The 55,587-nt window shown below is 68.4% G+C and carries 55 protein-coding genes and 3 tRNA genes (2 of these 58 only partly in view); 19 read left to right on the forward strand and 39 right to left on the reverse strand.

Annotation, left to right across the window (positions count from 1 at the left end; genetic code table 11):
- On the forward strand, positions 1–15 hold the 3' end of the coding sequence (locus tag KB221_08600) for a DoxX family protein (protein ID WIY68166.1). It extends 384 nt beyond the left edge of the window; 15 of the gene's 399 nt are visible here — the last part of the coding sequence; the start codon falls outside the window, past its left edge; its stop codon occupies positions 13–15.
- An 11-nt stretch (positions 16–26) separates the two neighbouring features.
- On the opposite strand, the gene KB221_08605 is transcribed toward KB221_08600, so the two are convergent.
- From KB221_08605 to lepB, 4 genes are read right to left on the reverse strand one after another with little or no spacing between them, the layout of a single operon-like run.
- Positions 27–1,211 (reverse strand): serine hydrolase domain-containing protein, encoded by a 1,185-nt coding sequence (locus KB221_08605; GenBank protein ID WIY68167.1) that lies wholly within the window; start codon positions 1,209–1,211, stop codon positions 27–29.
- Positions 1,212–1,259: 48 nt separating this feature from the next.
- Positions 1,260–2,207: a GTPase Era gene (era, locus tag KB221_08610; GenBank protein WIY68168.1), complete on the reverse strand. Its 948-nt coding sequence runs from the start codon at positions 2,205–2,207 to the stop codon at positions 1,260–1,262.
- Complete coding sequence (gene rnc / locus KB221_08615; GenBank protein WIY68169.1) at positions 2,204–2,920, reverse strand: ribonuclease III; 717 nt, start codon at positions 2,918–2,920, stop codon at positions 2,204–2,206. The genes era and rnc overlap by 4 nt, the downstream gene beginning before the upstream one ends.
- Positions 2,920–3,648, reverse strand: coding sequence for a signal peptidase I (lepB, locus tag KB221_08620; protein WIY70893.1), 729 nt, complete (start codon positions 3,646–3,648; stop codon positions 2,920–2,922). Before lepB ends, rnc begins: the two co-directional genes overlap by 1 nt.
- Before the next feature lie 174 nt (positions 3,649–3,822).
- On the opposite strand from lepB, the gene KB221_08625 reads away from it, so the two are divergent.
- Positions 3,823–4,527 carry a hypothetical protein gene (locus KB221_08625; GenBank protein ID WIY68170.1) on the forward strand — a complete coding sequence of 235 codons (705 nt, stop codon included), beginning with the start codon at positions 3,823–3,825 and terminating at the stop codon, positions 4,525–4,527.
- A 5-nt stretch (positions 4,528–4,532) separates the two neighbouring features.
- On the opposite strand, the gene acpS is transcribed toward KB221_08625, so the two are convergent.
- The 7 genes from acpS to folK all read right to left on the reverse strand — a co-directional run bounded on the left by acpS (position 4,533) and on the right by folK (position 10,407).
- On the reverse strand, positions 4,533–4,934 hold the full coding sequence (gene acpS / locus KB221_08630) for a holo-ACP synthase (protein WIY68171.1): 402 nt from the start codon (positions 4,932–4,934) through the stop codon (positions 4,533–4,535).
- Positions 4,931–5,668, reverse strand: a complete 738-nt coding sequence (locus tag KB221_08635) for a pyridoxine 5'-phosphate synthase (protein ID WIY68172.1) — start codon at positions 5,666–5,668, stop codon at positions 4,931–4,933. Before KB221_08635 ends, acpS begins: the two co-directional genes overlap by 4 nt.
- Before the next feature lie 4 nt (positions 5,669–5,672).
- Positions 5,673–6,263, reverse strand: coding sequence for an orotate phosphoribosyltransferase (gene pyrE, locus KB221_08640; protein ID WIY68173.1), 591 nt, complete (start codon positions 6,261–6,263; stop codon positions 5,673–5,675).
- A gap of 50 nt (positions 6,264–6,313) precedes the next feature.
- Positions 6,314–7,054 (reverse strand): LOG family protein, encoded by a 741-nt coding sequence (locus KB221_08645; GenBank protein ID WIY68174.1) that lies wholly within the window; start codon positions 7,052–7,054, stop codon positions 6,314–6,316.
- Positions 7,055–7,089: 35 nt separating this feature from the next.
- Positions 7,090–9,156, reverse strand: coding sequence for a bifunctional (p)ppGpp synthetase/guanosine-3',5'-bis(diphosphate) 3'-pyrophosphohydrolase (locus KB221_08650; protein ID WIY70894.1), 2,067 nt, complete (start codon positions 9,154–9,156; stop codon positions 7,090–7,092).
- A 221-nt stretch (positions 9,157–9,377) separates the two neighbouring features.
- Positions 9,378–9,737, reverse strand: a complete 360-nt coding sequence (rpoZ, locus tag KB221_08655) for a DNA-directed RNA polymerase subunit omega (GenBank protein ID WIY68175.1) — start codon at positions 9,735–9,737, stop codon at positions 9,378–9,380.
- A gap of 85 nt (positions 9,738–9,822) precedes the next feature.
- On the reverse strand, positions 9,823–10,407 hold the full coding sequence (folK, locus tag KB221_08660) for a 2-amino-4-hydroxy-6-hydroxymethyldihydropteridine diphosphokinase (protein ID WIY68176.1): 585 nt from the start codon (positions 10,405–10,407) through the stop codon (positions 9,823–9,825).
- Between folK and KB221_08665 the strand changes: the two genes are divergently transcribed.
- Entirely contained in the window at positions 10,406–11,083 is a 678-nt protein-coding gene (locus tag KB221_08665) for a uracil-DNA glycosylase (protein WIY68177.1), read from the forward strand. The genes folK and KB221_08665 overlap by 2 nt on opposite strands.
- A gap of 131 nt (positions 11,084–11,214) precedes the next feature.
- Entirely contained in the window at positions 11,215–11,430 is a 216-nt protein-coding gene (locus KB221_08670; protein ID WIY68178.1) for a hypothetical protein, read from the forward strand.
- Position 11,431: 1 nt separating this feature from the next.
- Here the strand turns inward: KB221_08670 and smpB are convergent, their stop codons facing one another.
- Both smpB and dapA read right to left on the reverse strand, forming a co-directional pair.
- The gene (gene smpB, locus KB221_08675) at positions 11,432–11,881 is read right to left on the reverse strand and encodes an SsrA-binding protein SmpB (GenBank protein WIY70895.1); all 450 of its coding nucleotides are present in this window, start codon (positions 11,879–11,881) and stop codon (positions 11,432–11,434) included.
- A 20-nt stretch (positions 11,882–11,901) separates the two neighbouring features.
- Positions 11,902–12,786 carry a 4-hydroxy-tetrahydrodipicolinate synthase gene (gene dapA / locus KB221_08680; GenBank protein ID WIY68179.1) on the reverse strand — a complete coding sequence of 295 codons (885 nt, stop codon included), beginning with the start codon at positions 12,784–12,786 and terminating at the stop codon, positions 11,902–11,904.
- A gap of 115 nt (positions 12,787–12,901) precedes the next feature.
- Here dapA and KB221_08685 point away from each other — a divergent pair, with 115 nt between their 5' ends.
- Positions 12,902–14,992, forward strand: coding sequence for a lytic transglycosylase domain-containing protein (locus KB221_08685; protein WIY68180.1), 2,091 nt, complete (start codon positions 12,902–12,904; stop codon positions 14,990–14,992).
- On the opposite strand, the gene KB221_08690 is transcribed toward KB221_08685, so the two are convergent.
- From KB221_08690 to KB221_08705, 4 genes are read right to left on the reverse strand one after another with little or no spacing between them, the layout of a single operon-like run.
- Entirely contained in the window at positions 14,941–15,741 is an 801-nt protein-coding gene (locus tag KB221_08690) for an ABC transporter ATP-binding protein (protein WIY68181.1), read from the reverse strand. The genes KB221_08685 and KB221_08690 overlap by 52 nt on opposite strands.
- On the reverse strand, positions 15,738–16,727 hold the full coding sequence (locus KB221_08695; GenBank protein ID WIY68182.1) for an iron ABC transporter permease: 990 nt from the start codon (positions 16,725–16,727) through the stop codon (positions 15,738–15,740). Before KB221_08695 ends, KB221_08690 begins: the two co-directional genes overlap by 4 nt.
- Positions 16,724–17,521, reverse strand: coding sequence for an ABC transporter substrate-binding protein (locus tag KB221_08700; protein WIY68183.1), 798 nt, complete (start codon positions 17,519–17,521; stop codon positions 16,724–16,726). Before KB221_08700 ends, KB221_08695 begins: the two co-directional genes overlap by 4 nt.
- A complete protein-coding gene (locus KB221_08705) occupies positions 17,518–18,153 on the reverse strand; it encodes a TetR/AcrR family transcriptional regulator (GenBank protein ID WIY68184.1) in 636 nt (211 codons plus the stop codon). The genes KB221_08700 and KB221_08705 overlap by 4 nt, the downstream gene beginning before the upstream one ends.
- Positions 18,154–18,332: 179 nt before the next feature.
- Between KB221_08705 and KB221_08710 the strand changes: the two genes are divergently transcribed.
- The 4 genes from KB221_08710 (at position 18,333) to KB221_08725 (ending at position 22,671) form a co-directional block, all read left to right on the forward strand.
- Positions 18,333–19,751 carry a glycosyltransferase gene (locus KB221_08710; protein WIY68185.1) on the forward strand — a complete coding sequence of 473 codons (1,419 nt, stop codon included), beginning with the start codon at positions 18,333–18,335 and terminating at the stop codon, positions 19,749–19,751.
- Entirely contained in the window at positions 19,723–20,613 is an 891-nt protein-coding gene (locus KB221_08715) for a class I SAM-dependent methyltransferase (GenBank protein WIY68186.1), read from the forward strand. Before KB221_08710 ends, KB221_08715 begins: the two co-directional genes overlap by 29 nt.
- Positions 20,610–21,407 (forward strand): RNA methyltransferase, encoded by a 798-nt coding sequence (locus tag KB221_08720; GenBank protein ID WIY68187.1) that lies wholly within the window; start codon positions 20,610–20,612, stop codon positions 21,405–21,407. Before KB221_08715 ends, KB221_08720 begins: the two co-directional genes overlap by 4 nt.
- 82 nt (positions 21,408–21,489) lie before the next feature.
- A complete protein-coding gene (locus tag KB221_08725; GenBank protein ID WIY68188.1) occupies positions 21,490–22,671 on the forward strand; it encodes a PDZ domain-containing protein in 1,182 nt (393 codons plus the stop codon).
- Between the two features lie 36 nt (positions 22,672–22,707).
- Here KB221_08725 and dnaE read toward each other — a convergent pair whose 3' ends face one another.
- The gene (gene dnaE / locus KB221_08730; GenBank protein WIY68189.1) at positions 22,708–26,190 is read right to left on the reverse strand and encodes a DNA polymerase III subunit alpha; all 3,483 of its coding nucleotides are present in this window, start codon (positions 26,188–26,190) and stop codon (positions 22,708–22,710) included.
- Positions 26,191–26,423: 233 nt separating this feature from the next.
- Here dnaE and KB221_08735 point away from each other — a divergent pair, with 233 nt between their 5' ends.
- Together KB221_08735 and KB221_08740 are read left to right on the forward strand one after the other, a co-directional pair.
- A complete protein-coding gene (locus KB221_08735) occupies positions 26,424–28,118 on the forward strand; it encodes an aconitase family protein (protein ID WIY68190.1) in 1,695 nt (564 codons plus the stop codon).
- A 121-nt stretch (positions 28,119–28,239) separates the two neighbouring features.
- Entirely contained in the window at positions 28,240–28,359 is a 120-nt protein-coding gene (locus KB221_08740; protein ID WIY68191.1) for a hypothetical protein, read from the forward strand.
- A 32-nt stretch (positions 28,360–28,391) separates the two neighbouring features.
- Here the strand turns inward: KB221_08740 and KB221_08745 are convergent, their stop codons facing one another.
- Genes KB221_08745 through KB221_08760 form a run of 4 tightly spaced genes read right to left on the reverse strand, consistent with a single transcriptional unit; the run spans position 28,392 to position 32,145 of the window.
- Positions 28,392–28,811 carry a hypothetical protein gene (locus KB221_08745; protein WIY68192.1) on the reverse strand — a complete coding sequence of 140 codons (420 nt, stop codon included), beginning with the start codon at positions 28,809–28,811 and terminating at the stop codon, positions 28,392–28,394.
- A gap of 22 nt (positions 28,812–28,833) precedes the next feature.
- Positions 28,834–29,535, reverse strand: coding sequence for an ABC transporter ATP-binding protein (locus KB221_08750; protein WIY68193.1), 702 nt, complete (start codon positions 29,533–29,535; stop codon positions 28,834–28,836).
- Complete coding sequence (locus KB221_08755; protein ID WIY68194.1) at positions 29,528–30,832, reverse strand: lipoprotein-releasing ABC transporter permease subunit; 1,305 nt, start codon at positions 30,830–30,832, stop codon at positions 29,528–29,530. Before KB221_08755 ends, KB221_08750 begins: the two co-directional genes overlap by 8 nt.
- Complete coding sequence (locus tag KB221_08760) at positions 30,829–32,145, reverse strand: proline--tRNA ligase (GenBank protein ID WIY68195.1); 1,317 nt, start codon at positions 32,143–32,145, stop codon at positions 30,829–30,831. The genes KB221_08755 and KB221_08760 overlap by 4 nt, the downstream gene beginning before the upstream one ends.
- 141 nt (positions 32,146–32,286) lie before the next feature.
- Between KB221_08760 and KB221_08765 the strand changes: the two genes are divergently transcribed.
- Entirely contained in the window at positions 32,287–32,700 is a 414-nt protein-coding gene (locus tag KB221_08765; protein WIY68196.1) for a DUF2141 domain-containing protein, read from the forward strand.
- A gap of 5 nt (positions 32,701–32,705) precedes the next feature.
- Positions 32,706–33,230 carry a hypothetical protein gene (locus KB221_08770; protein WIY68197.1) on the forward strand — a complete coding sequence of 175 codons (525 nt, stop codon included), beginning with the start codon at positions 32,706–32,708 and terminating at the stop codon, positions 33,228–33,230.
- 10 nt (positions 33,231–33,240) lie between these two features.
- Here KB221_08770 and KB221_08775 read toward each other — a convergent pair whose 3' ends face one another.
- The 8 genes from KB221_08775 to hrpB form a co-directional block, all read right to left on the reverse strand.
- Complete coding sequence (locus KB221_08775; GenBank protein ID WIY68198.1) at positions 33,241–33,579, reverse strand: DUF3088 family protein; 339 nt, start codon at positions 33,577–33,579, stop codon at positions 33,241–33,243.
- Between the two features lie 7 nt (positions 33,580–33,586).
- Positions 33,587–33,850, reverse strand: a complete 264-nt coding sequence (locus KB221_08780) for a DUF1467 family protein (GenBank protein ID WIY68199.1) — start codon at positions 33,848–33,850, stop codon at positions 33,587–33,589.
- Positions 33,850–34,287 (reverse strand): methylmalonyl-CoA epimerase, encoded by a 438-nt coding sequence (gene mce / locus KB221_08785; GenBank protein WIY68200.1) that lies wholly within the window; start codon positions 34,285–34,287, stop codon positions 33,850–33,852. Before mce ends, KB221_08780 begins: the two co-directional genes overlap by 1 nt.
- A gap of 60 nt (positions 34,288–34,347) precedes the next feature.
- Positions 34,348–35,076, reverse strand: coding sequence for a hypothetical protein (locus KB221_08790; GenBank protein WIY68201.1), 729 nt, complete (start codon positions 35,074–35,076; stop codon positions 34,348–34,350).
- 169 nt (positions 35,077–35,245) lie between these two features.
- Entirely contained in the window at positions 35,246–36,853 is a 1,608-nt protein-coding gene (locus tag KB221_08795) for a M20/M25/M40 family metallo-hydrolase (GenBank protein WIY68202.1), read from the reverse strand.
- Between the two features lie 125 nt (positions 36,854–36,978).
- Entirely contained in the window at positions 36,979–37,920 is a 942-nt protein-coding gene (tsf, locus tag KB221_08800) for a translation elongation factor Ts (GenBank protein WIY68203.1), read from the reverse strand.
- Between the two features lie 93 nt (positions 37,921–38,013).
- The gene (gene rpsB, locus KB221_08805) at positions 38,014–38,934 is read right to left on the reverse strand and encodes a 30S ribosomal protein S2 (GenBank protein WIY68204.1); all 921 of its coding nucleotides are present in this window, start codon (positions 38,932–38,934) and stop codon (positions 38,014–38,016) included.
- A 161-nt stretch (positions 38,935–39,095) separates the two neighbouring features.
- Entirely contained in the window at positions 39,096–41,531 is a 2,436-nt protein-coding gene (gene hrpB, locus KB221_08810) for an ATP-dependent helicase HrpB (GenBank protein WIY68205.1), read from the reverse strand.
- Between the two features lie 157 nt (positions 41,532–41,688).
- Between hrpB and KB221_08815 the strand changes: the two genes are divergently transcribed.
- The 3 genes from KB221_08815 (at position 41,689) to KB221_08825 (ending at position 44,730) form a co-directional block, all read left to right on the forward strand.
- Positions 41,689–43,353: an amino acid permease gene (locus KB221_08815; GenBank protein ID WIY68206.1), complete on the forward strand. Its 1,665-nt coding sequence runs from the start codon at positions 41,689–41,691 to the stop codon at positions 43,351–43,353.
- 100 nt (positions 43,354–43,453) lie between these two features.
- Positions 43,454–43,538, forward strand: a tRNA-Leu gene (locus tag KB221_08820).
- Between the two features lie 85 nt (positions 43,539–43,623).
- Entirely contained in the window at positions 43,624–44,730 is a 1,107-nt protein-coding gene (locus tag KB221_08825; GenBank protein ID WIY68207.1) for a PA0069 family radical SAM protein, read from the forward strand.
- On the opposite strand, the gene KB221_08830 is transcribed toward KB221_08825, so the two are convergent.
- Together KB221_08830 and KB221_08835 are read right to left on the reverse strand one after the other, a co-directional pair.
- A complete protein-coding gene (locus KB221_08830) occupies positions 44,727–45,125 on the reverse strand; it encodes a hypothetical protein (protein WIY68208.1) in 399 nt (132 codons plus the stop codon). The two genes, KB221_08825 and KB221_08830, sit on opposite strands and share 4 nt — an antisense overlap.
- 2 nt (positions 45,126–45,127) lie before the next feature.
- Entirely contained in the window at positions 45,128–46,372 is a 1,245-nt protein-coding gene (locus tag KB221_08835) for a class I SAM-dependent RNA methyltransferase (GenBank protein ID WIY68209.1), read from the reverse strand.
- 207 nt (positions 46,373–46,579) lie between these two features.
- Between KB221_08835 and KB221_08840 the strand changes: the two genes are divergently transcribed.
- Complete coding sequence (locus tag KB221_08840; GenBank protein WIY68210.1) at positions 46,580–47,269, forward strand: glycine zipper 2TM domain-containing protein; 690 nt, start codon at positions 46,580–46,582, stop codon at positions 47,267–47,269.
- Between the two features lie 175 nt (positions 47,270–47,444).
- Here the strand turns inward: KB221_08840 and KB221_08845 are convergent, their stop codons facing one another.
- The 5 genes from KB221_08845 to KB221_08865 form a co-directional block, all read right to left on the reverse strand.
- Positions 47,445–48,197 (reverse strand): TlyA family RNA methyltransferase, encoded by a 753-nt coding sequence (locus KB221_08845; GenBank protein ID WIY68211.1) that lies wholly within the window; start codon positions 48,195–48,197, stop codon positions 47,445–47,447.
- On the reverse strand, positions 48,194–50,923 hold the full coding sequence (locus KB221_08850) for a valine--tRNA ligase (GenBank protein WIY68212.1): 2,730 nt from the start codon (positions 50,921–50,923) through the stop codon (positions 48,194–48,196). The genes KB221_08845 and KB221_08850 overlap by 4 nt, the downstream gene beginning before the upstream one ends.
- A gap of 86 nt (positions 50,924–51,009) precedes the next feature.
- Positions 51,010–51,648 carry a DUF2497 domain-containing protein gene (locus tag KB221_08855; protein ID WIY68213.1) on the reverse strand — a complete coding sequence of 213 codons (639 nt, stop codon included), beginning with the start codon at positions 51,646–51,648 and terminating at the stop codon, positions 51,010–51,012.
- 175 nt (positions 51,649–51,823) lie between these two features.
- Positions 51,824–53,308, reverse strand: a complete 1,485-nt coding sequence (locus KB221_08860; GenBank protein WIY68214.1) for a TolC family outer membrane protein — start codon at positions 53,306–53,308, stop codon at positions 51,824–51,826.
- Between the two features lie 129 nt (positions 53,309–53,437).
- Positions 53,438–54,067, reverse strand: a complete 630-nt coding sequence (locus tag KB221_08865; GenBank protein WIY68215.1) for a protein-L-isoaspartate O-methyltransferase — start codon at positions 54,065–54,067, stop codon at positions 53,438–53,440.
- Between the two features lie 139 nt (positions 54,068–54,206).
- Between KB221_08865 and KB221_08870 the strand changes: the two genes are divergently transcribed.
- Positions 54,207–54,280, forward strand: a tRNA-Cys gene (locus KB221_08870).
- 148 nt (positions 54,281–54,428) lie between these two features.
- On the opposite strand, the gene KB221_08875 is transcribed toward KB221_08870, so the two are convergent.
- Both KB221_08875 and KB221_08880 read right to left on the reverse strand, forming a co-directional pair.
- A complete protein-coding gene (locus tag KB221_08875) occupies positions 54,429–54,551 on the reverse strand; it encodes a hypothetical protein (GenBank protein ID WIY68216.1) in 123 nt (40 codons plus the stop codon).
- A 113-nt stretch (positions 54,552–54,664) separates the two neighbouring features.
- The gene (locus tag KB221_08880) at positions 54,665–55,468 is read right to left on the reverse strand and encodes an RNA methyltransferase (protein WIY68217.1); all 804 of its coding nucleotides are present in this window, start codon (positions 55,466–55,468) and stop codon (positions 54,665–54,667) included.
- A 70-nt stretch (positions 55,469–55,538) separates the two neighbouring features.
- On the opposite strand from KB221_08880, the gene KB221_08885 reads away from it, so the two are divergent.
- Positions 55,539–55,587 (forward strand) — tRNA-Asn (locus tag KB221_08885) (it continues 26 nt past the right edge of the window).

The following is a 55,587-nucleotide window of genomic DNA, read 5'->3' on the forward strand; positions in this document are numbered from 1 at the left end:
CGTGGAAAGCCCTGACGGCCGCGAGCCTAGCGCGTCATCGCCGTCGGGAACGGCCGCCCGAGGGCTTCTGCCATCCCCTGCTGGGACAGCAGGAAGACCGCGTCCCGCTGGTGGAAATTGTTCGACAGGACGATCACCGTCACGTCCGCGTCCGGTTGGTAGCTCACCAGATTGCGGAACCCCGACCAGCTGCCGGTGTGGAAGGTCTGGCGGTCCATGAACGCCGGCGAGACCCGCTGGCCGATGCTGTTGCTGAACAGGCCATAGCCCCAGTCGCGTCTCGGCCGGCCGCGCTCATCCGGCGTGTCGGACGGCGCATGGTCGGCGATCATCATCGCATGGCTGCGCGGGCTGAGCAGATGACCGTGATGCAGCGCCCGCTGCCAGACCAGCAGATCGTCGAGCGTGGAATACAACGCCCCTGCCCCGACAATGATGCTGACATTGTGATCCGGCTGCGGCGACGGACCGCCGCCGCCGAGGTTGGCGTAGCCCACGACCACGTCCGAGGCGTCGTCGTCATAGCCGGTGTCCGCCATGCCGAGCGGCTCGAAGAAGGCGGTTCGCAGATAGACGTGCAGCGGCTTCCCGCTGGCCTTTTCGACCACGGCGCCGAGCAGGTTGTAGGCGGCGTTGTTGTACCGGACCTTGGTCCCCGGCGGGAACTGGAGCCCGTACTGGGTGGATTCAGCCGTCAGTTCTTCCATGGTGGCGGGCGTGACGCGTCGAACGCCCCAGCCGGGCCGCGCCATCAGATCCGGAATGCCTGAGGTGTGGCCGAGCAGGTGATGCAGCCTGACCGGCACCCAGGCCGCCGCACAGGGCTGGATCCATTTGCAGACCGGATCATCGACTGACAGGACCCCATCATCCTGCAGCCGCAGAATGGCGGCCGCGGTGAACTGTTTGCTGACCGAGGCGAGCCGGAACCTGGAGTTCAGCGCCAGCGGTGTCCCGAGGCTCCGGTTGGCGAAGCCGTGGACCTGCCGGAACAGCACCTCGTCGCCGCGCGCGACCAACACGCCCCCGGTGAACTGCCCCGACCCGCCCCAGCGGTTCAGTTGTTCCGTCAGCTGCGGCAGGGACTCGACCACCACGAGCGGAGGCCGCGGCGGAGGCGGCTCGGGTGCCGTCGCGGTCGCCCCGGGTCGGACTGTCGGCCAGGCCACGAGGCCGACGACGACCACGACCAGCAGCGCAATGGCAGCCATCGTCAGCCGGGGGTGTCCCCCGGATTGTCTGGGAACCTGAAACAAGACCTAGACGTCGAAATCCAGCCCGAACTGGGCGTAGAGCGCGCGGCTGTCCTGCCATTTCGGATCGACCTTGACCGTGATGAACAGGTGTACGGGCCGGTCCAGCAGTTCAGTCAGTTCCTCGCGCGACTTCTGGCCGATCCATTTCAGGGTCTGGCCGCCCTTGCCCAGCACGATCGGCCGCTGGCTCTCCCGCTCGACATAGATGATCTGTTCGATCCGGGCCGAGCCATCGGCCTTGTCCTCAAAGGCCGTGGTCTCCACCGCCGCCGAATAGGGCAGTTCCTCGTGGACGCGCAGATAGACCTTTTCGCGCGTGATCTCGGCCGCCAGCACCCGCATCGGGACATCGGCCGACTGGTCCTCCGGATAGAGCCAGTGGCCCGCCGGCATCGACCGCGCCAGCCGCTGCTTGAGGTCATCCACGCCGTCGCCGCTGAGGGCTGAGATCATATAGACCTCGGAGTAGACGCCGGTTTCGAACATCGCATGCGACAGCGCCAGCAGGGTGTCGCGGCGCATGCCGTCGATCTTGTTCAGGGCCAGGATGACCTGGGTCCCGGACGCCTTCAGATTGGCGATGATGGTCTCGGTGTCCTCGGCCGAGCGTCGGTCGGCCGCCTGGCCTTCCTTGCCTTCCGAGGCGATGTGCGAGGCGGCGTCGATCAGGTGGACGACCACATCCGCGTCCGAAGCCCCGCCCCAGGCCGAGGCGACCATGGCCCGGTCCAGACGGCGGCGCGGGGTGAAGATCCCGGGCGTGTCGACCAGCACGATCTGGGCATTCCCCTCGATGGCGATGCCGCGCACCGGGAAGCGGGTCGTCTGGACCTTTTGCGTGACGATCGAGACCTTGGTTCCGGTCAGCCGGTTGACCAGCGTGGACTTGCCCGCATTGGGCGCGCCGATGATGGCGGCAAAGCCGGCCCGCTGGTTTTCTGTATCGGTCAAATCACGCCTTCACGCTGCAGCAGGCCGATCGCGGCCGCCTTCTCCGCGTCCTGACGCGAACGGCCTTGTGCGGTCAAGGGCGGATATCCGGCCACGCTCGCTTCCACGGTAAAAGTCGGGGCGTGGTCTGACCCCTTCCGTTCGACGATCCGGTAGGCCGGCAGGGGCTTTCCGAGCCCAAGGGCCCACTCCTGCAGCGCGGATTTCGGATTGGTCAGCGATTTTTGCGGTGGGGCGGAGAGTTCGTCCTTCCACGCCGTGTCGAACACCGTCCGGACCGCATCGAAGCCGCCGTCCAGCCAGACCGCGGCGAGCAGGGCCTCCATCGCATCGCCCAGCACGCCCTCGCGCCGCCGGCCGCCTTGTTTGGCCTCGCCGGGTGACAGCCGCATCGCGTCGCCGACGCCGAGCGCCTCGGCCACGCGCGCGCAGGCGGCCTTGTCGACCAGGGCGTGGAGGCGTGAGGACATCTCGCCCTCATCGGATCCGGGGAAGTCGCGGACCAGCCGGTCGGCCACGAGCAGCCCAAGCACCCGGTCACCCAGGAACTCCAGCCGCTGGTTGTCCGCGAACGGCCGCCCGCGCGCATCGCGCTCGGCCCCCTCCCCGACGCTGGCGTGCGTCAGGGCCAGGTCCAGCAACGCCGGATCCCGGAAGTCGTGGCCGAGGCGGCGCCGCAGCGCCTGAACTGCCTCGGCCCTTCGGTCAGCCATCAGTCGAGAACGGTGAAGAACCGGCTCGGCTGGACCTTCGAGAACCAGCTGACGGGGTTCCACAGCGAGGCGCCTGGCTTCCACGAGAACAGGATGATCTCGGCCTTGCCGATCAGGTTTTCCGCCGGGACATAACCCACGCCGACGGACTCGTCGTAGCGGCTGTCCTGCGAGTTGTCGCGGTTGTCACCGATCATGAAGTAGTGGCCGGCGGGAACCTCGAACACCGGGGTGTTGTCGGAGATATTGCCCGGACCCCAGTCCTGGATGTTGATCTCACGGCCTTCCGGCAGCGTCTCGCGCATCTGGATGACGGTCTGGGTTCCGTACAGGTTCTGGACGTCCTGGCGGCTCATCTCGACGTCACGGACCGCCGTGCCGTTGATGAACAGCACATTGTCGATCATCTGGATGCGGTCGCCCGGCAGGCCGATCAGGCGCTTGATGTAGTCCGTCTCATTGTCGCGCGGCAGTTTGAACACGACGATGTCGCCGCGGCGGGGCTCCTGGCTGACGCCCGGCAGCATGATGCGGCCGTTGAAGACCGGGGGGCTGAACGGGATCGAGTGCTTCGAATAGCCGTAGCTCCACTTCGACACGACGATGTAGTCGCCCTCATAGAGGTTCGGCTCCATCGAGGCCGACGGAATGGTGAAGGGCTGGAACAGCACGACACGCAGCACCAGGGCGATCAGCAGGGCGAAGAAGATCGTCTTGAAGATCTCCATACCTTCGCTGCTCGAGCCGCCCTTGGACTTGCGCTTCTTGCCTGACCCGCGGGCGTAGACGGGCGTCGCGTCGACGTCCTCGAAGGGCGCGTCGCCTGAGTCGCTCCAGACGGGCGGCTTGGCTGCGGCGGCCACAGCGGCCCCGGCGACGGCGGCTGCGGCGACCGGCGCTGCGTGACCGTGGTCGTCATGACCATGCGCAGCGGGCGCGGCATGTCCGTGGTCGTCATGGCCGTGGGCGGCCGGCGCGGCGTGGCCGTGGTCATCGTGACCATGAGCGGCGGGGGCAGCGTGACCATGATCGTCATGCCCATGGCCTGCGTCGTGACCGTGCCCTGCATCGTGGCCGTGGTCGTCATGACCGTGCGCGGCGGGCGCATGTCCATGGTCGTCGTGACCATGCGCAGCGGGAGCAGCGTGTCCATGGTCGTCGTGACCATGCGCAGCGGGAGCAGCGTGTCCATGGTCGTCGTGACCATGCGCAGCGGGCGCATGTCCATGGTCGTCGTGACCATGCGCAGCGGGAGCAGCGTGTCCATGGTCGTCGTGACCATGCGCAGCGGCAGCGTGTCCGTGGTCATCGTGACCGTGCGCAGCGGGAGCCGCGTGTCCGTGGTCGTCATGGCCATGCGCGGCGGGCGCAGCGTGGCCATGGTCGTCGTGGCCATGCGCGGCGGGCGCTGCGTGACCATGGTCGTCATGACCATGGGCGGCAGGCGCGGCATGTCCGTGGTCATCGTGACCGTGACCGTGATCATCGTGACCGTGGCCATGGTCGCCGTGACCGTGGCCGTGATCGTCGTGCGGCTTGTGCTCGTCGCTCATTGTTACTCTGTCCCCCAGCCGCTGTCCGCGGTCTTTGCGGCGAAATCGGTATAACGTGATTAAGATATCGGCAAGGCTTCGATCACCACGAAGGCGAGTGCATAGGGGTGCTCGTCACTGAGGGTCAGGTGTATCCGGGCTTCGTGACCCTTTGGCGTCAGCCTGGACAGGTGTTCGGCGGCGTGCCCGGTGAGGGCCAGGGTGGGCTGGCCGGAGCGCATGTTCACCACCCCCATGTCGCGCCAGTAGACGTCTGCCCGCATGCCCGTGCCCAGCGCCTTGGCGCAGGCCTCCTTGGCCGCGAACCGTTTGGCGTAGCTCCAGGCGGGATCAGGCTTCCGGTCCGACCGGGCGCGCTCGATGTCCGTGAAACAGCGTTGTTTGAACCGTTCTCCAAAGCGGTCCAGCGAGGTCTGGATCCGGCGAATATCGCACAGGTCCGCGCCGACCCCGATGATCACGCCGCGGCGTCCATGGCGGCCCGCATCCGGTGGATGGCCGTGGTCAGGCCGACGAAAAGAGCCTCACCGATCAGGAAGTGGCCGATATTCAGCTCCCGGACCTCGGCGATCGCCATCATGTGGGCGGCCGTCACGTAGTCGAGGCCGTGCCCGGCGTGGACTTCCAGGCCCAGATCGAAGGCCCGCGTCGCTGCTGCCTGCAGCCGCTCGAACTCGACCGCCCGGTCATCGCCGGACAGATGGCAGTAGCGGCCGGTATGGAACTCCACGACCTGCGCGCCCACTGCATGGGCGGCGTCGACCTGTTCGGAGGTCGGCTCGATAAACAGGGACACCCTTATCCCTGCGTCGGAAAGCGCCCTGGCCACCGGTGCGATGCGCGCCTCATGCCCCGCGACGGCCAGTCCGCCCTCGGTCGTGACCTCCTCGCGCCGCTCCGGCACCAGGCAGGCCGCGTGCGGCCGGTGCCGCAGGGCGATGGCCAGCATTTCGTCGGTGACGGCCATCTCGAGGTTCAGGGGGCGTCCGGCCTCGGCGCACAGCAGGCTGAGGGCCTCGATGTCCGGGTCGGTGATGTGGCGCCGGTCTTCGCGCAGGTGGGCGGTGATGCCGTCTGCGCCGGCCGCCAGGGCCTCGCGGGCGGCCCGCACAGGATCGGGGTGAACGCCGCCGCGCGCATTCCGCACCGTGGCGACGTGGTCGATATTGACGCCGAGGCGTACCGGAGAGGCCATTCGCCTAACCCTTGCTCGCCAGCCGGCGGCTGCCGGGGTCCTCAACCGGCAGGGCGGCCAGTTCGGGCGGCAGGGCGTCGGCGGGGTATGCGGGCACATCCAGCGTCGCCAGCGCCACCAGCGGCACGCCGACATCGGCCCGGCCGCCCGACCGATCGACGATACACGCCGCCGCCACGACCGTACCGCCCGCCGCCTCGATGGCCGCGATACATTCGCGCGAACTCAACCCCGTCGTGACGATGTCCTCGACCATCACGACCTTCTGCCCGGGCTCGACATGGAAGCCGCGGCGCAATTTGAAAGTGCCGCCCTCCCGCTCGACATACATGGACGGCACGCCCAGCCAGCGCGCGGTCTCATAGCCGGGAATGATGCCGCCCACGGCCGGCGAGATGGCCACGTCGACGGGGCCGACCGCCGCCGTGATCTTTTCCGCCAGCGCCTTGCACAGACGGGCGCAACGCGCCGTGTCCATGAACACCAGGTTCTTCTGCAGGAACACGGGGCTGTGCAGTCCCGAGGACAGCACGAAATGGCCTTCGCGCAGGGCGCCGGCACCACGGAATTCGTTGAGTACGTCGTCTGAGGTCATGGCGTGGTGTCTAGCTCAGCCGCGGCCGCAACAGAAGTCACGCGCCTGCGTCATTCCAGGCTTTCGCCTGGCTTCAGGCCGCAATCCAGCAGGGTTCGCCAGATTGCGTCGGCGTCCTCGGCAAAACGGAACAGGCGGAAATCGTCGGCGGCGATCATCCCGTGCTCGATCAGGACGTCGAAATTGATCACCGAGCGCCACCAGGCCTCGTCGAAGAGGACGATGGGGATCGCCGGCGACTTCCCGGTCTGGCGCAGGGTCAGGATCTCGAACAGTTCGTCGAACGTGCCGAAGCCGCCCGGAAAGACCACCAGCGCATTGGCCCGCATCGCGAAATGCATCTTGCGCATGGCGAAATAGTGAAAGCGGAAGGTCAGCTCGGGCGTGGACCAGCCGTTGGGTTCCTGCTCGTGCGGCAGGGTGATGTTAAAGCCGATCGACGGCGCGCCGACGTCGTGCGCCCCGCGGTTGGCGGCACCCATCACGCCGGGGCCGCCCCCGGTGGCGATGACATTGTCTCTCGGCTGGCCAGGCGTATCCCGAAGCGCGCCACCCCGCTCGGAGGCCAGCCGCCCGAACGCGCGGGCTTCAGCGTACCAGCGCGCGTGCTGGCCGGCCCCGTCCTCACCGATCCGGGCGCTGCCGAAGACCACGATGGTCGATCTCACGCCCCAGGTCCGCAGGGCCTCCTCAGCCTTGGCGTATTCCATGAAAAAGCGCACGCCGCGCATGGAATCGCTGAGGATGAAGTCCGGATCGAGGGCCGCAAGGCGGTAAGAGGCCGAGGCCATCTGGTCCGCGTTGTCCGGGCTCCCCGGTGCCTCGCTCACCCCCTCGCCCGCTCGACCGTATCCACCGAGGGATTGGTCCGCAGGGCGGCCATGATGGCCGTGGCGTGTTTGGCGTCCTCGACCTCCATGTCGATGTCGACATCGAAGAAGTCCTGCTGCCGGTGGCTCATGACCAGATTCAGGATATTGCCGCCGGCCTCACCGATGATGGTGGCGACCTGCCCCAGGACACCAGGGGCGTTCTTGATCGTGGCGCGGATGCGCGCGGACGCCACAGCCCCCTGCTCCGCCTGCGGCGTCCATTGCAGGTCCTGCCAGACGGAATCGTCGTCGGCGTAGTCGGCCAGCTTCTGACAGTCGATGGTGTGAACCGTCAGCCCGGCCTCGGGCTCCAGGATGCCGACGATCCGGTCGCCGGGCACGGGCGAACAGCAGTGGCCAAAATGGACGCTGATGCCCGGCGTCAATCCGCCGCCGCGCACAAACAGCCGCGCCTGCTCATCGCCGATGCGTTTGCGGTCCGGGCCGGCCTTCAGCCGCCCCTTCAGCGCCGGGAACAGGGTCTCGCCGACCTTGGCCGCCGACACCCGACCGCGGCCGATGGCCTCGTACAGGTCTTCCTCCGAAGCGAAGGCGAAGGTTTCCAGCATCGCCTTCAGCGACACCTCGGCCAGGGACTTGCCCGCACGCGACAGGGTCTGGTCGAGCGTGGCCCGGCCCAGCTTCTGGAACTCACCGCGCTCAGAGGTCCGGATGTGCCGACGGATCGCCGACCGCGCCCGGCCCGTGATGGTCAGGGAGCGCCAGTCGACGGGAATCTCCCGCTTGGCACCGCGCACGATCTCGACCACGTCGCCGTTCTGCAGCTGGGTCCGCATCGGCTTGAGTTCGCCATTGATCTTGACCCCGACCGCCGTGTCCCCGACCTCGGTGTGGACGGCATAGGCGAAGTCCAGCGGCATGCCGCCGCGCGGCAGGGTGATCAGCGAGCCCTTGGGCGTGAACACGAAGACCTGCTCGAGATACATCTCCAGCTTGGCGTGCTCGACCCAGTCCTCGCCGCCCTCGCCGTGTTCGATGACCTGCACCAGATGCCGCAGGTTCTGCAGCGGGTCGCGTCCACCGTCCTGCTCCATGGCCTCCTTGTCGAAGCCATAGGATTTGTTCTTGTAGGCCCAGTGCGCCGCCACCCCGTCCTCGGCGACCCGGTCCATCGGCTCGGTGCGGATCTGCATCTCGATTCGCAGCCCCGACGGCCCGACCACGGTCGTGTGCAGCGAACGGTAGTTGTTCGACTTGGGCGTGGAGATGAAGTCCTTGAACCGCTCGGGCACCATCGGCCAGGCGCGGTGGATCACCCCGAGCGCGCGGTAGCAGTCGTCCTCGGCCTCGACGATGACCCGGAAGCCGTAGATGTCGGACAGGGACGAGAAACCCACCGACTTGCGCTGCAGCTTTCGCCAGATCGAATAGGGCGTCTTCTGCCGGCCGAACACCTTGGCCCGGACCCCGGCCTCCTCCAGCACGCGTTCGACCTCGCGGGAGACCCCGTCGATGGCGCGTCCGTGTTCCAGTTTCAGCGCCTCCAGCCGCCGCTCAATGGCGGTGCGGGCGGTCGGGTTCAGGTGCTCGAACGCGAGCTCTTCCAGTTCGGACGCGATCGAATGGATGCCGATCGACCGGCCCAGTGGCGCATAGACCTCAAGCGTTTCGCGGCTGATGCGCTCGCGCTTCTCGGGCTTCACATGCTTCAGCGTCCGCATGTTGTGCAGACGGTCGGCCAGCTTCACCAGCAGGACGCGCACGTCCTTCGAGATGGCGAGGATGAATTTGCGCAGGTTCTCGGCCTGGCGCGTGTGCTCGGCCTGAAGCTCCAGCCGCGACAGCTTGGTGACCCCCTCGACCAGCGAGGCCACCTCCTCGCCGAAGCGTTCGGCGATGTCGTCGCGGGTGGCCGAGGTGTCCTCGACCACATCGTGCAGCAGGGCGGTGACGATGGTGGCGGTATCGAGCCGGTAGTCGGTCAGGATGCCGGCGACCTGGATCGGATGCGCGAAATAGGGATCGCCCGAGGCCCGCATCTGCGAGCCGTGCATCTTCATCGCATAGACATAGGCGCGGTTCAGAAGCGCCTCGTCCGCGGTGGGATCATAGGCGCGCACCGCCTCGACCAGTTCGAACTGGCGAAGCACCCTCGAGCGGGGATGGGGTTCCGGATCCGCGTGAGGACGCGGACCGCCGGGATCGTTCAGATTGGCGGGTTCGGGCGTCGGCGCGGGCTGCCGCGCCGGCAGGATGGTGATACCGTTGGCGGGATCCGCCGTCAGTAGCGTTCCTCCTGGCCGCCGTCGCGGTCGCTTTGCAGCGCGCGGATCAGCTCGGCCTCGGCCATGTTCATGTGCTGGGGTTCAGCCAGCAGGCCCACGATTTCGGCCTCGTCCTCGGCTTCGGTGCGCTCGTCGACGCGTTGCAGGGCAACGATGACGGTCTCGCGAAGCTCGTCCGGCACGACGGTCGAGTCGGCCAGTTCGCGCAGGGCCACGACGGGGTTCTTGTCGTTGTCCCGATCGAGGGTCAGGGGCGCGCCGTTGGCGATCGCGCGGGCGCGGTTGCCCGCCAGCAGGACCAGGCCGAACCGGTTCGGCACCTTCTCGATGCAGTCTTCGACAGTGACGCGAGCCATGAATATCCTCGGGCGCGGGGGGAGAACCGCACAAACTATAGGGTCAGCCTGAATTGTGCAACGCCGCATGGGCGGGAATGAGGCGTCAACCCAGCGGCACTGCGTCTTTTCCGATCGAAGCCGACGCGGCCAGCGCCTTCGCCGTCTCTCCCCCGGGAAGCATCCACGCCGGCGCGATCTCCGCCAGCGGGCCCATGACGAACCTGCGCACGGCCGCACGCGGGTGCGGCAGGATCAGGCCGTCGAGGTCTCCGGTCGTCCGGCCATAGGCGATCAGATCGAGGTCCAGGGTCCGTGGCGCATTGGCCGCACCGCGCTGACGCCCGAACGCCTCCTCGATCCGGCCCAGTGCCGCCATCAGTTGATGCGGGTCATGCGCCGTATGGACGATGACCACCCCGTTCAGGAACGGCGGGTCCGTCGGATCGGGCCAGGCCGCAGAACGCCACCAGGACGACCGCGCCACCACATCGATCCCCTCGGCCCGGAACCGCGCCAGCGCCGCCTCCAGCGCCTCGCGGCAGTCGCGCCAGACCCCGCAGTCATTGCAGCCCAGCGCCACCACAATGGCGTCGTCCAGCCCGGCCGCGCCGTCGAACGGAACGGGCGGCGGCGCTTTCTGCTGCGAGCCGGGCTTCTCCATCCCTGCGTAATACACCAATGAGGACATGCGCGCCCGCCCCTCGCCGAAGGATTCGCCCGCCTTGCCGACCACACCCTCCGAGCCACCCCGCGACTGCCCCCTCTGCCCCCGCCTGGTGGAGTATCGGCGAGAGAACCAGCGCCAGAACCCTGGCTGGTTCAACGGCCCCGCCCCCTCCTTCGGCGACCCGGACGCCAGGCTGCTGGTCGCGGGTCTCGCCCCTGGCCGTACCGGTGCCAACCGCACCGGCCGGCCCTTCACCGGCGATGGCGCCGGCGTCATTCTCTACGAGACCCTGCTGAAGACCGGCTTCGCCACCGGCCGGTACGAGGCCCGGCCCGACGACAGCCTCCAGCTTGTCGACTGCATGATCACCAACGCCGTCCGCTGCGCCCCGCCCGGCAACAAGCCCCTGCCCGTCGAGGAGGCCACCTGCCGTCCGTTCCTGACCGCCCGGCTGGCCGCCCTGCCCCGGCTCAAGGTCATCGTCACCCTCGGCGACGTCTCGCGGCGCAATGTGCTCAAGGCGATGGGCCTGTCCGGCTCCGCGGCCCCGCCCGGCCACGGCGTCGAGGCGACGCTGGGCGGCTATGTGATCCTGAACAGCTATCACTGCTCCCGCCTCAACACGAACACCGGCCGGCTGACCCCCGCCATGTTCGAGGCCATCTTCCGGCGGGCCCGCGAAATCATCGAATCCTGACCGAACACCGCTCTCCAAATCGGCGAGTGTGGCTCTCCTGCCACGCGAATCAGCGGGCGCCGGGTGTAGCGTCATCCTCGAGGAACAGTGCTGCGTACCTGGCGTTGATCGAACAGCTTTGGAGGGCTGTGATGCGTGGGTCGAACGGGGTCTTTTCACCTCAGGAACGGAAGACGGCGCTGTGGGCGCTGCTGATGGCGGGCCTGATCGCCGTCATGGGCATGGTGATCCAGCAATGGAGCCAGCCCTCGGTCGGTCCCGGCGGGTACGAAGCCTATATGACCGCCCCGCCCCCCGGCGTCATCGACGCCCAGCCGATGATCGACCTGGGCCAGCCGCTGGGCTGATCTACCCCCGGTCCTTCATCAGCCGGGCCTTGTCCCGCTGCCAGTCGCGCTGGGCTGTGGCCTCGCGCTTGTCGTGCAGCTTCTTGCCCTTGGCCAGGGCGATCTCGATCTTCGCCTTGCCCGCCTCGTTCAGGTACAGCTTGACCGGAATAATGGTCTGGCCGTCGCGCTGTACGGCACCGATCAGCTTGTCGATCTGCTTGCGGTGCAGCAGCAGTTTCCGGTGCCGGCGCGGCTCGTGGTTGAAGCGGTTGGCCTGTTTGTAGGGCGGAATGTCGGCGTTCACGAGCACGATCTCGCGCCCCTCCACCGCCGCATAACTCTCGGCGATATTGGCCCGCCCGTCGCGCAGCGCCTTGATCTCGGTGCCGAGCAGCATGATGCCGGCCTCGACATAGTCCTCGAGGAAATAGTCGAATTTCGCCCGCCGGTTCTCGGCGATGATCTTCATCTTGGGGGCTGTGGACGCCATCAGCCCAGGCCCGCATCCGCCATGGCGCGGTCGATGGCCGGCTTCACCGCATCGGAGGTCAGGGACAGGGGCAGGCGCATCTCCTCGCCACACAGCTGCAGGCGCGACAGGGCGTATTTCGTCGGCGCCGGGGAGTTGTCGAGGAACAGCGCCTTGTGCAGGCCGATCAGCCGGTCCTGCCAGTCGCGCGCCGTGGCGTAGTCGCCCGCCGCCGCGGCCTCGTGCAGGGCCACCATGGCCTCCGGCGCCACATTGGACGTCACCGAAATCACCCCCACGCCGCCCTGGGCGTGGTAGCCGAGGTAGCTGGGATCATCGCCCGAGATCAGGTCGAACTGCCCGCCGATATTGGCCCGCATCCAGCTGACCCTGCCCAGGTCTCCGGTCGCATCCTTGATGCCGACGATGTTTGGATGGGCCGCCAGCCGCGCCACGGTCTCGTTCGACATGTCCACGCCCGTCCGGCCAGGCACATTGTACAGCAGCACCGGCAGCTGGACTGCCTCGGCGATCGCCTCGAAATGCAGCGCCAGGCCCGCCTGCGAAGGCCGGTTGTAATAGGGGGTGACGATCAGGGCCCCGTCGGCGCCGACGGTCTTGGCGAACCGGGCCAGCTCGATCGACTTTTCGGTCGCCGACGATCCGGCGCCGGCGATAACGCGGGTGCGCCCGGCCGCGACCTGAACGCACAGCTCCACCACCCGCTTGTGCTCATCGAGCGACAGCGAGGCGCTCTCGCCCGTCGTGCCCATCGGCACGACGCCGTGGATGCCGGCGGCGATCTGGCGTTCCAGAAGCTGCGTGAAGGCGGCTTCGTCCACCTTTCCGTCACGAAGTGGTGTGATCAGGGCGGTGATCACGCCCTTGAACAAGGGGGCGGTCATTGAGACAGATGGTCCTGCGTGGAAAATCGGGGCGACAGTCGCCGGATATTAAGCGTTGGAGGGTAGGTTGCCGGTCGCCCGACCGCAACCGCGACGCATGGAGATCGGACAGGCAATGATCGCTACCAGCCTTGCGGCCGTCCTGGCCCTGCTCGCCCCCGCGCCTGAATCCCTGCTGCCCCAGGAAGTGCCGTACAGCGCCGTGGCGTCCACGGGTCCCGTCAGCAACCAGCCGCGCGTGCTGAACGACCAGGACACGGCGCTCTTCCGCCAAGGCTTGGCCGCGGCCCGTTCGCGCGACATTTCGGGTGCCCGCGACGCCGCCGCGCAGATCGGTGACCCGGTCGCCCGCAAGCTGGTCGAATGGGCCCTGCTGGACACGTCGGCCGACCAGATGCCGGTCAGCGACCTCATCGCCGCCCGCAGCGCCTTCGCCGGCTGGCCCCGGGCCGACAGCCGCAACGCCGCCGCCGAGCGGGCGCTGGACCGCGCCTATGCCGGGCCGGAGGCCGCCATCAACCTGTTCGCCCGCAGCGGACCGACTGCCATCCAGGGGGCCCTCGCTCTCGCCGATGCGCTGGAGCAGCGCGGCCGGTCCGATGAGGCCCGCCGCCTGATCACCGACTGGTGGCGCACCCGCTCCTTCGACGACGCGACCCAGACCCGCATCCTGACCCGCTGGGGCTCCAGCCTGACCGAGGCCGACCACAGCGCGCGGCTGAACATGCTGCTGCTCGGGCCGCACGGTCCGGCGACCCGCGCCATGATTCCGCTGGTCCCGTCCGACCGCCAGGCCGTCGCCAACGTCGTCATGGCCCTGCGCACCGCCTACAGCCCGGACGCTATCGTCGCCAACCTCAGCCCGACCCAGGCGCTGGACCCGGCCGTGGCCCTCGAACGCGTCCGCATCCTGCGCTCGCAGAACCGCCAGTCCGAAGGCTTCGCCCTTCTGGCCGCCCTGCCCGCCGCGCCGTCGCACACCGAGGGCCAGAACACCCTGTGGAGCGAGCGCCGGAACTATTTCCTCGACGCGCTGGAGCGCCGCAACGGCCAGGCCGCCTATGACGCCATGGCCGGCCACGGCTTCCCCGCCGGCGAACGCAAGGTCGATGCCGAGTTCTTCGCCGGCTGGGCGGCGCTGGTGAAGCTGAACGACCCGGTTCGCGCGACGCGGCATTTCGAGGCCCTGCGCCAGATGTCCTCGACCCCGATCACCCAGGGTCGCGCCCTCTACTGGCTGGGCCGTGCCGCCGAGGCCCAGGGCAATACCCCCGCCGCCATCCAGCACTATCGGGACGGTGCCCGCCACATCCAGACCTTCTACGGCCAGCTGGCCGCTGAAAAGGCCGGGCTGACCACGATCAACCTGCCCGCCGATCCAGTCCCGACCGCCGCCGACGTCGCCGCCTTCGATAACAATGAGGTGGTCCGCGCCATGCGGATCCTCGGCGAGACCGGCGAGATGAGCCTGTTCCGCGTCTTTGCCTTCCAGCTGGACGATGACCTGCCAGGTCCCGCCGGCCTGGCCCTGCTGATGGATCTGTCGCGCAACTACGGTGAAGGCTTCACCGCCATGATGGTGGGCCGGGCCGCCAGCCAGCGCGGCTTCCTGATCCCCGAGCGGCAGTACCCGGTCCGTCTGCCGCCTGCGGTCGCCGGCGCGGCACCGATCGAGTTCACCCTCGCCATCACGCGGCAGGAATCCAGCTTCGATCCTCGCGCACGGTCCCATGCCAATGCCCGGGGCATGATGCAGTTCATCCCGGCCACGGGGCGCTCGGTCGCCCGTCAGCTGGGCCTGCCCTATTCGGATGAGCGGCTCTATGACGCCGACTTCAACATGACGCTGGGCAGCTTCCATCTCGGCGACCTGACCAGCGATTTCGGCGGCTCGATGCTGCTGACGACCATCGCCTACAACGCCGGACCCGGACGCCCGCCGCAATGGGTCGCGCGTTGCGGCGACCCGCGCGGCGCAACGGCCGATCCCGTCGACTTCATCGAGTGCGCGCCCTTCACCGAGACTCGTAACTATATGATGCGAGTCATGGAAAACATGCAGGTCTATCGCGCGCGCCTGAACGGCGGATCGGCCCCCTTGAGCCTGTCCCAGGACCTGCGCCGCGGTGTCCCGGCCGGACCCGCGCCCTACACCTATGCCGGCGAGGACGCGGTCCGGGTGCCCGAGGGCGAGCCGACGGAATAGCGGCCGCTTGAAAGCAGGGGCCCGTCAGGCCCCTCGACCCAGCGCGCCGCCAGTCCGAACACACGCGCCATGATCTCGGGCGTCAGCGCCTCCAGCGGCGCGGCATGGGCCTCGACCTGTCCGGCGTTCATCACAACCACCCGGTCCGCGAACCGCGCCGCAAGGCCCAGATCGTGCAGGCTGACCAGCACCGCCTGCCCCGCCGCGGCGCGGGCCTTCAGCCGCTCCAGCACCATCAACTGCGCGTCCGGATCCAGCCCCGCCGTCGGCTCATCTGCCAGCAGCGCCGGCGCATGGGCTGCCAGTGCCCGCGCCAGCAACACCCTCGCCCGCTCGCCGCCTGACATCTCGGCCACGCCGCGGTCGGCCAGATGTCCGGCCTCGACCTCATCCAGCGCGGCGCGCGCTGCGGTCATGGCCTCCGCGCCCGACAGGAAGGGCACGCCAAGGGCGGCGACTTCGATCGCAGGCAGGTTCCAGGCGATGCGCCCATCCTGCGGCAGATAGGATACGCGCGCCGCGCGGGCCCGCAGCGACAGGGTGGTCACATCGTCGCCCTGCAGACGAACGACACCTCCGGTCAGCGGCAATAGTCCGGCAAACGCCCGGATCAGGCTGGACTTGCCGGCCCCGTTCGGACCGACGACAGTCACCAGCTGGCCCGCTTCCACCAGCACGTCAGCGCCGTCCAGCACGGTGCGTCCGCCGATACGGGCGTCCGCGTCCCACATGGTCAGAAAGGCCGTCACAGCCGCCACTCCCGCGCCGCTCGCCAGGCGATCATCGCGAACAGGGGCGCACCGACCAGGGCGGTGAACACCCCCAGCTTCAGTTCCTGATCCGTCGGGCTCATCCGCGCCAGCAGGTCCGCGACCACCAGCATCAGCCCGCCCGCCAGCGCGGACGGCAGCAGCAGCCGTCCGGGATCCCCCCGCACCGCGCTGCGCACCAGATGGGGGGCCGCCAGACCGACAAAGCCGATCACGCCGGCGACCGCCACAGCGGCACCCGTGGCCAGGGCCGTGGCCAGCAGGGCCAGCAGTCGGAGCCGCGCCATCGGCAGGCCCGAGGTTCGCGCCGTCTCCTCGCCGAGACTGAGCATCCGCAGCCCCGGTGCCGCCAGCGCAGCCAGCGCACCGGCCACCAGGACCGCCGGCGTGACCCAGGCCACATCGATCCAGCTACGGTTCTGTACCGAGCCCAGCAGCCAGCTCATCACCTCCGCCGCGGCGATCGGCGACGGCGACAGGTTGAAGATCAGGGCCGTGGCCGCGCCGGCAAAACTCGACACCGCCACGCCGAACAGGATCAGCGCCTCCGGCGACCGCACCCGCGCCGAGAACAGGATCAGCAGGCCACCCGCCAGCCCGGCCCCCAGAAGCGCCGAGACCTCCACCGCGCCCGGTGCCGCAGCCGCACCGAGCACGATCGCCGCCGCGGCCGCCAGCGCCGCCGACGCCGACACGCCCAGCACGCCCGGATCGGCCAGCGGATTGCGTAACAACCCCTGCATCACTGCCCCAGACAGGCCCAGCGCCGCGCCGACCATCAGGGCCGTCGCCACGCGCGGCGCCCGCACCTGCCACAACACCTCCGCTGGACCCGAACCCGGATCGGCAAAGGCCTGGCTCATCTGCGCCATGTCGAAAACGGTCTCGCCCAGCAGGATTCCCAACGCGGACGCCGCCAGGATCAGGCCGGCCAGGACCAGCGTCAGCCGGGAGGGCCGCGTCATGATCCGGCCTTCAGCATCGCCGCCGCATCGGCCGCGAACCAGGCAGGACAGGTCAGGGCCGCTGCCGGCAGTCTCGCAGACACCTTGCCCCGGGCCGCCCTCTGCACGACCGGATGCCGACCCGGGCCACGCCAGTCGCCCCGCACCTGATCGAAGAAGCCCAGCACGAACCGGGCGGGCGGATACAGGGCGATCCGCTCCACGCTGACCGGCGCGAAGAACGGCCCGGGGGCCGCATTGGCGAATCCGGCTGCCGCCAGAATGGCGTCCACCAGCGTACCTCTGCCCGCGGTGAAGCCTCCCGCGGTCAGATACAGGGCCGATGGCCTGGGGGCCAAGGGTCCCAGGGCGGCCGCGCGCAGCCTCGCATCCATCCGCGCCGTCAGGGCCTGGCCCCGTTCCGGCACGCCCAGTCCTTGCGCGACTGTGCGAATATCCGCCCTTACTCCGTTGAAATCGGTTGCATCCTCGATCGTCACGACCCGCACACCGGTCGCTTCAAGACGGGCCAGAAGACGGGGCTCTCCGCCCCAGTAGCGGACGACCACATCGGGCCGGAAGGCGATCGCCGCCTCGAGCGTCGGCCGCACCCGCCGCCGTCCAGCGGCCGCGTCCCGAAGCCAGGCATCGGGATCGTCGGCGCGGGGCGAAAGGGCCAGTTCAGCATCCGGCCGCAGCGCCAGCACATACTGGTCGGCGCACTGGTCCAACGCCATGACCCGCAACGGCCGGGCCTCGGCAACGCCGGCTCCGAGCAGCACCAGTCCGGCCAGCGTCCCCGCCAGCCGCCTCACGGCTTCAGCAGGCCTGCGAACAAACCGTCCAGCAGGGTCGTAACCAGGGTGTCGCGCTCGACCCAGTCGAAATACGGCTTGGTGATCACCAGTGACACCACCCCGTGGCACCCGGCCCACAGCGCCTGAGCCGTCGTCGGCGCATCGCCCCGCAGCAACCCGGCCGCCTCGGCGTCCCGGACCACGGCTTCGAACGACCGGTAGAGGCCCCCGCCCAGTTCCTGCGCCGCTGACTGGGCACCGTGCTGAAGCTCAACCGGACGGGTCATATAGATCAGCCGGTAGGCGTTCGGATTGGCGAAGCCGAATTCGACATAGGCGCGCAGCATGCGCCGCAGCCGTTCGTCCGGCCCGCCGGGTTCGGCCACGATCGACTGGTTCATCTCCAGCAGGGCGGCAAAGGCCTGCCGGCAGATCTCGTGCAGGATCTCGCCCTTCTCGGCGAAATGCATGTAGAGCGCGGTCGAGGACAGGCCGACCTCGTCCGCGATCTTGCGGATCGTCGCCCCCTCATAGCCGTGCTCGACGAAGATGCGTTCCGCCGCGGCGAGGATTTCCGCGCGGCGGGCATGGCCCTCGCCCTTGGGCTTGCGCTGGGAACGCAGGTTGAGAGGGGTGGCGGCAACAGTCACGCGGGCGGCTCCGGACGTCGGGGTCCTGAATAGCGACATTCCCCGCCCCACGCCAATCGCTTGCAGCGCGCGAATCGCCAAGGTAACCCTTGGTAGTGGAGAGAGTTCAGCTCAGCGATCTGGAAGATCGCCGGCGAGACGCCGCGCGATACGGACCGCCGCTCGACCAGAGCGCGTCCATGCGGGCCTTTGCACCCGTTCAGATCCTCTGCCTTGCGGCCGCGGCGGCGGCGGGAGCGCTCTCGCTCAGGTTCTGGCCCGGGGGAGTCTCCGATGGGCTCATTACCGTCGCGGCGCTCGCCTTCCTGACCGTCGCGATCTGGCGCGTTGTCCTCATTCTGCTCAGCGCAGCGCCCCCGCGCGAAGCGCCGATCCCGGCGATCTGGCCACGCTACACCGTGCTGGCGGCCTTGCATGATGAAGCCGACATCGTCGGCCAGCTGGTCGAACGCCTCTCGCGCATCGACTACCCGCCCGACCGGCTTCAGGGCTTTCTGGTGCTGGAAGCCCACGACCACGAAACGATCGCCGCCGCCCTGGCCGCGCCCCGTCCGGACTGGCTGGACGTGCTGGTGACCCCGCCCGGCAAACCCCAGACCAAACCGCGCGCCCTCAACTTCGCCCTGACCCATGCCACGGGCGCGCTCCTGACTGTCTATGACGCCGAGGATGCACCCCATCCCGCCCAGCTTCGGGAGGCCGCCGCACGGTTCGCTGACGACCGCGATGGCCGTCTGGCCTGCTTGCAGGCGCCGCTTCGGATCCGCGCGCCGGTCAGCGCTGGATCCCGCTTCATCGACCGTCAATTCGCCGCTGAATATGCGGGGCTGTTCGAGACCATCCTGCCCGGCATGGCGCGGCTGCGCCTGCCCTTCCCGCTCGGCGGCACCAGCAACCATTTCCGCGTCGACGTCCTTCGCGCCATCGGCGGCTGGGATGCGTGGAATGTGACCGAGGACGCCGATCTGGGCTTCCGGCTCTGGAGCCGGGGCTGGACCCTCGGTGTAATAGCGCACCCGACCTGGGAGGCACCGCCCGGGGGTTTGGCGCACTGGCTGCCGCAAAGGACCCGCTGGCTTAAGGGCTATCTCCAGACCTGGGGTGTCCACACCCGCCGGCCATGGCAACTGGGCTGGCGGGGCCTGCTGGCGCTGGCCATGACCCTTGGCGCGGGCCTCGTTTCGGCGGCGATCCATGGCCTGACCCTCGCCTGGGTCGCGGCGACTGCGCTGGTATCCGTCATGGCCGGCCTGCCGCCGGAGACGCCGGTCCTGGCGCTCTGCGTCCTGGTGCTCGGCACGGCCTCCGCATGGCTGTCCTGCGCCATCGGGGCAAGGCGGGCCGGAGCGCCCTATGACGCCGGGGACATGATCCGGGCACCGGCCTACTGGGCCCTTCTGTCACTCGCCTTCGCCCATGCGGCATGGCGTCTGGTGCTCGACCCCTTCGCCTGGGACAAGACCCCTCATCGGCGTGACCCGGCCGCCGACGCGGAATCGCTCCCTGCCGCCGACGGAGAAACACACGACATGCTGGACGCGACCGCGCCTCTCCGCCTATCAGCGGGTCATGCCGCCGCGCCTCAACCCGTCGCCTGAGACCCTCGTCACCCGCGCCTGGGCGGACTACGCCCTGCTGGACAGCGGCGGCGGGCGCAAGCTCGAGCGCTACGGCCGCCACACCGTGGTCCGCCCCGAGCCCCAGTGCTTCTGGTCACCGCGTGATCCCGCCGCCTTCGACGCCGCCGACGCGGTCTTCGATCCGACGGACGAGGACGAGACGGGCCGCTGGCGGTTCGCGGGCAATCCGATCGACAGCTTCCCCCTGGCCTGGCGCGACGTGCGCTTCACCAGCCGCTTCACGCCCTTCCGCCACCTCGCCTTCTTCCCCGAACAGGCCGCCAACTGGGAGTGGCTGGACGGGCGGATCCGGCGACTGAACAGGCCGCGGATCCTGAACCTGTTCGGCTACACCGGCGTGGCCAGCCTGGCCTGCGCGGCGGCCGGCGCGGAGGTAACCCACGTCGACGCCTCCAAGAAGTCGGTCGCCTGGGCCCGCGAAAACGCCGAACTGTCCGGCATGGCCGACAAACCAATCCGCTGGATCGTCGAGGATGCCCGCAAATACGTTGCCCGCGAGGTCCGGCGCGGCTCGAAATATGACGGCATCATCCTGGACCCGCCGAAATACGGGCGCGGCCCGACCGGTGAGGTCTGGCGGCTGTTCGAGGACATGCCGGCCCTGTTGAAGGACTGCGCCGCCCTTCTGTCGGACGACGCCTCCTTCCTGTTGCTCAACGCCTATGCCGCCCGCGTCTCCGGCCTGTCCCTGGCCCATCTGATGGCGGAGGCCACCGCCGATCGCGGCGGGGTCATCGACTGGGGCGAACTGGCCCTGGCCGAGGACGGCCCGGACGGCCGCGCCATCGGCCTCAGCTTCTTCGCGCGCTGGTCGGCATGAGCGACCGCCTCATCACCTCCCTGACCAATGACACGGTCAAGAACGTCCGCGCCCTGCACATGCGCAAGGAACGCGAAGCGACGGGTCAGTTCCTCGCTGAAGGCCTCAAGTTCATCGGTGAAGCCCTTGATCAGCAACGCGCTCCGCGCCTGTTGCTGGTCGGCGAGGACGCCCGTCCGCATCCCATTCTGGAGCGCGCCCGCGAGGCGACCCGCGCCGCCGGCGGCGAGGTCGTGGTCGTCACCCACGCCATCCTCGAGAAGATCAGCCGTCGCGACAATCCGCAGACGGTGCTGGGCGTCTTCGACCAGGTCTACACACCCCTGTCCGCGATCCAGCCCGCCTCGGCCCCGGCCTGGGTGGCGCTGGAGCAGGTCCGTGATCCCGGCAATCTGGGCACCATCATCCGCACGGCTGACGCGGCCGGCTGCGGCGGCGTCATCCTGATCGGCGACTGCGTGGATCCCTTCTCCGTCGAGGCTGTGCGGGCCACCATGGGGTCGGTCTTCGCCGTCGCCATCGCCCGCGCCACCCCGGCAGAGTTCATCGCCTGGCGCCAGATGTGGCCCGGCAGCGTCATCGGCACCCGGCTGGACGCCACGGTCGGCCACCACGACGCCGCCATCGCCTATCCGGCCCTGATCCTGATGGGCAATGAACAGGCCGGCCTGACCGATACGCTCGCCGCGGCCTGCGACGTCAATGTGAAGATTCCCATGCGCGGCAGGGCCGACAGCCTCAACCTCGCCGTGGCCACCGGCATCATGGTCTATGCGGTCACCGACAAGGCCTGAACCTCGCCGCGTATGACGGCGGATTAACTTGCCGCGCTCCGCCCGGCGGGCCAGCCTTGGGAGATCTCATCCGGGGCATTCCATGCGTACCTTGCTGACCCTGCTGCTCGTCCTTGGCTGCGCCGCCTCACCGGCGCGCGCCCAGGCACAGCGGTCTGAACCGACGGCCGAGGCCTTCCGCGAGGACGCGCTTTCGATCGAAGGCCTGATCAACAGCCAGTACGCCTATCTGGACCGCTTCCCGGACGGCGCCATGCCGATGAGCCCCGCCCTGCGCGCCGAGGCCGGCGCGGTCGCGGACCGTCGCTCGCTGCTGCGATACGCCGAACACGCCATCGCGGCCCTGGCTGATCACCACGCCATCACCGGTGCCTCCTTCGCCGACAGCTGGGGCCTCGTACCCAGCTATTCCGATCTCTGGATCGAGCCGGAGGGCGACATCTGGAAAATCACTGCCGTGCGCGAGGGATCGCCGGCGGCCGGGGCCGGGATCCGCCCCGGTGACCGTCTTCTGGCCATCGGCGAAACCCCTGCCGCCGACGCCGTCGCCGCTTTCTGGGCCGAGCTGGGTCTTGAACCGACCGGAGACCGTGCCGGCTACGCCGCCCGTGTTCTGGCCGCGGGCCGCCGCAACCGGGCGCGTGACCTGACCCTGCGCGACGCCTCGGGGATCGAACGCCGCCTGACCCTGCCCAACCTCTACGCCGCCGGCCCCGGCGCGCGGCCGCCGGTCTCCGTCCATGAGGCCGGCGATGCCCTTGTGATCCGGTTCAATGACTCGCTCGGTGAGGACGCAACCGTCGCCGCCTTTGACGCCGCCATGGCCACCGCCCGACCCGGCCAGCCCGTCGTGCTCGATCTCACCGACACCGCCAGCGGCGGCAATACCGTGATCGCCCGCGCGGTCATGGGCTGGCTTGTGGATGCGCCCACCGTCTACCAGATCCACAACCTGCCCGCCGAGGAACGCGAGACCGGCGTGCCGCGCCAGTGGATCGAACAGGTCCTGCCCCGGCCCGGCAAACGCCACCGGGGCTCAGTCACCGTCCGCGTCGGCCGCTGGACCGGCAGTATGGGCGAGGGCCTGGCCGTCGGGATGGAGGCCCTGGGCGCGGATGTCGTCGGCGACCAGATGGCCGGGCTGCTCGGTGCCATCTACGATCACCGGCTGCCGAACTCAGGCCTGGTCATCAAACTGCCGACCGAGCGGCTCTATGCCGTCGACGGGACGCCGCGCGAAACGTTCAGACCGCGGCCCGAGTGAGCAACGGGCGCCGAGCCCGCCAACCGCGCACAGCCTTCAGGCATCCTCGAGCAGCACCACACCCGGTGCCGATTTCAGCGCCCCGCGCAGGGCACCGTCCAGCCGGTAGCGGCCCGGCAGTTTCAGCTCGACCTCGCGCCGGCCGTCCAGTGAGGCGATCAACGACACCTCCCCGCCCTTGCCCTGCGCCCGCGCCCGCTCGAGCCGCGACTTCAGGGCCTCCGGATCGACGCCCCGGGCCGAGACATGGATCCGCAAGCCCATCGCCCCGTCGTCGATCAGCGTGTCCAGCCGCGATGCATCGTCACCGAAGAAGCGGACCTCGCCGTCCGCCGACTTGGCCCGCACCCGCACCATGATCGAGGCCCCGACCTCCAGCACTTCGCGGCATTTGCGCAGCTGTTCGGGCGGGAACAGGCATTCGAACTCGCCGGTCGGGTCCGAGAAGGTGACGAAGGCGAATTTCTCGCCCGACTTGGCACTGGCCCGCTCCTGACGACGGCGGACGACGCCGGCCATCAGGAAGGCCTCGTGACCACTCTCGGCCAGGGCCGTGGCCTCGGCGACGAAGGTGACCCGCTTGCGCTTCAGTGCAGGGGCCATGTCCTCCAGCGGGTGGCCGGACAGATAGAATCCGACGGCGGCCAGTTCCTGGTCCAGCTTCTCGGGCCCGACCCAGGGCTCGACCGGCCTCAGCCGCGGCCGCGCCGCCCCGGCCTGGTCGCCGCCGAACAGCGACACTTGCGATGAGGCCCGCTCGGCGGCCACGCTCTGGCAATAGGCCATCAGGGTGTCGGCTTGTTCGACCAGCTGACGACGGTTGGAGTGGAAACTGTCGAAGGCCCCGGCGCGGGCGAGGTTCTCCAGCGCCCGCTTGTTGACGCTGCGCGGATCGACCCGTTCCAGGAAGTCGAAGATGTCGGTGAACCGCCCGCCGGTCTCGCGCACCTCAACCAGATGCTTCATCGCCTCCAGCCCGACGTTGCGGATGGCACCCAGCGCGTAGAGAACGGCGCCCTTTCCATCGTCCCACGCCACGTCGAAATCGGCCGAGGAGCGGTTCACGTCCGGGCCCTTGATGGGCACCTCAAAGCGACGACAATCCTGATAGAAGACAGCGAGTTTGTCGGTATTACTGAGATCGAGAGACATGGACGCGGCCATGAATTCGACGGGGTGGTTGGCCTTAAGCCAGCCGGTCTGGAAACTGATCAGCGCATAGGCAGCGGCGTGCGACTTGTTGAAGCCGTAGCCCGCGAATTTGGCCACCAGATCGAAGATGAAGCCGGACTGTTCCTCCGACACGCCCTTCTCCGACGCGCCCGCCACGAAGCGCGCGCGCTGGAAGTCCATCTCCTCCTTCTTCTTCTTGCCCATGGCCCGGCGCAGCAGGTCGGCCTCGCCCAGCGAATAGCCGGCCAGGACCTGGGCGATCTTCATCACCTGCTCCTGGTAGATGATGACGCCGTAGGTCTCGGTCAGGACATCGACCAGGGACGGGTGCAGGCAGTCGACGTCCTGCCGGCCGAATTTCCGGTCGATATAGGTGTCGATCATCTCCATCGGCCCGGGCCGGTAGAGCGAGATCAGGGCGGTGATTTCCTCGATGGAGCCACACCGCATCTTGCGCAGGGTGTCGCGCATGCCCTGGGATTCCAGCTGGAACACCCCGACGGTCTGGCCCGAGGCCATCAGCTCATAGGTCTTGGGGTCGTCCAGCGGCAGGCTGTTCCAGTCAACCGCCGCGCCGCGCCGCTCCAGATAGATCCGGGCGCGGTCCAGCACGGTCAGGGTCTTCAGGCCGAGGAAGTCGAACTTCACCAGACCGGCGGCCTCGACCCATTTCATGTTGAACTGGCTGGCCGGGATGGTCGAACGCGGATCCTGGTACAGGGGCACCAGTTCGGTCAGGGGCCGGTCGCCGATGACGATGCCGGCGGCGTGGGTCGAGGCGTTGCGATACAGCCCCTCCAGCTCCAGCGCCGTATCCAGCAGGGTGCGCACCGCCGCCTCGGAATCGCGCGCCTCCTTGAGCCGCGGCTCGATCTCGATGGCCTGGGCCAGGGTCACCGGATTGGCGGGGTTGGCCGGCACCATCTTGGCCAGCCGGTCCACCTGTCCCAGCGGCATCTGCAGCACCCGGCCGACGTCGCGCAGCACGGCCCGCGCCTGCAGGGTGCCGAAGGTGATGATCTGGGCCACCCGGTCCTTGCCGTAGCGGTCCTGGACGTAGTCGATCACCTCTTCCCGCCGCTCCTGGCAGAAGTCGATGTCGAAGTCGGGCATGGAGACGCGTTCGGGGTTCAGGAACCGCTCGAACAGCAGGCCGAACCGCAGCGGGTCGAGATCAGTGATGGTCAGGGCCCAGGCGACCAGCGACCCAGCACCCGAGCCCCGCCCCGGGCCCACGGGAATGCCGTGGTTCTTGGCCCATTTGATGAAGTCCGACACGATCAGGAAATAGCCGGGGAAGCCCATCTGCTGGATGATCCCGACCTCCCACTCGAGGCGGGTCCAGTATTCGGACTCCGGCGCGGCGGGGGTCACGGCCAGCAACCGGGCCTTCAGCCCTTCACGGGCCTGATGCATCAGTTCGTCGGGCTCGGTCCGCCCGGCCCCGGCCTCGAACCGCGGCAGGATGGGTGCCCGCGTGGGAACCAGGAAGGCGCAGCGGCGGGCGATCTCCACCGTCGTATCGCAGGCTTCGGGCAGGTCGCTGAACAGCTCCCGCATGGCCGCCGCCGGTTTGAACCAGTGTTCGCCCGTGACGCGGCGACGGTCCTCCTGCCCCGTGAAGGCACCGTCCGCGATGCACATCAGGGCGTCGTGCGATTTCGCCTGGGCGGCCTTGGCGTAGTGGACGTCATTGGTGGCGACCAGCGGGACGTCATGGGCGTAGGCCCATTCGACCAGTCCCCGCTCGGCCTGCCGCTCGCCGGCGAGGCCGTGGCGTTGCAACTCGATATAGAGCCGGTCGCCGAAGACCCGCGCCATCTCGTCGAGCGCGGCATTGGCCTCCGCCGCCTTGCCCTGCACGAACAGGGGATCGACCGGCCCGTCTGGTCCGCCGGAGAGCAGGATCAGGCCTTCGGACCGCTCCGCCACCATCGACCACGGTACGCTCGGTTCATCCATCGACCCCGCATCAAGGAAGGCCGACGAAGACAGGGCGCAAAGGTTCAGCCAGCCGGCGTCATTCTGGACGGCCAACACCACGGTCGGGACCCGGGCCCAGCGTTCGTTGATCTTGCCACCGATGCCGGTCACCGGCAGGGCGCAGGCCACGATCGGCTGAACGCCTGATCCCTTCGCCGCCTCGGAGAACTCCAGCGCCCCGAACAGATTGGCCCGGTCCGCCACACCCACCGCCGGCATGCCCGCATCCGCCGCCAGGGTCGCGACCTTGCCCGCCTTGATCGCGCCTTCCAGCAGCGAATAGGCCGAGCGGACCCTCAGGTGGATGAATTGCGCGGCTGTAGCGGCGGTTGAGATGGCCAGACCCTCTTTGAGCTGGCCCATCCCCGACTCACGAAATCAGGAAGGCCGCCTGCCACGCCATCCAAACGAAGCCGCCGCACGACGCAAGCGACAGCATATCCCTCATCCAACGCGCCATGATCTTGTCCCCAGATTGCGTGTTCTGCCTATGTTCTATGTTGCGGGTTTGTTCTCGTCAAGGGGCCCTGTGGCACCGGCACTGCCGCTACCAAAACGCCCTTGCCTGCCCTCTCCCTGCATGGCTTCGTGCCGCCATGACCCAAGAAGCCGTTCCGGCGCGATTCATCCTTCGGGGCAGCGCCTTCGGTGGCATCCTGGCGACCGACGAACCGCTGAGCTTCTGGGGCGGTGTCGATCCCGCCACGGGGCGGATCATCGATGTGCATCACCCGCTTCACGGCCAGTGCCTGACGGGCAAGGTTCTGGTCATGCCGTTGAGCCGCGGCTCCTGCACTGGAAGTGGTGTCCTTCTGGACCTGGTTCTGAGTGGGCGCGGGCCCGCGGCCCTGGTCTTCCGCGAGGCCGAGGATGTGCTGACCCTCGGGGCCCTCGTCGCTGAAGGGATGTTCAGCGCCTCGCTCCCGGTCCTGCGCCTCGCGCCCGGGCCGTTCAGCCGGCTGGCGCGCGAGGCCGAGGCGCGCATCGGTCCTGACGGGCTTGAAGCGGGCGGCCTGCGACTGGCCCTCTCCCCACCGCTGACGACCGCGCTGGAGCTCTCCGAGGCCGACCGGGCGATGCTGGACGGCGACGCGGGCGAAGCCGCGGCCCAGGCCATGCGCATCCTGTGCGCGATGGCGGCCAATCAGGGGGCCACGCGTCTGGTCGACGTCTCGCAGGGCCATATCGACGGCTGCATCTATGCCAGTCCCGCCAATCTGGTCTTTGCCGAAGCGATGGCGGACCTGGGCGGGACGGTCCGCATCCCCACGACGATGAACGCGATTTCGGTCGATCGGCAGAACTGGCGGGCCCAGGGCGTTTCGCCCGATTTCGGCCTGCCCGCGCAACGGTTGGCGGATGCCTATGTCCGAATGGGCTGCCGCCCCAGCTTCACCTGCGCGCCCTATCTGCTGGACACGGCACCGGAGGCCGATGAGGTAATCGCCTGGTCGGAGTCCAATGCGGTGATCTATGCCAACTCCGTGCTGGGCGCGCGGACGGCGAAACACCCTGACTTCCTCGACCTGTGCATCGCCCTGACCGGGCGGACGCCGCTTGCCGGGGTCTACCTCGATGCGGCGCGCAAGGCCCGGCGGATCATTGATGTCGATCTGCCCGAGGGGGTCGACGACGGGTTCTGGCCGCTGATCGGCTATCTGGCGGGGCAGCGGGCTCCCGACCGGATTCCGCTGCTGCGTGGACTGGCCTCCGGGCAGCCCTCACGCGACGATCTGAAGGCCCTGTGCGCCGCCTTCGGGACCACCTCGGCCTCGCCGATGCTGCACATCGAGGGGGTAACGCCCGAGGCGGACGGTGCGGCGACGGCGGACGCGGACCACGTCTCCATCACCCGGGACGATCTGCGGGCCGCCTGGGCCCAGCTGAATGGCGGACCGGCCGCTGTTGAACTGGTGGCGATCGGCAGCCCGCATGCCTCGCTCCGGGAATGCCGGGACCTGGCGGAAGGTCTGGCGGGCCGCCGGCGTCATCCCCTGACCCATGTGATTGTCACGGCTGGACGGGAGGTGATCGGCCAGGCCGCTGCCGAAGGCCTTCTGGCGCGCCTGCGGGCCTCCGGCGTCCAGGTCGTTCCTGACATCTGCTGGTGCTCGATTTCGGAGCCGGTCTTTCCGCCCGTGACCCGGACCGTGATGACCAATTCCGGAAAATACGCCCATTACGGCCCCGGGCTGAGCGGCCGGGCGGTGCGCCTGGGCAGTCTGTCGGACTGCATCACAGCGGCGCTGACCGGAAGCGCCGCGCCGCGACAGCCCGACTGGCTGGCCTGAATCTGCAAAGCCGACGTCCGGCGCCCTTCGATGCGTTCCTCACATCCGGCGGGCGTGTATGATGCCGACTGTGCTTCGGACGGCCGCCTTCCTGGCGGCAGGCGGCGCAGGAGTTCCGGCCATGGCCAAGGGTCAAGTCAAGAGCAACAAGGAAGTCCGCAAACCCAAGGCCGAAAAGCCCAAGCCGTCCGTCTCGGTCGGCAGCAGCTCGCCCTTCACCACGCCTCCCGGCAAGAAATAGGGTTCAGGACCCTTCCCCTCCGGGGGAAGGGCTCAGCCTACGGCGTCAGCGTCCAGCCGGACATTGCATTCCGCCACACCGGTCTCGACGTCCGCAGCGACATAAACATCGCGCGCCGCCCTCCAGGCGGCCTGCGCCGGCTTCGCGCGCCGCAGACTGTCGAGCGCCAGCGCCTTGAGCCGCAGGGCATTAGCCATGTCGACCGACGCCCCCTGCCCGTTGGCGGAATAAAGCGCCGACGCCTGCTCGGCGTGGGCGAGCGCCTGTTCGAGATGATCGGCCTCGCGGTCGAGGTCTGACAGGTGCCGCAGTGCATGGGCCTGCAGCAGCGGTGCCCCGCTCTCACGGCTCAGGGCCGCGGCGCGGGCCCAGGAATTGCGCGCGTCCCCGGCCCTGCCCTCGGCGGCGGCGTCGCGCGCCAGGGTCAGATGGGCCTCGATAGCGTCAGTCATGGAAGACCGTAGCACGCCCGGCTCAGTAGGCGTGGCTCTCCGCCGGTCGTTCTTCCAGATGGCCGTCCTTCAGGGCGAAGACCCGGTCCATATGGCCCGCCAGCTCCATGTTGTGGGTGGCGATCAGGGCGGCGACGCCCGTGTCCTTGACCAGCCGTTGCAGGGCCTCGAACACGCTCTGGCTGGTGGCGGGGTCAAGGTTGCCCGTCGGCTCGTCGGCCAGCAGCAGACGCGGACGGTTGGCCAGGGCGCGGGCCACGGCGACCCGCTGTTGCTCCCCGCCGGACAATTGGGCGGGCTGGTGGGTCAGGCGCTCGCCAAGGCCGAGGGCGGTCAGCACTTCGCCGGCCCGTTCGCGGGCCTGGGCCTGGCCGACACCGGCGATACGAAGCGGCAGGGCCACGTTGTCCCGCGCGTCGAACTCGGCCAGCAGATGGTGGAACTGGTAGACGAAGCCGATGCTGGCGAGGCGGATGTGGGTCCGCGCCCGCTCGTCGAGACCGCCGACATCGGCACCGTCGATGCGGATCTCGCCCGAGGTCGGCCGTTCCAGCAGGCCGGCGGCGTGGAGCAAGGAGGACTTGCCCGAGCCCGACGGCCCGATCAGTCCCACGACCTCGCCGGGCATGACGTCGAGATCAACGCCCTTGAGCACCGTCAGGCCACCCGAGGCGGTGTCATAGGTGCGGGTGACCCCGCGAACGGACAGAACAGGCCTACTCATAACGAAGCGCCTCAACCGGATCCATTTTCGCGGCGCGCCACGACGGCAGCAGACTGGCCACGCAGGACATGAAGACGGACCAGAGCGTCACCCAGACCACATCCATGGCGTCGACCTCGGCCGGGATGGAGTCGAGCATATAGACGTCGGCGTTGAACAGCTGGACGCCGAGGACCCACTCGAGGAAATGCTGGATCGCCCCGATGTTCAGGCAGAACACCAGGCCCAGCACCAGGCCGGTGACCGTCCCCGCCACACCGATCGCGGCGCCGGCGATGAAGAAGATGCGCAGCATCGACGACTGGCTGGCCCCGACCGTGCGCAGGATGGCGATGTCGCGGGTCTTGTTCTTCACCAGCATGACGATGCCGGAGATGATGTTGAGGGCGGCGATGGCGACGACGAGGCCGAGGATGATGCTCATCGCCACCCGCTCAACCTTGAGCGCGCCCCAGAAGGCGGCCAGACGGTCGCGCCAGTCGCTGACGATGGCGCTGCGGCCCGACGCCGCGCGCACGGCCTGCGTCAGCTCGCCAACCCGGTCCGGCTCCGCGACCTTCAGCTCGATGACGTCCCAGACGCCCTCCTTGCCGAAGAAGAGCTGGGCCTGTTCCAGCGGCATGAACAGGAAGGCGCGGTCGAAATCGGCCGTGCCCGAGGTGAACACCCCGCCCACGCGGTAGGTCTTCTCAAGGCCCCCGAGATTGCCGAAGGCGCTGTCCGCGCCGGTGGGCGAATACAGGGTGATCGGATCGCCGATACGCAGCCCCATGCTCTCGGCGAGGGCCTTGCCGATCAGGATATTGTCGCCGCCATAGGCGCCCTCGCCGAAGGCACGTCGCGCCGCCGGCGTCAGGCTGTCGAAGACATAGGACATGGAGTCCAGGTCCTGCGGACGGATGCCGCGCACGACGGCGCCGGTCGTCTGGCCCGCAGCCCGCACCAGCGCCTGGTTCTCGGTCAGGGGCGAGACGCTGACCACGCCGGGAACGGCGGCGATGCGCGTGACCGCAGCCTCCCGGTCGGGATCAACCAGCACCTGGCCCTGGACGTACATATGGCCGTTGAAGGACAGCATCCGGTCCAGCAGCTCGTTCCGGAACCCGGCCATGATGCTCATGACGATGATCAGGGCCATGACCGCCAGGGCGATCGCGACATAGGAGATGATGGCGATCAGGGCGATGCCGCCCTCTTTCCGCCGGGCGCGCAGATAGCGCAGCGCCAGTTCGAACTCCCAGGCAGAGAACGGCCCCGCGGGCTTCGTCGGCTTCAGGGCCGCCGGAACATCCGTCATCCGCGCACCTTCGCCAGCGCCTCGTCCAGCGGGATCGAGACCTTCTCACCGGTCGCCCGGCGCTTCAGCTCGACCAGACCCTCGGCCACGCCCTTGGGGCCGATCGTCAGCTGCCACGGGATGCCGATCAGGTCGGCGGTGGCGAATTTCCCGCCCGGCCGTTCATCGGTGTCGTCATAGAGCACGTCCTTGCCGAGCGCCTCCAGCTTGGCCACGGCCTCCTCGCAGGCGGCGCAGACGGCCTCGTCGTTGACGCGCAGATTGATGACGACCACGTCGAACGGTGCCACAGAGTCCGGCCAGATGATGCCGCCCTCGTCATGGCTGGCCTCGATGATGGCACCCAGCAGGCGCGACACCCCGACGCCGTAGCTGCCCATGTGGACCTCGGTGTCCTTGCCGTCCGGCCCCGCGACCCTGGCCTTCATCGGTGCCGAATATTTGGTGCCGAAATAGAAGATATGTCCGACCTCGATGCCGCGCGCCGTCAAGCGGTCGGCCTCGGCCGTCTGGCCTTCGAACTGGCCGGCGTCGTGCATCTCCTCGGTGGCGGCATAGAGCCCCGTCCGCTCGTCGACGATGGCCTGCAGGTCGTCCCAGTCCACGCCCGCGCCCGGTGCCGGCATCTCCACCAGCTTGCGGTCGCAGAACACCTGGCTTTCGCCGGTGTCGGCGAGGACGATGAACTCGTGGCTCAGGTCGCCACCGATCGGTCCGGTGTCGGCGCGCATCGGCACGGCCTTCAGCCCCATCCGGGCGAAGGTGTTCAGATAGGCCACGAACATCCGGTTGTAGGCCTTGCGGGCCGAGGCCTCGTCGATGTCGAAGCTGTAGGCGTCCTTCATCAGGAACTCGCGCCCACGCATCACGCCGAAGCGCGGCCGGCGCTCGTCACGGAACTTCCACTGGATGTGGAAGAGGTTGAGCGGCAGCGCCTTGTAGCTCTTCACAAAGCCCCGGAAGATGTCGGTGATCATCTCCTCATTGGTGGGCCCGTACAGCAGCTCGCGCTCGTGCCGGTCGGTGATGCGCAGCATCTCCGGGCCGTAGGCGTCATACCGCCCGCTCTCGCGCCACAGGTCCGCCAGTTGCAGGGTCGGCATCAGCAGCTCGACGGCCCCTGCCCGCTCCTGCTCCTCGCGCACGATCTGCTCGATCCGGTTCAGCACCCGCAGCCCCAGCGGCAGCCAGGCGTAGATGCCCGCGGCCTCCTGTTTGATCAGGCCGGCGCGCAGCATCAGCTGGTGTGAAACGATCTGGGCGTCCGAAGGCGCCTCTTTGAGCGTGGGCAGGAAATAGCGCGACAGGCGCATGGAGCAGTCCTTGTTCGGGAGGCCTCTGCTCTAGCCCGTGCCGACGAACCTTGGCAACGCGATGGCGGCGCGATTTGACAGCCTCGCACTCTTGTACTTTAATCGGTAAAGTACTTGGTATTTGTTACCGTGGAATTACAGATGAAGCTGCTTTCCCTCGCCGTCGCGTCGCTCGCCGCAGCCCTTCCCACTCTCGCCATCGCCGGTCCGGTCGAGGTCCGCCTGACCGGCGTGCGAGCCGGCGGGCATATGCTGGTTCAACTTTGTGCAGAAGCCGAAGGGCTAACCCAGTGCGCGCGCCGCGTCCGGGTCACGCCCACGCAGGGCAACATGGTGGTTCGGTTCGCAGACGTTCCGCCCGGCCGCTACGCCGTCTCAGCGTTTCAGGACCTGGATTCTAACGGCCGGATGAGATTCAACATGATGGGCACCCCGGCCGAGCCCTGGGGTTTCAGCCGGGGTGCGCGTGGCGTCATGGGTCCACCGAACCTTTCCGACGCGCTCCTGACCATATCCGCCGCCGGCGCCGTCATACCCGTCGCACTGGGCCTGTGATCGCCATGAACCTGGATCTTGTTCCGCTCGGCTGGATGCATAGCCTGGCCTGTCTCGTCGCTCTCGCGGCCGGTGCCTTCATCTTCGCGACGCCAAAAGGCACCCGTCGGCATCAACAGCTAGGACGGGCCTATCTGGCCTCAATGTTGGTACTGAACCTGACGGCACTCGGTATCTACCAGCTTGGCGTGTTCTTTTTCCCCCACGTGCTGGCCGTCGTCACCCTGGTGCTTATGGCGGCGGGTTGGGGGGCGGCGCGGATGATCCGTCGGCATGTCGCGTGGAAGCACGTCCACCTCAGCTGCATGATCCTGACCTACTACATGCTGATCGGCGGCGGCGTGAACGAGGTCTACCTGCGGATCGATGCACTGAAGGTGATCCTGAATCAGGAAGGGCCCGGACTGATCGCCATGACCCACCGCATCGTGATGCTGGTTTTCCTGATCCTGCTGCTGGGCTGGAACGCGTCCGAGATCGGGAAGTTGGCGATGCGGAAGCGACAGCGCGCCAGCATCCCGGACTCCTGATCAGAACCGCTCAGGGATGCGGTCGCGCAATCCCGTAGCGGGCGGCCAGATAGGGGATGATGGCCTCGTCCTGCAGGAAGCGCCGGCCGGTCGTCGCCGAGGTCGCCGCTTCCGGCCAGTCGAAGGTCCCGTCCAGCACCAGGATCGGGCAGCTCTGGTGGTCCTCGCCGACCAGATCGATCACCGGCGGCCGCGGACGCGGGTGATCGAGATAGACGATCTCCAGCTGGTCGCGGAGCGCCGGATGGAACGCCAGCACACCTTCGACGATGGCACCGGCCGGGCAGTACCACGGACCGCCCTGGTCGTCGGTCCAGCCGGGATTGAGCAGAAACAGGCGTTCGGTCATCAGGGCCTCAGGGCACCGGCGGTGCCAGGTCCGGCAGCGGCATCCAGCCGATGTAGACCAGCACCATCACCAGCAGCCACAGCAAGGCCGAGACCCAGGTCGTGGTGATGAATTTGCGCTTCAGATCCGGCTTCTCGGGCGCACCCCACTGGCCCCCGTCGGTCGGGACTTCGTGCCGCTCCTGGGACGTTCCCAGCGGCAGGACGGCGAACAGGACCGTCCACCAGCAGATGATGTAGACGCCCAGCATGGTGACCCAACCGATCGGCATCAGTGCGCTCCGTTCTCGTGATTGGCTTTCGGCGTTTCCATCAGTTCGACCAGGACCCCGCCCATGTCCTTCGGATGGACAAAGATGATCGGCGTGCCGTGCGCGCCGATGCGCGGCTCGCCCGTGCCCAGGATCGTCGCCCCCCTCGCCCGCAGCGCGTCCCGAGCGGCCAGGATGTCCTCGACCTCGAAACAGACGTGATGCTGCCCGCCCCTCGGGTTCTTCGCGAGGAAGCCATGGATCGGGCTGTCGTCACCCAGCGGTTCGATCAGTTCGATCTGGGCATTGGGCAGGTCGACGAAACAGACCCGCACCCCCTGGGCCGGCAGGTCGAACGGTTCATGCGCCTTCGTTGCACCGAGCATGTCGCGATACATCGCGACGCTGGCCTCGATAGACGGCGTGGCGACGCCAACGTGGTTCAGTCTTCCGATCATCAGCAGGCCTTAGCCCGTCCCGCGACGTCGGAGAAGGTGGTTGCTTTGTCGCGGCTGGCGTCAGCGCCGGCGAAGTGCGTCCGAGATCATGTCCTGGGTCTGACGATAGAGCCCCGGATGGTCGAGGACACGCCCGTGCGCGGGCACGATGACCGTCGGCGGACGCTGCGTCAGCTCGCCGGACAGCCATGACAGGACAGCGGTACGATCCCGTGTCGTCTGCTTCATGGCCAGGTTGAAGATGCGGTACCCAGGACCGCTGCGGGTCATGCGGAACAACAGCCGGACCGGCAGCGGAGCCTCGATACGCTCAAGGTTCACCAGCAGGTCCGATGCGAACCAGGCCCAGCCACGCCCGATGCGAATGGCCGCGACGGACTCCCCGACACGGGTGAAGGGGGCCTCGATCAGGTGGATCCGGCCTCGAAGTCGCCCGCCCAGCCTCTCGAATGGCTGTATGGCCGCGAGTCCCGGCGATCGCTCGCGGATCCGCGCCATGGCCGCGCCCGGCGCATTGACGCTGGCCTCGGGGAAGCGGGCGGTCCATTCGGCCAGCCCGAGATGGTGCAGGCCATTGTTGGCCACGATCGCCCCGACATGCCCCAGATGTTGAAGGGCCTGGAAGGCGGCGTCGGTCATGTTGCAGGCCGGGCTGATGACCAGCAGGGTTTCGTCGGCCATCCGGGCGACCAGACAGTTCGCCGTCGCCCGGCCGTCGAAACTGTATTCGCGGATCCAGACGCCGGCCTCTGCGTCGATGATGGTCCAGCCGCCATTGAGAGGTGTCACGATCCGTCGCCCCTTTCGTCGCGAAGGGGTCGCGTCGATGAAGCCGCGGAGTCTGGGCGCGCAGGCCGCCGTTCCGTCGCGCTCCGGGAGGAGGTCGTCGCGAAAGGGCTGAAGTCAACGCACCGTCACGCCGGCCCGGCGTGGATCACGAACCGGGCCGGTCGGGACCTTAGTTGGCGGGGAAGGCGAACGGATCCGTCGGCGACGGCCGGCTGGGAACCGGCATCCGCGGCAGGGGCTCGTCGCTGTTGGCGGCGTTCAGCAGGAAGGCGGCCATGATGACGGCGGCCTGACGCAGGTCCTCGGCGCGCATGTGGTCATAGCTGTCGATCGAGGTGTGGTGCAGACGGGCACCGTAGTCGAGCGGGTCCTGGATGAACTGGAAGCCCGGGACACCGACCGTCTGCATATAGACGTGGTCGGTGCTGCCCGAGGTCCGCATCGACACCGTCGTGGCACCCATGGCGTTGAACGGGGCCAGCCACTCCTGGAAGATCGGGGCGGCGGCGACATTGCCCTCGGCGTTGATGCCGCGGATCTTGCCCGAGCCGTTGTCGAGGTTGAAATAGGCGACCAGATCGCCGTGGCCCTCGCGCGGCTGGACCGGCCAGCGCTGGCGCCAGGTCCGCCCGTTTGGCAGGGCATCCAGCTGGGCGTCGCCGAGCGGTGCACGCGTGGCCAGATAGCGGTCGACATAGGCCAGCGAGCCCCACAGCCCCTGCTCTTCCCCGCTCCACAGGGCGAAGCGGATGGTCCGCTTGGGACGCACGCCCAGCGCCTTGAGGATGCGCGCGGCCTCCATCACCACGGCGCTGCCGGCGGCGTTGTCGACCGCCCCGTCGGAGGCGACCCAGCTGTCGAGGTGGGCACCCGCCATGACGTATTCGCCGGACCGGTCCGTCCCGGGGATGTCGGCCAGAATGTTGTAGGCGTTGGTATCTTCCTCGTGGAAACGGACCTCGCTCATCAGTTCGAGCGTCGGCCTCGCGTCCTCGGTCAGGGCCAGGCGGGCCAGTCGGCGGTAGTCCTCAGCCGCCAGCTCCATGCCCGGCGTCAGCCGCTGGTCGTCCATCCGGTAGCCCGAGCCGGTGCCGTGCAGCAGGCCGCCGTCGCGCTGGGACATCCGCACCCAGGCCAGGGCCCCCTCCTCCTGCAGGAAGGCGTCCAGCTGTCGGGCGAAGTCCGGGCCGCGCAGGCTCTCCACCGACGGCGTGGTGATGTTCGGGATATTGTAGGTGTTGGCGTTGCGCAGATCCTCTTCCGTCAGGCGGCGGAAGGGTGCCTCGGTCGGCTCGGAGCCGGCGTTCGGGCGCGAAACCAGCACCATCTTGCCGGCCAGCTTGCCGCGCCAGCGCGCGAAGTCGGCGGCCGTGGTCATCGGTGCCACGATCACCTCGCCGCTGATCACCCCGTTCGTGCCCGGCGTCCAGGCGATCGGGATGGCGCGCAGGTCGAGCGGACGCGGCGCGATCATGCGGGCGCTGGAACGGACGATCGACCAGCCGCGGCCGAAGTCAAAGGGATCCGCACGGACGTTGGACAGTCCCCAGTCGCGGAACTGCTGGGCGGTCCATTGCTCTGCCTGGCGCATCTGGGGCGAATTGGTCATCCGCCCGCCGATGCGGTCGGTCAGATAGGCCGCCGTCCGCATGACCTCGCTGTGGTTCAGACCCTGGTCGATGATGCCGTTGACGGCGACCCGGTCCACATCCTGTGCGGCGGCCGGGACGGCGGCGAGGAGGGCGAGCGCGGATACGGCGACGAGCAGACGCTTCATGAACAGACCCCTTGAATCAATCGACGCGCATTTGACCCGAGACGTCACGAACCGCAAACGGCACAACGAAAAAGGGGCCGGCGATTTCCCGCCGGCCCCTTCATCAGTGATTGGTCGAACAGGCCTTACTGGCCGCCGGACATCTGGGCGACTTCGGTGGCGAAGTCCGGGCCTTCGACCTTCTCGACGCCTTCGCCGAGGGCGAGGCGGACGAAGCCGGCGAGGTGCAGGCCGGGCGCGCCCAGTTCCTTGCCCGCGTCAGCGACCAGCTGTTCGATGGTCACGTCCGGGTTCATGACGAAGGGCTGTTTGATCAGCACGACGTCCTTCTGGAACTTGTTGATCTGGCCTTCCACGATCTTGGCGATCATGGCTTCCGGCTTGCCTTCTTCCTTGGCCTTTTCGGTCAGGACCTGACGTTCCTTCTCGATCGCGGCCGGGTCCAGATCGTCCGTGTTCAGCGAAAGCGGAGCCGTGGCCGCCACGTGCATGGCGATCTTGCGGCCCAGTTCGCGCAGGGCAGCCTTGTCGCCGCCGCCGTGCAGGGCGACCAGCACGCCGATACGGCCGAGGCCCGGCGAGACGGCATTGTGGACGTAGGAGGCGACGACGCCTTCATCGACGGACAGACGGGCGGCGCGGCGCAGCTGCATGTTCTCGCCGACGGTGGCGATCAGCTGGGTCACTTCGTCCTGGACCGTCTTGCCGGCTTCCAGCTCGGCGCCGTGCAGACCCTCGAGCGTGGCGTGCTCGAGACCCAGCTGGGCGAAGGCCTTGGCGGCGTTCTGGAACAGGTCGTTGCGGGCGACGAAGTCGGTCTCGGCGTTGAACTCGATGGCGGCACCGACTTCACCGGCTCCGACTTCCTTGGAGGCCACGGCGACCAGGCCTTCCGCGGCGACGCGGTCGGCCTTCTTGGCGGCCTTGGACAGGCCCTTGGCGCGCAGCCAGTCGATCGCGGCGTTGATGTCGCCGTCGGTTTCCTGGAGCGCCTTCTTGCAGTCCATCATGCCGACGCCGGACTTGGCGCGCAGTTCCATCACGAGGGCGGCTGTGATCTCGGCCATGGGTAGTCTCCTTGGGTATGCGTATGCGGGAACGGCCGGACCCGGTTAAGGGGCCCGGCCGTATGTTGGTTTCGCCGTCGGGAAGCGGGTCGGTTAGACCGCGGCTTCCTCGGTTTCGACGGCGTCGTTGGCTTCCGAGGTCGCAGCCTGGGCGGCTTCGTCGGCAACGGCCGGCTCGGCGGCGGCGATCATTTCCTCGGCGACGGCTTCAGCCACGGCCGGAGCCACTTCGGCTTCGACCTTGGCGGCCTTCGGAGCCTTGGCTTCGCGCAGCATCGGCTCGTCCGGGTTCACCGCGGCACCCAGGTCGACACCGGCGGCCGACTGGCCGGCGGCCAGGCCGTCGAGGACGGCGTCGGCGATCAGGTCGCAGTAGGTCTGGATGGCGCGGGCGGCGTCATCGTTGCCCGGGATCGGATAGGTGATGCCGTCCGGGTCCGAGTTGGTGTCGAGAATGGCGATGATCGGGATGTTCAGCTTGCGGGCTTCGAGGATCGCGATCGCTTCCTTGTTGGTGTCGATCACGAAGATGATGTCCGGGATCGAACCCATGTCCTTGATGCCGCCGAGCGACAGCTCGAGCTTGTCGCGCTCGCGCTGCAGGTTCAGCAGTTCCTTCTTGACCCGGCCTTCGCCGCCCGACTCCAGCAGGGCGTCCAGCTCGCGCAGGCGGGCGATCGAGCCCGACACGGTACGCCAGTTGGTCAGGGTGCCGCCGAGCCAGCGGTTGTTCATATAGTACTGGGCGCAGCGCTTGGCGGCTTCAGCCACCGGATCCGACGCCTGGCGCTTGGTGCCGACGAACAGGACGCGACCGCCCTTGGCGGCAACCTCGCGCACGGCGACCAGCGCCTGGTGCAGCAGCGGGATCGACTGCGACAGGTCGATGATGTGGATGTTCGAGCGCGAACCGAAGATGTAGCGCTCCATCTTCGGATTCCACCGGTGCGTCTGGTGGCCGAAGTGCGCGCCGGCTTCGAGCAGCGAACGCATGGAGAATTCTGGCAGAGCCATGGTGAAGTCCTTTATCCGATTGATCCGCCGCAGACGGGTAAAGGCCATTTGGCCCTCGGAACGGAGCAAACGGGATTTCTCCCCGTCAGCGCCACGCCTGCGTGTGAAGTGGGCGGGCTTCTAGGCGCGTTGGCCGCAAAAGGCAAGCGGCGTCGGCGGGGTCACGTCCCGCGCGGCTTGGCCCGGCTGGTCGCCTCCGCCCTGGTCGGGTCCTCGGGCCAGGGATGCCGGGGATAGCGGCCGCGCATCTCGCTGCGGACCGCGGCCCAGCTCCCGGCCCAGAAACCCGGCAGATCCTTCGTTACCTGCACCGGTCGCCGCGCGGGAGACAACAGCGCCAGCGTCAGCGGCACGCGTCCCCCCCCCACCGTCGGATGGCGCGTCGTCCCGAACAGCTCCTGGACCCGGATATCCACCCGCGGACCGCCGTCGGCGGCGTAGTCGATGGCCGCCGACCCCAGCGGGGTCGCCAGTCGCGCCGGGGCGAGGTCGTCCAGCGCGCGCTGCCGGTCCCATGGGATCCGCGCCCGCAGCCCTGCCTCCAGCGCAGCGTCATCGATTTTCTCCAGCGCCTGCACCGCATCCAGCAGGGGCCACAGCCAGGTCTCGCGCCCCGCAAGCAAGCCTTCGTCCGACACGTCCGGCCAGCCGTCCTCAAGCGCAGCTACAAACGCCAGTCGCGCCCTCAGCCCCGCCGCCCGCTCGCCCCAGCGCAGGGCAGACAGGCCCTCCCGCTCGACCTCGGCCCGCAACGCCGCCGTGATCGCCGCCCGGTCCGGCGTTCCGACGACCTTCTCATCCACCACGATCGCTCCGATGCGGCGGACCCGGCGCAGCGTCATCCGCCCCGAAGGCTCGCGCACCAGTCGGTCCTCGGCCTCAATCCGGGCCTCCAGCGCCGCCGGATCGACCGGAACCGCCAGCCGGATGCGATCCCGCGCATCCCCGCCGCCCAGTTCCGCCACCGCCAGCCAGGACTCGCGCGCCAGACCGTCGGTCGGATCGAGGAAGGCGCCCCGCCCCGACGCCAGCAGTACCTCGCCCGGCTTGCCCCGCGCCTTTGCCACCCGCTCGGGAAAGGCCTCGGCCAGAAGCGCACCGACGTCGGCCTCGCCCTCAGCGTCCGGCCTCTGGCCCCCACCGGCCGCTCGCGCCCATCGATCCGCCAGCTTGATGGCGTCCCGTGCCCTTGGCGACCGGTCGCGCTCCAGGCCGCGCAGCCGGTCTCTCAGATCGACGTCATTCCCGCCCAGTCCCGGCTCGCTCAGTACCGCTGCGATCCGTGCGCCGAGCGCCGCATCGCCCGCATCGCTGGCGGCGGCGACCATATGCGCCAGACGCGGCGGCAGGGGGATCCGCGTCATTCGCCGCCCGTGCGCCGTCAGCGCCCCCGCGCCATCCAGCGCGCCGAGCCGGGTCAGGACCTTGCGCGCCTCGGCGAAGGCGCCCGCGGGCGGTTGGTCCAGCAGGGCCAGTGCCTCGGTCGACCGCGCACCCCACCGCGCCAGATCGAGCGCGAAACCCGTCAGGTCCGCCTCCAGAATCTCCGGCCGCTGGTGCGGAACCAGTCCCCGCGTCGCCGCCTCGTCCCAGAGCCGGTAACACACGCCCGGCCCGGTACGCCCTGCCCGGCCCCGCCTCTGCTCGGCGGAGGATCGGCTGACCCGGACCGTCGCCAGCCGGGTCAGGCCGCTGGCCGGCTCGAACCGCGGCACGCGCGACAGGCCGCCGTCGATGACCACCCGCACCCCGTCGATGGTCAGGCTGGTCTCGGCCACCGAGGTCGCCAGCACCACCTTGCGCCGCCCGGCCGGTGCCGGTTCGATGGCACGGTCCTGCGTCTCCCGGTCCAGCGCGCCGTAAAGCGGAACCACGTCCACCGCCGGATCGCGCAGCCGTTCCGCCAGCCGCTGCGCCGTGCGGTGGATTTCCCCCTGACCCGGCAGGAAGACCAGCAGCGAGCCGCCCTCCTCGCCCAGCGCCTGGATCACGGCCCGCGTCACGGCGTCCTCGATCCGCTCCACCGGATTGCGTCCGGAATAGCGCGTCTCGACCGGGAACATCCGCCCCTCGGCCTCGATCACCGGCGCGCCCTCGAGGAGCCGCGCCACACCGCCGATATCCAGCGTCGCCGACATCACCAGCAGCCGAAGGTCGTCCCGCAGCAGTCCCTGTGTCTCCCGCGCCAGCGCCAGACCGAGGTCGGCGTCCAGCGATCGCTCGTGGAATTCGTCGAACAGGACCGCGCCGACCCCCTCCAGGCCCGGATCGTCCAGAATCATCCGCGTGAACACGCCCTCGGTAATCACCTCGATCCGGGTCTTCGGACCGATCCGGCTCTGCAGACGCGTGCGATAGCCGACCGTATCGCCGGTCGCCTCGCCCCGCGTGGCCGCCATCCGCTCGGCCGCGGCCCGCGCGGCCAACCTGCGCGGCTCAAGCACGAGGATCTTTCCGCCGTTCAGCCAGGCCGCATCCAGCAGGGCCAGAGGCACAACCGTGGTCTTGCCGGCTCCGGGCGGCGCGGCAAGCACAGCGGCATTGCCCGCCGCAAGGGCGGCCTTCAACGGCTCAAGAACAGCGAGGATCGGCAGCATCGACCTAGGCTCTAGACGCTCGGCACCCCTTCACGAAAGCGTCGTCCGGTCTTCACCGTTCGGAAACCGCGTTGCCAGCGGCCCCATGCGCCGCTAGCGTCCGCGCCATTGAAGGCGGTCCGGGGAGGACTTGCCGTGTATCAGGGGGCGAGACTCTATGTCCGCAGAAGGCCTTAGGCCCAAGGGGAACCGCCTGTTCCTCAAGAAATCCGTAGCCCAGATCCAGAAGGAAGCCGCCAAGAGCGAGCTGAAGCGGTCTCTGGGTCCCATCAACCTGATGAGCCTCGGCATCGGCGCCATCATCGGCGCCGGCATCTTCGTGCTGACCGGCCAGGTCGCCGCCGCCCATGCGGGCCCGGCGATCATGCTGTCGTTCGTGGTTGCGGGCATCGCCTGCGGTCTCGCCGGCCTCTGCTACGCCGAGCTGGCTTCGACCATGCCGGTGTCCGGTTCCGCCTACACCTATGCCTACGGCACCCTCGGCGAGGTCTTCGCCTGGATCATGGGCTGGCTGCTGGTGCTGGAATACGGCGTCGCCGCCTCGACCGTCGCGGTCGGCTGGTCCGGTTATGTCGTCTCCATCCTGCGGGACTTCGGGGTGGCCGATGGCCTGTTCCCGATGATCCAGTACGCGGGCGGTGAAGGCCCGTCCTGGGCCACGCCGCTGATCCAGGCCGTGACCTCGGACACGGGCGTCGCCAGCTTCCCGCTGACCGGCACCTTCAACCTGGTCGCCGCCATCGGCATCGCCGCGGTCTGCAGCCTGCTGGTGCTCGGCGTCAGCGAGTCCGCCTCGATCAACAACGTCATCGTGATGATCAAGATCGTGGTGCTGCTGACCTTCATCGCGGTCGGGATCCAGTACATCAACCCCGAGAACTGGGTGCCCTTCATCCCCGAGAACACGACCGGCAAGTTCGGTGAATACGGGGCCACCGGCATCCTGCGCGGCGCATCGATCATCTTCTTCGCCTACGTCGGCTTCGAGGCGGTCTCGACCGCTGCGGCCGAGGCCAAGAACCCCTCCAAGGATGTCCCCGTCGGCATCCTGGGCGCCCTGATCGTCTGCACGCTCATCTATATGGCCGTCGCCGCCGTCATGACCGGCGTGGTCCCCTACCTCGAGCTGGCCAGCCCGGCGCCGGTGGCTGTCGCCATCGACCGCATGGGTCTGGAATGGGCCGACACGGCCTTCATCACGCCCGATGGCAGCCCGCTGAACCTGATCAGCTTCCTGATCAAGGTCGGCGCCATCACCGGCCTGTCCTCGGTCATGCTGGTGCTGTGCTACGGCCAGACGCGGATCTTCTACACCATGGCGCGTGACGGCCTTCTCCCGAAAGCCTTCGCCGTCATCCATCCGAAGTTCCGCACGCCGTGGATCGGCACCATCCTGCTGGGCATCCTGATCGCCGTCGCAGCGTCCTTCCTGCCCATCTCGATCCTGGGCGACCTGGTGTCGCTGGGGACGGCCGTGGCCTTCTCGATCGTCTGCCTGAGCGTGATCTTCCTGCGCATCAAGCATCCGGAGATGGAGCGTCCGTTCAAGGTGCCCGGCGGCATCTTCACCGCCGTGCTGGGCATCCTGTCCTGCCTGGCGCTGGCCGGCTTCAACTTCTGGCCGATGATCCAGCACGCCATGGACGGCAACCCGCTGCCGCTCACCATCCTCGGCGCCTATGCCGCGGTCGGCGCGGTGATCTACATCCTCTACGGCTTCTGGCACTCCAAGCTGGCCAAGGGGATCGACATCACCGAGGACAGCACCATGTCGTCGCCTGCCGAAGCCATGGGCTCCGGCGTGGACAATCAGAAGGACTGATCCTCGCGATCAGCTCCGGAAGATGAAAGGCCCGGGAGCAATCCCGGGCCTTTTTCGTTGCCGCCTCGCCCCGCCTCGCCTAGACGCTGCAGCGGACCTGGCGGATGTGGCGGAACTGGTAGACGCACCAGATTTAGGTTCTGGCGCCGCGAGGCGTGGAGGTTCGAGTCCTCTCATCCGCACCATTCATCAAGGCCCGTCTGTGCCGGCGGGCTTTTTTGATGTTCCGACAGTTCTTGCTTTGTTCTCGTTTCCCGCTACGGTGTGTCCATGGCGGAAGCGGCGAAAGGACGGGGCGCGCGGTCGAATGCGAGCGGGCGGTTTGAACCCGAAGCCGTGGAAGCCTTCAATGACGGCTGGACCGGCGACGACATCGAGGCCGCGCCCCTGCGCACGACCCTGACGCCCGAGCACGCCCGGACGATCATCGCGAAGAACACCAGTCCGGACATCGGTTTCGACCGGTCCATCAACCCTTACAAGGGCTGCGAACATGGCTGTATCTACTGCTACGCCCGTCCGTCCCATGCCTACATGGGCCTATCCCCGGGCCTGGATTTCGAGAGCCGCCTCTTCTTCAAGCCCGAGGCCGCACGTCTGCTGGAGCAGGAGCTCGCAAAGCCCCGCTACGTCTGCAAACGCATCCACATAGGCGGCAACACCGACCCCTATCAGCCGGTCGAGCGCGAGTTGAACTCCACCCGCTCGATCCTCGAGGTGATGCAGAGATTCAGGCACCCGTTCAGCATCATCACCAAATCGGTGCTGATCGCCCGCGACGCCGACATTCTCGGCCCGATGGGCAAGGAGGGTCTGGCCTCGGCCTGCATTTCGATCACCACCCTCGACCGGGGTCTGGCCCGCGCCATGGAGCCGCGCGCCTCGACCCCGGCGAAGCGGCTGGAGGCGATCTCGCGCCTGGCCGACGCCGGCTGCCCGGTCATGGTCGGCTTCGCCCCGGTCATCCCCGGCCTCAACGACCATGAACTGGAATCGGTCCTTGAGGCGGCGTCCAAGGCGGGTGCCACCTCGGCCATGTACGTCACCCTGCGCCTGCCGCTCGAGATCAAGGACCTGTTCCGCGAATGGCTGGCCGACGCCCGGCCGGAGCGCGCCGCCCGGGTCATGTCCCTGATCCGCCAGACACGCGGCGGCAAGGACTACGACGCCGACTGGTCCCAGCGCATGAAGGGGACCGGCCCGGTCGCCGAACTGATCGCCACCCGCTTCAAGGCCGCGATCAAACGCTACAGCCTCGATACGCCCAGGGTGCCGCTGGACGAGACGCAGTTCCGGGTTCCGGCTGACATGAAGAAACAGATGGACCTGTTCGATCTCCCGGCCCCTCTACCCCTGAGCGAGGTCGAGGCCGCCTAGTCCTCCGCCGCCGATGGATCGATGGCGTTGGTGACCAGCTCGCGCCAGGTCGGGTCGGTCGCGTCGACCAGATCGACATCCTCCATCAGCGCCACGGCACCGCCGCCGTCCGGCAGGATCAGCCCGAGGACCTCCATCTCCTCGCCGTCCGGTCCCAGATGGGTTTCGGCCTGTACCGCCACCGCCGCCTGTTCGCCGTCATCGTCCCACCAGATCACCGGCTGCGGCAGGTCCATGGCGATGGGACGCGGGTCGTCGGTGTCACCCAGCGCAAAGACCGCGCGGCGCGCCTGCACGTCGTCCAGGGTCGCGACGGCCCCGACAAAGGGGGTCAGCCGCGTCCAGTCCTCGGCGTCGAAACCGCCGCCATCCTCGTCGGGCAGGTTGTCGTTCATGGTCATCGCCGGAACACTCCCACCAGCTCCACATGGGCCGACCACAGGAACTGGTCGACCGGGGTGACCCGCTCCAGCCGGAAGCCGGCATCGATCAGCACCCGTGCATCGCGGGCGAAGGTCACCGGATTGCACGACACCCCGACCACGACCGACGCCTTGGTCCCCGGCAGTTGCCGCGCCTGTTCAAGGGCCCCGGCGCGCGGCGGGTCCAGCACCACGGCATCACAGCCGCGCAGGTCATACGGAGCCAACGGGCGCCGGAACAGGTCGCGCGCCTCGGCCGTGATCGCCTTCATCCCCGGCCCGGAGCCGATCCCCGCCTTCAGCGCTGCAATCCCCGCCACCGATCCATCCGCCGCCAGCACCGGAGCCACCGTTGCCAGCGGGAAGGTGAAGGTCCCGGCCCCGCAGAACAGGTCCGCGATCTTCTTCGCCCCCCGCACCGCCTCGACCGCGCGCGCGACCATGGCCGCCTCCGCCTCGGGTACGGCCTGCAGGAAGCCGCCGGGCGGCAGGGGCACGGTCGCCGGCCCGAAGGCCACCTTCGGCTGCCGCTCCATCATCAGGACTTCGCCCGCCAGGCTCAGCCGCGCCAGCCCGGCCTCCGCCGCCGCCGCGATCGCGCGCATCCGGGCGTCGCCCGACAGGCCGCCCGTGCGACGCTCGACCCCCGTCACATCGACATCGAGCCCTGTCAGGGTCGCGGTCACATGCAGGGTCGGGGCCGATTTCGGATGCTCCAGGAAGGCGTCCGCCACCCGGGCCAGCGCCGGAAAGGCTGCGACCAGTCGCGGGTCCGCGACGGGACAGGCGGTCACCTCGACCAGCCGCCAGCTCTTGCGCGCCTTGAACCCCAGCAGGACCCGCCCGTCCTCGCCGCGGCGCGCATGCAGGGCCAGTCGCCGGCGCGTGCCCGGCGGCACCGCCACCGTCGCCTCGATCTCGGTCTCGATTCGCTCTCGCGCCAGGGCGAGCCGCACCTGCTCGCGCTTCCAGTCGAGATATGGTCCGGCTGCCCAGTGCTGCAGCGAGCACCCGCCGCAGTCGCCGTAGTGGGGCGACACCGGCGCAATCCGTTCCGGGCTGGCGGTCAGGATCTCGGCCCCTTCCAGCCGCCCCTCGCGCACCTCGCCACGCACGGTCTCGCCCGGCAGGGTCAGGGGTACGAACACCGGACCGGCCGCCGTCTCGGCGATCCCGTCGCCCTGCCCGCCCACGCGGCTGATGGTCAGCGTCTCCGTCATCGGCTGCTTCTAGAGCGAAATCGGTTCGGACGCGATTGCGTCCGGGCTCAGATTTTGCGCCACCTCCACAGACTCCGGCGCGTCGTCGAAACCTGAACGAAGATGAACGGCCCGATCAAAGGCCGTTCAGTTTCGCGGGCCTATTCCTCGTCATCACAAGCACAGGCGTCGACCTCCGGCGCCCGCCCTTCAGCCAGGATGATGCCGATGTTCGCCCGTCTGCCCCTCAAGACCGCTTTCGGTGCCGCCGCCCTCGCCGCGGCCGGCCTGCTGCTGACCCCCGCTGCCGCCTCGGCCCAGGCCTACAGCTACCAGGGCGCACCCCAACCCTACGGCGGCTACAGCAGCCAGCCCTATGGCTACGACCAGTCGTCCTCCTATGGCTACACCCAGCGGCCCGACTATCGGGATGACCGCGCCTATGGCCAGTCGTACGACCGCTCAAACTATAACTGCCACAGCGAGCGCCGTGGCCGTACGGGGGCCGGTGTCGCCGTCGGCGCAACCTTCGGCGCTGTTCTTGGCTCCCAACTGGGTGCCCGCGGTCGCCGCACCGAGGGCAGTGTGCTCGGGGCCGTGATCGGCGGCGCGCTCGGCGCGGCTGTCGGCAACGACTCGGCCCGCAACTGCAGCGACGGCTACAGCGGCCACGTGCAGTACGACGACCGTGGCTACGACAGCCGTTACCAGGACTCCGGCCGTTATCGCTACGAGGACCGCGGCTACAGCAGCCAGGGCAATGGCAGCTACGGCTACCACGACCGCTACGATGACCGTGGCTACCAGAACCAGCCTTACCAGTCCGATGACCGCTACCAGTCCGACTGCCGCCCCGTCGCCGTCCACAGCCGCGACCAGTACGGCCGCACGGTCACCCGCTACCAGCAGTCCTGCTGACAGAATTGCGCCGCCGATTAATTTTCAGCCCCCCTGTCGATCGGCGGCGTGACGGAGACCCCCGGTGGAGCAATCCACCGGGGGTTTTTCCTTGTTGGGAGGGCGCTAACGCTCGGCGCGGGGCGCTCGCTGCTTGAGTGCCGGAGGAGGACGCATCGCGTCCGACGACGCAGCTTCAGTCGCCGGCCGAGCCAACAGCTTCCCGCCGCTTCGCCCACAGCAGAAACTCCACATTCCCGTCGCCGCCGGTAATGGGGCTCTCCGTGGTGGCCTGCACCGCCCAGCCCTCGCCCTCCAGCCAGTCGCAGACCGCCGCCAGCGCCGCCTGCTGCGCCGCCGGATCCTTGACCACGCCCTTCTTCGTCCCGCCGGGCCCGGTCGCCTCGAACTGCGGCTTGACCAGGGTGACCAGGTCCGCGTCCGGCGCGGCCAGTGACAGGGCCACCGGCAGGACCTTGGCGAGGCCGATGAAGCTGGCGTCACAGACGATCAGTTGCGGCGGTTCGGAGATGAGCGCCGGCGTCAGCTCACGCGCATCGGTCTGCTCCAGATTGATCACCCGCGGGTCCGCCGCCACGCGGGCATGCAGCTGGCCGGAGCCCACGTCCACGGCAAATACCCGCGTCGCGCCGCGTGACAGACAGACCTCGGTGAAACCGCCCGTAGAGGCGCCGACGTCCAGCACCGTCCGACCGTCGACCGCCACCGGCCACAGCGACAGGGCGTGATCCAGCTTCAAGGCACCACGCCCGACCCACTGGTGGGCATCGGCATAGTCAACGACCGCATCCCCGGCGACGGACTGGGACGCGGCCCTGGCGGGAACGCCGTTGACCGTCACCCCGCCCGCCTCGATCGCCGCCTTCGCCCGCGCCCGGCTCTCCGCCAGCCCGCGCGCGACCAGCAGCTGGTCGAGCCGGGTCTTCACCCCACCGCGTCCAGCCGCGCCAGCGCCGCCTGCAGCTTCGCCTTGCCGGCCTCGGCCTCAGCCAGTTTCTGGCGCTGTTCGTCGACGACCTCCGGGGCCGCGCGATCCACAAAGTTCGGATTGCCCAGCTTCTTGTTGAAATGGCCGATGTCGCTGTCGAACGCGGCGACTTCCTTGGTCAGGCGCGCACGCTCGGCCGTCAGATCAATGATGCCCGCCAGCGACAGCGCCGCCGTCGCGCCGCCGGAGACGAAGGTCACCGCCCCCTCGGCCGCCGACTCGACGGTCGACAGGTCCGACACCCGGCCGAGGGTCAGGATCAGGTCGCGATGGCGCGCGATCCGGGCCGCGGTGACCGCGTCCGGCGCGATGAAGGACAGGCCGGGCTTGGCACCCTGGGGCACATTCATCTCGGCCTTCAGCTGGCGGATTTCGGTGACCAGATCGACCAGCCAGCCGATCTCGGCCTCCGACGCCGCGTCGATGAAGGCGTCCGGCAGCACCGGCCACGCCGCCCCGATCAGCGTCGCTTCACTCCGTGCCGCACCTTCGCCGGCCAGCTTGTCCCACAGCTCTTCGGTGATGAAGGGCATGATCGGGTGCATCAGCTTCAGGGTCTGGTCGAGCGTCCAGGCCGTCATGGCCCGGGTCTCGGCCTTGGCGGCCTCGTCCGACCCCATGAACACCGGCTTGGCCAGTTCCAGATACCAGTCGCAGAAGACGTTCCAGACGAAGCGATACAGGGCCGAGGCCGCATCGTCGAAACGGCCGCCCTCGATCGCCTCACTGACCCCGCGCTCGGCCTTGGTCAGTTCGCCGCGGATCCAGCGGTTGATGGTCTGGTCCACGGTCGCCGGATCAAAGCCCTCGACCCGCCGTGCCTCATTCATCTGCGAGAAGCGCGCCGCGTTCCACAGTTTTGTGCCAAAGTTGCGATAGCCTTCAATGCGCTGCTTCGACAACTTGATGTCGCGTGTGCCCGACAGAATGGCCATGGTGAAGCGCAGCGGATCGGCACCCAGCTCGTCGATGATGCCGAGGGGGTCGATGACGTTCCCCTTCGACTTGCTCATCTTCTGGCCCTTCTCATCGCGGACCAAGCCATTGATGATGACCCGCTTGAACGGAACCTCATCCATGAAGTGAAGTCCCATCATCATCATCCGGGCAACCCAGAAGAAAATGATATCCGCCGCCGTCACCAGATCGCTGGTCGGATAGAAGCGCTCGAGGTCTTCCGTCTTCTCCGGCCAGCCCATGGTCGAGAACGGCCACAGGGCCGAGCTGAACCAGGTGTCGAGTACGTCCTCGTCCTGGGTCAGCGACTTGCCGCCGGCCTGGGCGACGGCCTCGGCCTCGCTCTCGGCGACGTAGATCTTGCCGTCGGCGTCATACCAGGCCGGGATGCGGTGACCCCACCAGAGCTGGCGGCTGATGCACCAGGGCTCGATGTTGCGCAGCCATTCGAAATAGATCTTCTCGTAGCTCTTCGGCTCGAAGACCGTGTCGCCCTGCTCCACCGCCTTGATGGCCGGCTGGGCCAGGGTGTGTGCGTCGACGTACCACTGGTCCGTCAGCCACGGCTCGATGACCACGCCCGAGCGATCGCCGTGCGGGATGACGTGGCGGGTCTTCTCGATCTCCTTCAGCCAGCCGTCTTCCTCGGCGCGGGCGACGATGGCCTTGCGGGCGGCGAAGCGGTCCATGCCCTCGAAGTCGGCAGGCACGTCGGCCGTATCGGCAGCGGTGATGCGGCCGAAGGCATCCATCACGTTCAGCGCCGCCAGCCCGGCCCGTTTGCCGACCTGGAAGTCGTTGAAGTCGTGCGCCGGAGTGATCTTCACCGCGCCCGACCCCTTGGCCGGATCGGCATAGTCGTCAGCGACGATCGGGATGCGCCGGCCGACGATCGGCAGGGTCACGAATTTGCCGATCAGCCCCGTATAGCGGGCGTCGTCCGGATGCACGGCCACGCCGGTGTCGCCGAGCATGGTCTCCGGCCGGGTCGTGGCGACGACGATGAAGTCGCGCGTCTCCCACGCCGTTGCCTTGCCGTCCTCGTCGAAGGCGACCGGGTGCTCATAGGTCACGCCGTCGGCCAACGGATAGGCGAAATGCCAGTAGTGCCCGTCCATCTCGCGCTGCTCGACCTCAAGGTCCGAGATCGCCGTCTGGAAATGCGGATCCCAGTTGACCAGACGCTTGTCGCGATAGATCAGCCCGTCCCGGTGCAGCTGGACGAAGACCTTGCGGACGGCGGCGTTCAGCCCCTCGTCGAGGGTGAACCGTTCCCGGCTCCAGTCACACGACGCGCCCAGGCGGCGCAGCTGCTGGACGATGGTGCCGCCGGACTCGGCCTTCCACTCCCAGACCTTGGCCAGGAAGGCCTCGCGGCCCATCTCGCGGCGGCTGACATTGCCCGCCGCGGCCAGCTGGCGCTCGACCACCATCTGGGTGGCGATGCCGGCGTGGTCCGTGCCGGGCAGCCAAAGCACCGCCTTGCCCCGCATCCGGTGATAGCGGGCGAGGATGTCCTGCAGGGTGTTGTTCAGCGCATGGCCGATGTGCAGCGAGCCGGTCACGTTCGGCGGCGGAATGACGATCGAATAGGCATCCGCCGCGCCGTCGGTGGCGCTGACGTCGCGCGGCGCGAACAGGCCGCTGTCCTCCCACATCGCATACAGGCGGGGTTCGGCGGCGGTCGGGTCGAAGGTCTTGTCGAGCATTGGGAAGGTCTTCAGACAAAAGATAAGGGCGGCCCCGACTGGAGCCGCCCCGGAATGATCTAGCCTTGATCGGGTCGCGGGTGAAGTCAGCCGGCGTTACGGGCGATGCGTTCGACTTCCTTGCGTACCTGGGCCTCGACGATGGCCGGCAAGTTGGCGTCCAGCCATTCCTTCAGCATCGGCCGCAGCAGGCTGCGGGCCAGTTCGTCGACGGTCGGGCCGGAGCCGCCCATGGTCTCAATGGGATCAGGCTTGCGGATGGTGGAGGCGAAGCCGGCGAAGGCCGATGCAGCGCTGGCCGCGGCGCTGTCGCCGACGAGGCTGTCATAGGCCGGCGCGGGCTCGGGCGCATAGGCCTGAACCGGCTCCTCGACGAACACCGACTCATCGACCGGTGCGCTCGGGAAGGGCTCGGCGGCAGAGATATCAAGGTCGCCGAGGCTCTCGGCGGCCGGGGCTTCATAGGCCTCGGTGAGTTCCAGCACGTCCTCTTCGGAGGCATGCGGCTCTTCCATCGACGGCGTCTCATCCATCAACGCAGAAGAAACGACGGGCTCGGGTTCCGGCGCGGGCTCCGGCTCCGGCGCAGGCTCCGGCGCAGGCTCCGGCTCAGGCGCAGCGGCAACCGGCGCGGTCTCTGCCGGGGCGTCGTCTTCGGAAATGATCCGGCGGATCGACGCCAGGATTTCCTCCATCGTCGGTTCCTGGGCGGTCTGGTCGGTCATGTCGAAACCCCGGGGGTGCGCGGCGAACGCACAGTCAAGTCGATTTGCGGCAAGGAAGAGGAGACCCCTCCCACACCATGTCGTCGCATCTCAGCCCGCTGGAATCAACGGGCGTTTTTCGCCTGTGAGGTTAACGGACGCCTCCACAGTCGCCCGACAGGCGACCGGGACCCACTCAATCGCGCGGCGCGGTCATCACCACATCAGACTTCAGCTGGGTGTCGATCGGCGCGTCCGCCGCGTCGTTCGCAGGAACGACCGACGGTGCGGCAAGGCGATCGATCGTCTCGACAATGCCGTCCCAGGGCAGACCGCCGCGGTTGCGCACGCGGTTGTAGTTGGCGGCCGGGTCATAGACGGTCAGTGCGGCGTCGAGATCCGCACCCTCCAGCCGGCCCATGGCGGCCAGCAAGCTGGCCTGGGCGACGTATTCATTGCGACGGGCGCTGGCCAGGGTGATCTGGGCGTTGCGCAGCTCCAGCTCCTGGTTCAGCACGTCCAGCGTGGTGCGAAGGCCGACCTGGGCCTCCTGCCGCACGCCCTCGGCGGCTACGGTCGCGGCCCGCACGGCTTCCTCGCCGGCCTGAAGCGTGGCGCGGGACGAGATCGACTGGGCATAGGCCGAGCTGACCGCCTGCAGGGTGTTGCGGCGCTCACCCTCGACGTTGATCTGGGCCACATTGGCGCGCTCTCGGGCCTGGGCGACGCGCGAGCTGTTCAGCCCGCCGGTGAACAGCGGCACCGAGACCGTCGCGCCGGCCTGGAACCGGGTGTTGTCCCCAAGATCGTCGATGGCACCGAGATCGCTGGCCGTCCCGCCATAAGAGGCGGTCAGACGGGCCGAAGGCATGTACTCGGCCTTGGCCGCTGCGACGTTGGACTCGGCCGCGGCCAGGGTATAGGCGGCCGAACGGATGGACGGATTGTCGGTCAGGGCGACGTCGAGAGCGGCGTCGAAATCGGCCGGGATGCCCGGCAGGACCGGCATCGGGGCCAGATCGCCCGGGGCCTGGCCGACGACCGCGGCATAGACCGCGCGCGACACCGACAGCTGCGCCCGCGCATTGGCCAGATCGGCCTCGGACTGGGCCAGACGGGATTCGGACTGGGCAACGTCGGTGCGGGTGATCTCGCCGACCTCAAAGCGCGCCGAGGCTTCTTCCAGCTGGCGTTGCAGCACACCGAGATTCGACTGGCGAATGGCCAGGATTTCGCCGTCGCGGATGACGTCGGCATAGGCCTGGATCACCGAGGCCAGGACCGTCTGTTCAATGTCGCGCAGGTTCTCGCGTCCGGCCAGGATGTTGGCCTCAGCCGCCGAGATGCCGTGGCCGATGCGGCCACCCGACCAGAGCGTCTGGGACAGGCCGATGCTGGCGCTGCCGCTGTCGCTGTCCGGGTTGCCGAACGGGGCGTCGCTGAAGCTGCGGGCGTAGCTGGCGGTCAGGCTGACGTCGAGCTGGGGACGCAGTCCGGCGCGCGCCTGGACGATGGACTCATCCAGCGCCCGCTGGTTGGCCCGTTGGGCCAGCAGCGACGGATTGGTCTGGTAGGCCAGGGCCAGCGCATCTTTGAGCGTTTCGGCCCAGGCGGGAGCGCCCATGCCGGTGATCACGGCGATGACGGCGACCGAGGCGAGCGCGCGCGTACGTTTCAGCATGTCTGTTCCTGCCTGGCGCGGGGAGGCGCGCCCTTCGTATCTCGTCGGTGTGATGCGGGACGCTTTGCGCTCACGCCAGTTAAGTTTTTTTCACGCACTCGCCGGAAAAGTCCGTCGGGGTCCGCGATCCTACAGCGCGAAGATGGGGAGCGGCGACAGTTCCGCCAGCAGGGGCGGCGCGGCGTTGAACAGTTCCCGCCGGGACAACCCCTGCTCGCCCCGCACGTAGAGCACCGCCTTGCCCACCGGACCGGTGCGTTCAACGACCGCCATCCGCCCGCCGACGTTCAGGACATCCAGCCACGCCTCTGTGCGTCCGGGCACCGCGCCTTCGCAGACGATCACGTCATAGCCGCCGGCGGCGGGGGCCTTGAGCGGTGCCACAGCCGTCCGGACGCCCTCCTCCGCCAGCACATCGCCGACCACCTCGAACACGGCACCGTCGGCTTCCTGGGCGGTCACTTCGAGGCCGAGTCGCGCCAGCACCGCGGCGGCATAGGGCGCCGCCATCGCCAGGGCCGTCTCGCCCGGCTGCGCGTCCAGCGCCATCAGCAGCTTCGACAGGTCGCGGGCCAGCATCAGTTTACGGCCGCCGGCGATCTCGGGCTCGATCTCGGCATAGGCGGAATAGGCACGCTCCGCCGGCAGGAACCTTTCCCGCGGCACGGCCAGCAGCGCCGCCTGAAGCGCACGGTCTGTGACATCGTTCACGCGGACCTGGCTGTCGACCATGACCTTGCGGGCGGCGGCGAAATCCATGGAGGAACGATCCTGCAGCTAGGGGCGCCCGGTGAAATCCGGGAAATCTGGCGCGCTTATAGGTCTGTGCGTTGCGGGGGACAATCCGATCTGATAGCGAACGCCCCTCGCGATGGCGCGGCCGTTTTTTTCGGCCCAGGGCCTGATGGCGGAGTGGTTACGCAGAGGACTGCAAATCCTTGCACCCGAGTTCGATTCTCGGTCAGGCCTCCATCGCGATTTCGTCCCACCCCGAACCGGCAGCACCGCTCACAGGCAGCGGTCGCCTGTGGCTGGCATCGTCCTGGTGGTGAAACCGTGCGCCCGAAGCGGCTGACGACGTCGGAAGCACGGATCGGGGTTACCGACCCTGGCGGTCCGGTCAGGCGACCGGTGCGGTGATCCAGCCGATGACGCTGGCGGCGCTCACGCCCGCGGCGACGATACCGACCGCCAGCGCGATGCGCGCATTGCGGTGAATGAAGACGAAAATGCCACCAAACATGAGTGAACTCCCCCCGGACACCTCACAGCGACACAGCTTTGCCGGTTCATCAAGGTGTACAAAGCGTTAATCGCGATTTGGTGATCGATTCACGCCCGTCGCGTGAAATCGATTCACGCCCGTCGCGTGAAATGGTGCAGCGCGATTCCACTGGCGACTGAAACATTCAGCGAATCGAAACCGCCTGACATCGGAATTCCGACCGGCCGGCAGCGTGCGATCACCGCCGGTGCCAGACCCGGCCCCTCCGGCCCCAGCACAATCGCCACCCGCCCGCCCCGCGGTGCACGGTCCAGCGGCTCACAGGCCCCCGGGGTCAGGGCGAAGACCTCGAACCCCGCAGCCGTCAGCCCCTCCACCATGGCCACTGCGTCAAGCCCCGTCGCCATCGGGGTCCGCAGCACAGCGCCCACCGAAACCCGGATGGCCTTGCGGTAAAACGGGTCGCAGCATTGCGCGTCCAGCAGAACAGCGTCCGCTCCGAAGGCCGCGGCGTTGCGGAAAATTCCGCCCATGTTGTCATGATTGCCGGTGCCGCAGGCCGCGACCACGACGGCCTCCGGCCCCATCCCGGCCAGACAGGCTTCCAGCGACCGGGCCGCCGGCTTTTCTCCGAGCGCCAGGATCCCCCGATGCAGGTGAAAACCGGCGATCGCATCCAGCACGGACTGACTCGCGACATAGACCGGCGTGTCCCCGGCCGCCCGTCCCAGCACCGCTGAGAGCCCTTCAAGCCGCTTTTCGTCCAGCAAGAACGCAATCGGCCGGCACAACGACCGGTCCGATGTCAGCACGTTCAGCACCACCTCGCCTTCGGCTACGAACAGGCCCTGCCTGCCCGTAAGGTCCCGTTCGCGGATGTCGCGGAAGCCGCCGATGCGTGGATCGTCGGGGTCGTCGATACGGATCAGGGCCAAGATCGGATATTTCCCGTTGCGTCAGTCTGACTCGCGCTGCTATAGCGCCCGCCTTCCCGAGAGGAAGTGTTCCGCGGTAGCTCAGTGGTAGAGCAGCCGACTGTTAATCGGCTGGTCGT

Source organism: Aquidulcibacter paucihalophilus (genome assembly GCA_030285985.1).
Taxonomy (GTDB): Bacteria; Pseudomonadota; Alphaproteobacteria; order Caulobacterales; family Caulobacteraceae; genus Brevundimonas.

Excerpts from the sequence above, each read along its gene's own strand:
- rpoZ (WIY68175.1), bottom strand. The coding sequence starts at position 9,737 with ATGGCTCGCGTCACTGTCGAAGACTGCATCGAGAAGGTGCCGAACCGG.
- KB221_08670 (WIY68178.1), top strand. The coding sequence starts at position 11,215 with ATGCGTGGGTCGAACGGGGTCTTTTCACCTCAGGAACGGAAGACGGCG.
- KB221_08815 (WIY68206.1), top strand. The coding sequence starts at position 41,689 with ATGTCCGCAGAAGGCCTTAGGCCCAAGGGGAACCGCCTGTTCCTCAAG.
- KB221_08760 (WIY68195.1), bottom strand. The coding sequence starts at position 32,145 with ATGCGCCTGTCGCGCTATTTCCTGCCCACGCTCAAAGAGGCGCCTTCG.
- KB221_08685 (WIY68180.1), top strand. The coding sequence starts at position 12,902 with ATGATCGCTACCAGCCTTGCGGCCGTCCTGGCCCTGCTCGCCCCCGCG.
- dnaE (WIY68189.1), bottom strand. The coding sequence starts at position 26,190 with ATGGGCCAGCTCAAAGAGGGTCTGGCCATCTCAACCGCCGCTACAGCC.
- rpsB (WIY68204.1), bottom strand. The coding sequence starts at position 38,934 with ATGGCTCTGCCAGAATTCTCCATGCGTTCGCTGCTCGAAGCCGGCGCG.
- pyrE (WIY68173.1), bottom strand. The coding sequence starts at position 6,263 with ATGACCTCAGACGACGTACTCAACGAATTCCGTGGTGCCGGCGCCCTG.
- KB221_08825 (WIY68207.1), top strand. The coding sequence starts at position 43,624 with ATGGCGGAAGCGGCGAAAGGACGGGGCGCGCGGTCGAATGCGAGCGGG.
- KB221_08720 (WIY68187.1), top strand. The coding sequence starts at position 20,610 with ATGAGCGACCGCCTCATCACCTCCCTGACCAATGACACGGTCAAGAAC.
- KB221_08835 (WIY68209.1), bottom strand. The coding sequence starts at position 46,372 with ATGACGGAGACGCTGACCATCAGCCGCGTGGGCGGGCAGGGCGACGGG.
- KB221_08635 (WIY68172.1), bottom strand. The coding sequence starts at position 5,668 with ATGGCCTCTCCGGTACGCCTCGGCGTCAATATCGACCACGTCGCCACG.
- KB221_08865 (WIY68215.1), bottom strand. The coding sequence starts at position 54,067 with ATGGATTTCGCCGCCGCCCGCAAGGTCATGGTCGACAGCCAGGTCCGC.
- KB221_08665 (WIY68177.1), top strand. The coding sequence starts at position 10,406 with ATGCGCGCCCGCCCCTCGCCGAAGGATTCGCCCGCCTTGCCGACCACA.
- folK (WIY68176.1), bottom strand. The coding sequence starts at position 10,407 with ATGTCCTCATTGGTGTATTACGCAGGGATGGAGAAGCCCGGCTCGCAG.
- KB221_08840 (WIY68210.1), top strand. The coding sequence starts at position 46,580 with ATGTTCGCCCGTCTGCCCCTCAAGACCGCTTTCGGTGCCGCCGCCCTC.
- KB221_08745 (WIY68192.1), bottom strand. The coding sequence starts at position 28,811 with ATGACTGACGCTATCGAGGCCCATCTGACCCTGGCGCGCGACGCCGCC.
- KB221_08855 (WIY68213.1), bottom strand. The coding sequence starts at position 51,648 with ATGACCGACCAGACCGCCCAGGAACCGACGATGGAGGAAATCCTGGCG.
- KB221_08765 (WIY68196.1), top strand. The coding sequence starts at position 32,287 with ATGAAGCTGCTTTCCCTCGCCGTCGCGTCGCTCGCCGCAGCCCTTCCC.
- mce (WIY68200.1), bottom strand. The coding sequence starts at position 34,287 with ATGATCGGAAGACTGAACCACGTTGGCGTCGCCACGCCGTCTATCGAG.
- lepB (WIY70893.1), bottom strand. The coding sequence starts at position 3,648 with ATGGAGATCTTCAAGACGATCTTCTTCGCCCTGCTGATCGCCCTGGTG.
- KB221_08755 (WIY68194.1), bottom strand. The coding sequence starts at position 30,832 with ATGACGGATGTTCCGGCGGCCCTGAAGCCGACGAAGCCCGCGGGGCCG.
- hrpB (WIY68205.1), bottom strand. The coding sequence starts at position 41,531 with ATGCTGCCGATCCTCGCTGTTCTTGAGCCGTTGAAGGCCGCCCTTGCG.
- KB221_08645 (WIY68174.1), bottom strand. The coding sequence starts at position 7,054 with ATGGCCTCGGCCTCTTACCGCCTTGCGGCCCTCGATCCGGACTTCATC.
- KB221_08650 (WIY70894.1), bottom strand. The coding sequence starts at position 9,156 with ATGAAGATGCACGGCTCGCAGATGCGGGCCTCGGGCGATCCCTATTTC.
- KB221_08750 (WIY68193.1), bottom strand. The coding sequence starts at position 29,535 with ATGAGTAGGCCTGTTCTGTCCGTTCGCGGGGTCACCCGCACCTATGAC.
- KB221_08710 (WIY68185.1), top strand. The coding sequence starts at position 18,333 with ATGCGGGCCTTTGCACCCGTTCAGATCCTCTGCCTTGCGGCCGCGGCG.
- KB221_08830 (WIY68208.1), bottom strand. The coding sequence starts at position 45,125 with ATGAACGACAACCTGCCCGACGAGGATGGCGGCGGTTTCGACGCCGAG.
- KB221_08860 (WIY68214.1), bottom strand. The coding sequence starts at position 53,308 with ATGCTGAAACGTACGCGCGCGCTCGCCTCGGTCGCCGTCATCGCCGTG.
- KB221_08740 (WIY68191.1), top strand. The coding sequence starts at position 28,240 with ATGGCCAAGGGTCAAGTCAAGAGCAACAAGGAAGTCCGCAAACCCAAG.
- KB221_08875 (WIY68216.1), bottom strand. The coding sequence starts at position 54,551 with ATGTTTGGTGGCATTTTCGTCTTCATTCACCGCAATGCGCGCATCGCG.
- KB221_08850 (WIY68212.1), bottom strand. The coding sequence starts at position 50,923 with ATGCTCGACAAGACCTTCGACCCGACCGCCGCCGAACCCCGCCTGTAT.
- KB221_08605 (WIY68167.1), bottom strand. The coding sequence starts at position 1,211 with ATGGCTGCCATTGCGCTGCTGGTCGTGGTCGTCGTCGGCCTCGTGGCC.
- KB221_08695 (WIY68182.1), bottom strand. The coding sequence starts at position 16,727 with ATGACGCGGCCCTCCCGGCTGACGCTGGTCCTGGCCGGCCTGATCCTG.
- KB221_08725 (WIY68188.1), top strand. The coding sequence starts at position 21,490 with ATGCGTACCTTGCTGACCCTGCTGCTCGTCCTTGGCTGCGCCGCCTCA.
- KB221_08715 (WIY68186.1), top strand. The coding sequence starts at position 19,723 with ATGCCGCCGCGCCTCAACCCGTCGCCTGAGACCCTCGTCACCCGCGCC.
- KB221_08770 (WIY68197.1), top strand. The coding sequence starts at position 32,706 with ATGAACCTGGATCTTGTTCCGCTCGGCTGGATGCATAGCCTGGCCTGT.
- rnc (WIY68169.1), bottom strand. The coding sequence starts at position 2,920 with ATGGCTGACCGAAGGGCCGAGGCAGTTCAGGCGCTGCGGCGCCGCCTC.
- dapA (WIY68179.1), bottom strand. The coding sequence starts at position 12,786 with ATGACCGCCCCCTTGTTCAAGGGCGTGATCACCGCCCTGATCACACCA.
- KB221_08795 (WIY68202.1), bottom strand. The coding sequence starts at position 36,853 with ATGAAGCGTCTGCTCGTCGCCGTATCCGCGCTCGCCCTCCTCGCCGCC.
- smpB (WIY70895.1), bottom strand. The coding sequence starts at position 11,881 with ATGAAGATCATCGCCGAGAACCGGCGGGCGAAATTCGACTATTTCCTC.
- tsf (WIY68203.1), bottom strand. The coding sequence starts at position 37,920 with ATGGCCGAGATCACAGCCGCCCTCGTGATGGAACTGCGCGCCAAGTCC.
- KB221_08775 (WIY68198.1), bottom strand. The coding sequence starts at position 33,579 with ATGACCGAACGCCTGTTTCTGCTCAATCCCGGCTGGACCGACGACCAG.
- KB221_08780 (WIY68199.1), bottom strand. The coding sequence starts at position 33,850 with ATGCCGATCGGTTGGGTCACCATGCTGGGCGTCTACATCATCTGCTGG.
- KB221_08735 (WIY68190.1), top strand. The coding sequence starts at position 26,424 with ATGACCCAAGAAGCCGTTCCGGCGCGATTCATCCTTCGGGGCAGCGCC.